The following is a 57,671-nucleotide window of genomic DNA, read 5'->3' as shown; positions in this document are numbered from 1 at the left end:
ATAATAATTATTTAGGACTTGTGTGGGAAGTTTTGAATCCTCTCATACAGATGAGTATTTATTGGTTTGTATTCGGCTTTGGGATTCGGGGTGGTCAAGGAGTAAATGGAGTACCATTTGTTTATTGGTTATCTGCAGGGCTTGTTGTATGGTTTTTTGTACAACCAGCAATGCTACAAGCATCTAAGTCTATTTATACAAGGTTAAATATGATTTCGAAGATGAGTTTTCCAATGAGTGTTATCCCAAGCTTTGTAATTATGTCTAATCTTTATCAGCATTTGATACTTATCGGTATTGTGACAATTTTATTTTTAGTAACGGGTCAAGGTATTTCTATTCATTATATTCAGCTTGTTTATTATATGTTTGCTACCCTTATGTTAATATTTTCACTCTCCTTAATTACGTCAACGTTAGCAACAATTGTGAGAGATGTTCAAATGATTGTTCAATCAATTATGCGAATGTTGCTATACTTAACGCCTATATTATGGACACCTGAAAAATTACCATCGTTTCTTCAAAAAATTATGCAGTTAAATCCATTTTGCTATATTGTAGATGGATATCGTGCTTCTTTACTAGGAACAAGCTGGTTTTATCAAAATCTAAATTATGCATTATATTTTTGGTCGTTTGTCCTTGTTACGTTGTTAATTGGTGCAACGCTACATGTGAAATTTAGAAAGCACTTTGCAGATTATCTATGATGAGGGTTGTAAAAAATGAATGAATCAGTGAGGTTTCATAATGTAACAAAAAAATATAAAATGCATAGCAAAAACTCTGAGAAATTAAAGGATATTCTGTATCCTGGAGGATTTGGTGAAGACTTTTATGCATTAAGAAACTTAGAATTTGAGGCTCAAAAAGGCGATGTTATTGGTATTGTTGGGGTAAATGGTTCTGGAAAATCTACAATGTCTAATTTGATTGCTGGAATTACACCGCCTACAACTGGAAGTATCGACATAAAAGGGAAAGTCGCACTTATTGCAATCGCAGCTGGTCTTAATAATCAATTGTCAGGTAGAGAAAACATTGAGCTTAAATGCTTAATGATGGGAATGAGTAAAGCACAAATTGAAAAGTTAACACCTGAAATTATTGATTTTGCTGATATAGGTAAGTTTATTGATATGCCAGTAAAAAAATATTCTAGCGGGATGAAATCGCGTTTAGGATTCGCGATTTCAGTTAGTATTAATCCAGATGTACTCGTAATTGATGAAGCTTTATCAGTAGGTGATCAAACATTTGCTGATAAATGCTTAAACCGTATGAATGAATTTAAAGAACAGGGCAAAACAATATTTTTTGTTAGCCATTCTTTAGGACAAGTGAAAAAATTCTGTACAAAGGCTCTATGGCTTGAATACGGTGAAATTAGAGACTATGGTCCTATTGAGGAAGTAATGCCGAAGTATGAAAGTTTCTTAAAAGAATATAAGGCAATGAGTAAAGAAGAGCAGCAAAACTTCAAAAAAGAAGCAATGGAGAAACAGGCAGGAAAAGGGTTGGCAGAGGTAAATATTGCTTCAAAAGAGGTTCCAAAAGAAGCTTCCAATTATGCACCTAGATTAAGTGGAGCGCATGTTCACAGTAAGAATAATCGAATCAAACGTAAGTATATTGCTGGCTTAATTGGTGTATTACTAATTACAACTATAAGTGGATTGACGTATTGGCAAAGGGATAATATCTTTTCTCCTTTACAGGCTAAAGGACAAAAGAAAGAACAATCTAGACAAGCAAAGGTTGTTAAACAAGAGAAGAATCCATTATCTGATTTAGATGTTCGGTATGTAAATTCTGCTAAAGCTCGTGTGAGAAGTGTGCCAGCGTTAGAGGGACAAGCGATTGCTACTATGGTATTTGGAACACCTTTTGTGGTAAAGGATCAGAAAAAAGATGAAAAATCTGGGGTCAATTGGTTGAAGGCTATTTATGATAATGGGGAAGAAGGATGGGTTAGTGAAGAGATAGTAAGCTCAATTCCATTTACTCATGCATTATCTTATGAGGATGTTGTAAATAAAATAAAAAAATTAGAAGGTACTTCTCAAAATCTGGAACAAGCCCTTACTTTTTTAGGTAAGCGTAAAGAGGATGTAACTAGTATAATAGGTATTCCTCAAAATGAAGAAAAAGTACCAGAAGGAGTACTAACAAAATATAAAGAAATTGATGTTTTATATAATAATCAATTGATTGTTAAACAGGTAAGTCTTAAGAACGTAAATATATTGAAGGCAACGTTGTTAGAACAATTGGGTGAAGCACAATTGAAAGACGAAGATAGTTCTTTATTAATTTATCGATCTGATAAGTTTGATTTTAAGTTTGCTTCTAATGGTTCAACAATTGAGCAAATATTCATCTCTGATATGTTAAAATAAGGAAAATTATTGATATAATAAGTGTGTTTGTTAATTGTTCAATCAAGTAAATATAAAAAATTATATATTACTAGGAGGAATATCATTGAAAAAAGTAAGAAAAGCTATTATTCCAGCTGCTGGATTAGGGACTCGCTTCCTACCAGCAACAAAAGCAATGCCAAAAGAAATGTTACCAATTGTTGATAAACCAACAATTCAATATATCGTGGAAGAGGCAATTGCGTCTGGAATTGAAGATATTATTATCGTAACAGGAAAAGGAAAACGTGCAATTGAAGATCATTTCGATCATTCCTTTGAATTAGAACAAAACTTACTATCAAAAGGAAAGTATGAAACTCTTGAAAAAGTACAAGAATCTTCAAAAATCAATATTCATTATATTCGCCAAAAAGAGCCTAAAGGTTTAGGACATGCTGTTTGGTGTGCTCGTAAATTTATTGGAAATGAGCCATTTGCGGTACTACTTGGTGATGATATTGTTCAAGCGGATACGCCGTGCTTACGCCAATTAATGAATCAATATGAGAATACACAATCATCAGTAATTGGTGTTCAAACTGTTCCAGAGAATGAAACGCATCGCTATGGTATTATTGATCCGTTAGAGCAAAAGGATCGCAGTTATCAAGTGAGTAAATTTGTTGAAAAGCCTGCTAAAGGAACAGCACCATCTAACTTAGCGATTATGGGACGTTACGTGTTAACGCCAGAAATCTTTATGTTCTTAGAAGATCAACAAACAGGGGCAGGCGGAGAAATTCAGTTAACAGATGCGATTCAGCGTTTAAATGAAATTCAACGTGTATTCGCATATGATTTCGAAGGAAAACGCTATGATGTCGGAGAAAAACTAGGGTTTATTCAAACAACAATTGAAATGGCACTGCAACATGAAGAGTTAAAAAAAGAGCTATTAGATTATATGAAAAAGTTAGTGGAAAGCGAAATGGTTTGTAACTAAGCTTTAACGATATAAAAAAGACTTCATTAGAAATGAAGTCTTTTTTGTAGAAAAGGAGGCTAAAATTTTTATGGATCAGAATCAATATGTTGGGTAAACAGTTAAGGTGAATCTGTTTTTGGAATTAGCTTTTTAATAATACTTCTTTTTTTCAGTCGTCAAACTTGTAGGATATTGTTTAATTCAGTTTTAAATAGTTACTTATAATATGTGAATATACGAAAAAAATAATCCCCTTGAAATAATTATTTATAAAGTTATTTTTGAATTTATATAAGGGTAATTGAATTAAATATACTAAGGTAATCATTGGATTTGACGTATAAATTTATATTGACGGGTTCATTGTCAAGAACTAAAATGAATATTAAATGAGTATATTAAGATTAATGAAAAAAGCTATATGTTTTCAGAATAAAATATATACTAAAAAAATTCATGTTGCTTATAATTTAGTAAATTATGTTAGATGTAATCAAAATTAACTTAAGTTATACGGTTTGATTTACCTGTGATTTGCTTTTTTATTAATTAAATAGACAGTAATGGAGGGGAAACATGGAAAAGGAAATAAACTTAAAAAACTTATTTAATGTTATAAAAAGAAAATTTTGGATTATTGCAGTAATTACGATATTCGCGGCATTTATTGGTGGGATATATAGCTTTTTCATGAAAACGCCTTTATACGCGTCTTCTGCAAGAATTCTTATTCCAGCCAATGCTGATGCTATAGCTACACTTAAAGTTATGATAAAGGAACCTATTGTTTTAGAGAAAGTGGCCCAGCAATTAAATTCGCCAAAATCAGCAGACGCATTAAACGGACAGGTTAGTGTTGGGAAGATTGAAGAGTCGCAGGTTTTTGTTATTACGGCTGTGGATACTAATCCAGCTCAGGCAGTCAAAATTGCTAATGCTACAGCAAATGTTTATAAAGAAGAAGCAAATGCTATCCTAAATTTTTCGAATGTCCGCATCTTAACAGAAGCAAAAGTACAAGAGCATCCTTCACCGATAAATTTGAATCATGCAAAAGCGATAGAAATGGCCTTGGCTGTCGGTCTTATATTGAGTATTGGAGTAGTCTTTATATTGGATTCTCTTGATGAAACAATTAAGTCGGAACGTAACATTGAAAAGCTATTACCAGTTCCCGTTTTAGGAAGTGTTTCTCAAATGAAGAAAAATAATATAGTAGATAAAACAAGTAAGAGAGAAAGTGTAATAGTGGAGGGGAAAACATTTGATTCATAATAAAAAACAAAGCCGTATCCTTGATAATAGTCATTTAATTGCTCATATCGCTCCGAAATCGAAGATGGCTGAGGAATATCGAACAATTCGTACTAACCTTCAATTTGCAATTGGCACGGACAAAACAAGAACTATAGTTATTACTTCTCCTGGATATGGAGAAGGTAAAACCACTACTGTCGCAAATTTGGCGGTTTCCATGGCTCAGCAAGATGAAAAAGTCTTAGTTGTTGATGCAGATTTGCGAAGCCCGGAACTACATGCGATTTTTGGAATAGAAAATAAATCTGGATTAACAAATATTCTCGAGGGAAAAGCAACGTTAGAAAAAGTGGTAATTCAGACCGAAATCAAAAATGTACATATATTAACAAGTGGTCCCGAAATTAATAATCCAGCTGAGATGCTTAGTTTACCATCTATGCAAAATTTAATTAGTAAAGCAATAGAGCAGTATGACATTATTTTATTTGATTCTCCGCCCCTTCTCGAGGTTATAGATACAAATATACTAGCTAGTCAATGTGATGGGGTATTGTTGGTGTTAAGTTGCTATCAAACTGCTAGTGAAGCGGCAGTTGAAGCGAATAGGGCGTTAGGTTTAACAAAAGGAAAGCTTGTAGGGGCTATTCTAAATAAAAAAGTATAAGAGATTTATTAGAATCAATTATACATAAAATGACAATACAGCGCTTTCTTAACATGTGACGTAAGGATGAGAAGCTTTTCATATATTTTATGGTAGAGAATGAAAGACCACCTATAAAAAATTATAGATACGGTGATGTCTCCTTACCGCTATCAATGGAGATACTCGGTCATACTGTGGGTTGAAGAACCTTAGACGTTAGTCGTCAAGGGTATGGTGTGAGGGAGGGTTGGATGCCCAAATTTATTTGAAGTTCTTGTCTAGAAAGTCTTTCTAAAGGATTTTGTAGATAGGAACTTTGTATTAGTTGGTTATTGATTATTTTCCTTGTCTATATGTTTAGCTAGACATATTCAATATATAAATCTGTTAATTCTAAGATAACAATTATGAGGATTTCCTTTTGTTATATATATAAAATTTAGAGAGAGGGGGCCTATTATGACGTATCGCCAGAGATTATTCTTATTAATTTTAATTGATTCCTTAATCGTATTAACTACGGTTTTCTTTAGTCGCTTCTTAGTAAGTGCTGATTTCAATGTCATAACATTTCCCATCGTAGTGAGTGCAATGACTCTGCTACTTAGCCATCATATTTTTTCTTTTATGTATAAGCTTTATAAAAAAGCATGGGAGTATGCAAGTGTAGGAGAATTGCTAATTATTTTAAAAGCAATCACACTTTCTGTTATCACAACAGCAGTAGTACAACAAATATTGGTTCAAGATATTTATTTCCGTCTCCTTGTTGTAACGTGGATGATTCATATTTTACTGATTGGAGGATCACGTTTTCTATGGCGGATGTTCAGAGATGCTTATATTCAAAAAGGGGACGATAAAAAAAGAACACTAATTATTGGTGCGGGTTCTGCAGGTACAATGGTTGTAAGGCAACTTTTGAATAGTAATGATACTGAATTACTGCCCGTGGCATTTATAGATGATAATACAAATAAACAAGGGCTGGATATTCTTGGAATACCGGTAATTGGAGGAATTGACCGTATTGAATTTGCTGTTCAGCAATTAGATATCGATAGCATCATAATAGCAATTCCTTCACTTAGCAAGAAAGCATTAAATATGATTTTTCAAGAATGTTCCAAGACAAAAATAAAAACGCAAATTCTTCCAATGTTAGAGGATTTAGTGACTGGAAAAGTTTCAGTGAATGAATTTCGTGATGTCCAAGTAGATGATTTATTAGGACGTGATCCTGTTGAATTGGATATTGAAAGTATTTCAGAATTTATTACTAATAAAATTATTTTAGTAACTGGTGCTGGTGGTTCAATTGGATCTGAAATTTGTCGTCAAATTGCAAAATTCAACCCAAAACAATTGATTTTATTAGGTCATGGTGAAAATAGTATTTATTCTATCGAAATGGAATTGAAAGAGCTATACGGTGACACAGGTATTGTCTTTACCACAGAAATTGCTGATGTACAGGATGACCTGAAAATGATGTCAGTAATGAGTCAATATCAGCCTCAAGTTGTTTATCATGCCGCTGCACATAAGCATGTACCATTGATGGAACGTAACCCCGAAGAAGCTATCAAAAACAATTTAATTGGGACAACAAACGTGGCAAAAGCGGCAAGCTGGAATGGGGTCGAGACGTTTGTAATGATTTCTACAGATAAAGCTGTGAATCCGACAAGTGTAATGGGAGCAACAAAAAGGCTTGCTGAAATGGTAATTCAAAACTTGGACAAAACGAGTAATACAAAGTTTGTGGCTGTAAGATTTGGTAATGTATTAGGAAGCCGCGGTAGTGTTATACCGTTGTTTAAAAAGCAAATTAAGCAAGGTGGTCCAGTTACGGTTACACATCCAGATATGATTCGTTACTTTATGACAATTCCAGAGGCGTCCAAGCTTGTAATACAGGCGGGTGCATTGGCTAAAGGTGGAGAAATATTTGTGTTAGATATGGGAGATCCTGTGAAAATAGTAGATCTCGCGAAAAATTTAATTACATTATCAGGGAACTCGCTAGAAGAAATACAAATAGAGTTCACTGGAATAAGACCTGGAGAGAAGCTCTTTGAAGAACTATTGAAAAAAGAAGAAATACATGAACAACAAATTCATCCTAAAATTTATATAGGTAAAACATCGAACCTTTGTATAAACGAAATTGAAGCAGTTCTCCAAACTTATAAGAATCTCGAGAAGACGGAATTAAGAAAACGTGTATTGACATTGGCAAATAGTCATATAACTCCACAAAATATGATGTAAATATGGATTTTGATCTGCATATATATGCTTAGACTTATGTTTTACTATGTAGAGAAATGAGAATGAAGTATGCACAGGTGGTTAGTTACAATATAACAATTGTAGGGTGATGTATATGGAAAATAAAGTATTATTTTGTGCGACGGTAGACTTTCATTTTAAAGCATTTCATTTGCCGTATATGAAATGGTTTAAAGAACAAGGCTGGGAAGTCCATGTTGCTGCTGCTGGCAACATAGAACTTCCATATGTGGATAAGAAGTATGACATTTCTATTCAAAGGTCACCTTTGCAATTTAAGAATATTAAGGCTTATAAAGAGATGAAAGATATTATTGATGAAAATCAATATAAAATTATTCATTGTCATACCCCGATGGGGGGAGCCGTTGCACGTTTGGCAGCAAGAAAATCTAGAAAGCATGGAACAAAAGTTTTATATACTGCGCACGGATTTCATTTTTGTAAAGGTGCCCCGCTTGCAAATTGGCTGTTATATTATCCAATTGAAAAAATGCTAGCAAATTATACAGATTGCCTCATTACAATTAACCAAGAAGATTATAACTTGGCTGTTCAGCGAAAGTTTAAAGTACCTAAAATTGAACAAATTCATGGAGTGGGAGTGGACACAGAATATTTTAAGCCAGTTAGTGAGGCTCAAAAGAATTGTCTAAGGATTGAGATGGGTTATAAACCGGATGATTTTTTGATGTTTTATGCGGCTGAGTTTAATAAAAATAAAAATCAGCAGTTTTTGATTCGTTCATTGGCTTTAATAAAAGATCATGTTCCCAATGCGAGGCTTCTATTGGCTGGGAATGGTCCTTTGATAAATGATTGCAAAAATTTAGCTAAACAAATGGGTGTATTTGAAATGATAGATTTCCTTGGTTATAGGAATGATATTGCAAAAATTTTACCTATTTGTGATATTTCTGTTGCATCCAGTCTACGTGAGGGGTTGCCAGTTAATATTATGGAAGCGATGGCTTGCGGATTGCCTGTTATAGCCAGTGAGAACAGGGGCCATAAAGAGTTAATTCAAAATGGTGTAAACGGTTGGACAGTAGGTCGTGAAGACATACAGACAATGGCAGAAAAGATAAAATATCTTGCTGAAAATAGTAGCTTACAAGGCATATTCGGAGAGTCTGGTCGTGAGATTATTAAAAATAATTATGCCGTCAATAAAGTATTAGAAGAAAAAAGCTATATTTACACCATGTTTATGAGTGGAACGGAGGCGTCAGATTGGGTTGTCCATTAAGAATCTTACATGTTGTAGTCAATATGAACCGCGGTGGTGCAGAAACCCTTATTATGAACTTGTACCGGAATATAGATCGAAATAAAGTGCAGTTTGATTTTCTTACTTGTAAGGAAGGTGTTTTCGATACAGAAATATCAGAATTAGGTGGGAAAGTGCACAGGATTCCATATATTACTGATGGTGGTCATAATGAATACATAAAGTCTTTAGATAATTTTTTTGAATCTCATCAAGAATATAAGATTGTCCACTCACACATGGATAAGATGAGTGGATTTGTGTTACGTTCAGCTAAGAAAGCCGGTATACCAGTTCGTATCGCACATAGTCACAATACTAGCAGTGAAGGTGGAGTTGCTGCGAAAGTATATAAGTGGTATGCGGGGAAGTATATATTACGAAGTGCGACACATCTTCTAGCATGCTCGGGTGCAGCATCTCGCTGGTTATTTGCAGGTAAAGCAGATACTGCCATGATTTTAAAAAATGGAATTGAGCCTGAAAAATTTTTATTTTCCCCCGAAATTAGAAAACAGATAAGGGAGGAACTAAATCTTACAGTTGATAACTTTGTAGTAGGGCATGTAGGAAGGTTTGCGCATCAAAAAAATCATGGATTCCTTATAGAAGTGTTTGCTCAGTTAGTTAAACTTAGAAGAGATTCCATTCTTGTTTTGGTGGGGGATGGTCCGTTACGGGTAAAGACTGAACAAAAAGTGGAAGAATTAAATTTAGGGGCTAATGTAAAGTTTCTTGGCATAAGGAGCGATATCGATCATTTACTTCAAGCTTTTGATGTATTTGCATTCCCATCCATTCATGAAGGATTGCCTGTTACTCTTATAGAAGCGCAAGGAGCTGGGTTATCTTGTGTAATCTCGGATGTGATAACTAAAGAAGTAGACATGGGAGCAGGTCTAGTGAGTTTTGAAAGCATAAATACCTCCCCCGAAATATGGGCGCAGGATATATTGGATGTTAATAAACGTATGCAAGATGTAGAAGGGTATATCAAGAAAGAAGGATATGATATAAGTGAATCGGCTACTTGGCTTGAGAATTTTTATCTTCAAGCGCTTTAATTAATAGTAACTTCTATATTTTAAATAATGTCTAAAGGATTAAAAAGGAGCACAATGATGTCAAGAGTTTCATGTTGTCTTAGGCTAGGAGAAGTTCCGCTGCATCTTTATAATATAACTGCAGGTTTTGTTCTACTTGCTCGACAAGGAGTAATAGACTTGAGGATAGAGAAACTTAGTAAGAATCATCAAGATCAATTACCTTATAATATGATGGAAGTTATAATCAACGGGAAAACTCGAGTGTTATATGATGTTAATGATGGTTATGATAATTTGCTTAAGCAAAATCAGGATTATGTTGAGTTTATGAATGTGTTGTTAGAAAAATACGACTTTTACTTTAAGCGAAGTTTTAATAGTTTTTATAATTCAAAGTTAAGGCATAAGGAAAAGATTTATCCTCTTGGATTAAATTATATGGTTACAATACCTGGAAATATTGCGCATTCACCGATGCCTCAAGATCCACTTAGGGAGAAAATTAAGAAAATAATACGGAAGGTTCCGTTGTCTCAATATTACAATGGTTTATATCGTATTAATTCTTTTGAAGATATACCTCATAAGGAAATAGATTCAAAAATTCTTTTTATGGCTAGGCTATGGGATGTAAATGGAGATTATGAAGGGCAAATTTCTTCGGATAAAAAGGAAGAACGTGCATATATTAATGATTTTCGAGCAACATGCATTAGACTTTGTCGAAAAGAGTTTGGAGATAAATTTTATGGAGGAGTAGCACCATCAGAATTTGCATATAAAAATTATGCAGATATTGTTATAGAAGACGGAAAAGCTACTGAACGGAATAATTACCTAAGAAAGGTAAAAGAATCTGCAATTTGTATTGCAACTATGGGATTACATCAATCTATTGGTTGGAAATTTGCGGAGTATGTTGCAGCAAGCAAGGCTATAGTAACGGAAGAATTACATTATGAAGTCCCAGGTGATTTTCGTGATGGTCAAAATTATCTTGTTTTTAAAACACCAGAAGAATGTATAAATCAAATATATACTTTATCAAATGATGAAAATTTTAGATATCAAATGATGATTAACAATTATAGATATTACCATGAATATGTAAGACCTGATAGATTAGTATTAAATAGTATATTAACAATATTAGGGGATGAATTTTAATAGATTAGATGATTGATGGAGAGATGTAAATTGAAACCTACTCTTACAATTTTTACACCTACATTTAACCGTGCTTACACGCTGCATTTATGTTATGAAAGTTTAAAGCGACAGACAAGTAAGGATTTTGTTTGGTTAATTATTGATGATGGATCTACAGATGATACAAGAGAGTTAATAGAAAATTGGATTTCCCAAGGCAGCATTTCAATTCAGTATCATTATCAAGAGAATCAGGGAATGCACGGGGCACATAATACTGCTTACGAATTAATTGATACGGAACTTAATGTTTGTATTGATTCTGATGATTATATGGCGGATGATGCCGTTGAAAATATCACTCGTTTTTGGAAGGAGTATGGAAGTAATGATTACGCTGGCATAATAGGATTAGACGCTAATCCTAATGGAAAAGTTATTGGAACGATAATGCCGGAACATGTGAAGGAATCTAAACTGACAGATTTGCATGCGAAATATAAGGTTACAGGTGATAAAAAGTTAGTTTATCGATCAGAGTTAACACGAAAAACCCCGCCATATCCAATATTTCCGGGCGAAAAGTACTGTCCTCTAAGTTATAAATATATTCTTATTGATCAAGAGCATCCGTTACTCATCATGAATAAAGTTCTTTGTCATGTTGAGTATTTAGCAGATGGATCTAGCATGAACATTATTAAGCAATATAGAAAAAATCCTCAAGGATTCTCATTCTTTAGAAAAGTTGCTATGAAATATGCTCCTACATTAAAAGAAAAATTTCGAGAATCTATACATTATGTATCTAGCAACTTGATGATCAAAAACTATAAATTTCTCATTGAGTCCCCATGTAAATTTATTACTTTGGTGGCCACACCTTTTGGGATTATGCTTCATTTTTATATTCAAAAGACAAGTAAAGCTACTGTTTTGAAAAATAAATAGTAGGTCTTTAATTAACTATGTATTTTATTGTCACATGTATTTAGATTGTAAGAGAAATATAGGACTGATAGGCTATATTATTGAATTATTTGGTCAAAGAATAGCAAAGAGTTTTATATTTACAATCTGTAATATGAAAGGAATTTAAAAATGTTTATATTTTGGGTTACGCTGGCTTTAGTTTATATTCTTTCTTTTTTAGCAAGATATTTTTCTACTCCTGTAATAATGGGACCACACATTGTTCAATCAAAGCCAAATAAGCTGTTAGTATTTTTGACAATAGTTGTTCTTGTAATGGTGTCTGGTCTCCGTAATAATATCGGAGATACTTTTTTTTATATGTATTCTTATAAAAAAGATACGTTTGATTGGGAACATATAAAAGAAGGAAAAGATATGGGTTTTAATGTGCTTCAGATGATTTTAAAACAGTTCTCTAATGATCCTCAAATATTGATTTTTGTAACGGCACTAATAACAAATGTGCTTATTGTATTGGTTTTATATAAATATACAAGAATGTTTGAATTAAGTTTATATGTATATATAACAGGTGGAATGTATTTAATATCAATGAATGGGATAAGGCAATTTCTTGCAGCAGCAATTATTTTTGCTGCAACAAAATATATATTTGAAGGTAACTGGAAAAAGTATATTTTAATTATTCTATTTGCATCAACAATACATCAAACTGCACTTATCCTTATTCCAATATATTTTATGATTAGGAGAAAAGCATGGTCATGGGAAACGTATGTAACCCTTTTTTGTTCTGTACTCATAGTTATAGGGTTTAATCTATTTTTAGATACGTTATTCTCAGTCATAGGAGATAGTCAGTATGGAGATTACAAGAACTTTTCTGAGGGTGGCGCAAATATACTTAGAGTTGGAGTTAATATTCCTCCAATTATTATTGCTTACATTGGAAGAGAGAAACTCAGGGAAATATTTCCTAAAAGTGACTATGTAGTAAATATGTCTATATTAGGACTTGTATTCATGGTAATTTCAACACAAAATTGGATTTTTGCAAGATTTTCTATATATTTTGGATTATACCAATTAATTTTAATTTCATGGATTATAAAATTATTTACTGATAAAGACCAAAAACTAGTTTATTATGCAATATTAGTATTTTATTTTATTTTCTATACATACGAGAATGTAATAACATTAAACATTGTTTATAAAAGTAACTTTTTAAATTTCTAAGTTTTTTAAGGTGAAATATGTTAATGACTAGTTGATCAATGAAATATGGAAATTTAGGTGTATAGGTATATTATTCTATATAGTTTAGAAAGGAGATACTGAGTTGGCATTTACAGAAAAGATTCCACGCACCATTCACTATTGTTGGTTTGGTAAAGGAGAAAAACCAACAATAGTAAAAAAATGTATAGATAGCTGGAAAGAGAATTTATCTGGTTATGAAATAATTGAGTGGAATGAAGATAATTTTGATACAAATTGTAATTTATATGTCAAGGAAGCCTATGAATACAAAAAATTTGCATTTGTAAGTGATTATGTAAGAGTATACGCTCTTTATAAATTTGGAGGAATTTACTTAGATACGGATGTGGAGGTATTCAAATCTTTTGATGATATGCTACATCATGATTCATTTTGGGGATTTGAACAAGAGAACTATATAGCTACAAGTACAATAGGAGCCACTAAAGGAAATGTGTTAATAAAAATATTTCTAGATTCATACGAAGAAAAAAGTTTTATTAAAGAGGATGGAAAGTATGACAGTTTAACCAATGTGGCCATTATAAGCGAAATACTAAAAAATAAAGGATTACAGTTGAATGGAAAATATCAAGAAATAAGTGGGGTAGGAGCATTCTATCCTCAAACATATTTCTCTCCATATGATTATATTAACTGTAGAAAATTTATTACTCCAAATACATATGCAATGCATCATTTTTATAAAAGTTGGTTACCACCTAAAGCGAGATTGAAGAGTAGTTTAAAACTGTTAGCGTCTAAGGTTATAGGTGGAGAAAATATAGCGCGGATAAGAAAATTTGTTACAAAAAATTAGGAGGCATATATGAAGGATATACTGGTAGCCTCATTTGATATGGAAGTTGGAGGAGTAGAAAGAAGCCTTATAAGTATGCTTGAGGGTTTTGATTACAAAAAATACGCTGTTGATTTAATGCTGTATAGACATCAAGGGGATTTTATGGAATTAGTTTGTGACAAGGTAAATTTATTAGAAGAAGTTCCACAATACACCACCTTTAGGAAGTCAATCGGAGAAACTTTAAAGGCTAAGGAGTATGGCATTGGATTTTCTAGAATTTTATCTAAGATAAATACTCGTTTTGCAGGAAAAGCTAAAGGAATAGTAGAGACAGGATATTATCAAATGCAATTAATGTGGAAATATGCTATTCCATTTTTACCTAAACTAGATAAAGAGTATGATGTTGCAATTAGTTATTTGTGGCCGCATTATTTTGTAGCAGATAAGGTCAAGGCTAAGAAAAAAATAGCATGGATTCATACAGATTATTCTACAATTGAGACAGATATAGAGATGGATTTAAAAGTTTGGAATAAATTTGATTATATTGTAGCTGTATCAGAAGCATGCAAAGATTCATTTTTAAAAAAATATAGTGCATTAAAAAATAAGGTTATAGTAATGGAAAATATAACCTCCCCGCAGTTTATTAGAGATATGGCGAATGAAGAAATAGATACCCCTATGCTTCTTGATAACCGTTTTAAAGTTATAACTGTAGCTAGACTATCTCATGCAAAAGGAATCGATAATGCTGTTAGGGCTTTAAGGATATTGAAAGATAAAGGCTATGAGAATATAGCCTGGTATGTAGTTGGATATGGTGGAGACGAAACAATGATTAAAAATCTAATAAGAGATTTGAAATTAGAAAATAGCTTTGTGTTGCTAGGAAAGCAAACTAATCCATATCCATATATAAAAGAAGCTGATTTATATGTCCAACCATCTAGATATGAGGGAAAAGCTGTTACAGTAGGAGAGGCTCAGATACTTGCAAAACCAGTCCTAATTACAAATTATACAACCGCAAACAGTCAAGTGAAAAATGGGGTTGACGGATATATTACAGAATTATCCGTTGAAGGAATAGCAGATGGAATAGAAAAATTGTATAGGGATGCTACCGTAAGAAAGCAGTTAGCTAACAATTGTAGTAATACTGATTATAGTAATAAGTATGAATTAAATAAGTTGTATGAAATTATAGAGGCTTAAAAGTTTATTAAGTGTATTGGTACAACTACAAAAATTTTTAAAAATGAAAGTATAAGGGATTCAAAGCAAAGGGGTGATTTGCCCATGAATAGAAATGTCAGTGTAATTATACCGGTTTATAATGCTGGTAAATATATTACTCGGTGTATAGAATCGCTGTTAAATCAGGTGCTTCATAACTGCGAATTTATCTTTATTAATGATGGTTCAACGGACAATAGTGTAGAGATTATTGAAAAGTATAGGGCACTAGATGACAGGATTATACTTATAAATCAAAAAAATCAAGGTGTGAGTATTGCAAGGAATCAAGGACTTCTTATAGCTAATGGTGAATATATTGGATTTGTTGATGCTGATGATTATGTAGAAGCGGATATGTATGAAACTCTGTATAATTCAGCAAAACAAAGCAATTGTGATGTAATTATATCAAATTTAAGAAGTGAGATTGAAGGGCATAAGGTAACAATTGAATATCCATTTCCAACTAATATCGTTCTGGAAAAAGAATATATAAATAAAGAGATATTGCCCTATTTTCTTAAAAGCGATAATTTAAATACTGCTGTAAACAAAATTTATAAAAATAGCATAATAACGAAAAATAATGTGAAGTTTCCAGAGAAGGTTGCATTAGGAGAAGATGGAATGTTTAATATTCAATTTTTTAGTAATGCAACTAATATGAAATATATAGATTATACGGGATATTATTATAGGGATGTAGCGGGTAGCGCAACTCGGGATATCTCAAAAAAAGATTATTTCAAGCGAGCTGTAGAAGTATATAATATGGAATTACCGGAAATTTACATCGGAAAGGTCGATAAGGCAAAGATACGTGAATTGAAATCAAAAAAGTTTATAAATAGTGTAATTTCCTACGTATATATTTATTTTGAACCGTCTAAGGAAATACGGTTTAGTAAGAGATGTGAATACATAAAAAATATGATATGTAATAAATATGTTAGAGAGGCATTGCCATTATATTGTGAAGTAACTTATAGCAGGCTTGGTAGATATGAGAAATTTTTAATAAATATGATTAAAAGAAAATCTACTGTGGGATTATACTGTGCAGTCTCTTACAGCAGGCTTAGAAATAAATAAAATTGGAGGAATTTAGTGTGAAGTTTATGATGTTTGCCCATGGAGGCAGTTTGAATAGAGGGTGCGAAGCGATAGTTCGAGCTTCTACAAATATTATAAAAGAAAAAATAGATGGAGCAAAAGTATGTTTGGCATCAGATAGACCTGAAACAGATAAGGTAATCAATAAGTTAGATTGTATATATGATGGCTCTAGCCGCAGTCTGAAAAAATATTCATATGATTGGTTATTGTCTTCAGTTAAAGTAAAACTCTTTAACGATGAGTCTTATGCATTAGGGAAAATTCATCATAACATAATAAAGCATATAAAAAGTTCCGATGTATGTTTATCTATCGGAGGGGATAATTATTGCTATGGAGAGCAACCTGGGTGGTATGAGATTGATAGAAGAGTAAAAATGCAGGGGAAAAAGCTAGTACTATGGGGATGTTCTATAGGAGAAGAGGATATGTCTGAAAGAAAGTTGGAAGATCTAAAGCTCTTTGATTTAATATTAGCACGCGAAAGTCTTACCTATAATATGTTAAAAAAACAAGGATTAAATAATGTTCAATTGTGTGCCGATGCTGCGTTTACAATGGAAAAAGAAGAATTGGAGTTGCCTAATGGATGGCAAGAAGGAAATACAATGGGTCTTAATTTTAGCCCGCTTGTATGGAATAGAAATGAGAATTCTCAAGTTGCGGTAAGAGAGTTGATTAATCATATATTAAATACTACAGATATGACGATTGCTCTTACACCTCACGTTATTGAAGATGGGAACAATGATTACGAAGTTCTCTACAAATATTACAAAGAATTTAAGGACACAGGCAGAGTGATTCTGTTACCAGATAACTTAAATGCAATACAGTATAAGGGGTATATAGCTAGAATGCGTTTCTTTATAGGAGCTCGAACGCATGCAACTATAGCTGCTTACTCTAGTTTTATTCCGACTATGGTATTGGGATATAGTGTAAAGTCCAAAGGAATATCTAAAGATATATTTGGGGAAGAAAAATTAGTTTTAGATATAGAGGAGATATCTGATAGTAATAAATTAAAAGCAAGATTTGATGAGATGGTACGAGAGGAAGAGGAGATAAGGCAAAAGCTACGACAATCTATACCTAATGTAAAGAAAATGTCCTACAAAGCAGTAGAGTATTTGAAAGAATTGTCTAATTAATTCGGGGTATATTATGAAAAAAAAACTACTATTTGTTATGCCTAGTTTATCTACTGGTGGTGGAGAGAAAAGCTTGATAAATCTACTATCACAAATAGATTACAGTTTATATGATGTAGATTTATTTTTGTTTAGTAAAACAGGAACATTCATGAATTCGATACCAAGAGAGGTAAATATATTAGATTTGCCAAGTGATTATAAAATATTTGCATTGAGCCTTAAAAATTCAATAATGGGCTTTTTAAAGAATGGGCAAATTAAATTGGCATATTCAAGATTGATGTTCACCATTAAGAATAGATTGATAAAGAATGCTGCTATTTCAGAACAGTATACATGGGAATATCAAAGTAAGTCATTTGAAGTTTTAAGGAAAGAGTACGATGTAGCGATTGGTTATCTTGAGAAGTCTTCAATATATTTTGTAGTTGATAAAGTGAATGCGAAAAAAAAGGCCGGATGGATACATACAAACTACTCGAATTCAGGTATGGATCGTCAGTTTGATAATCCATATTTTGAACAACTAGATAATCTAATAACAGTTTCAGAAGAGTGTGCAAAATCGTTACAGGAAAACTTTCCACATTTAAAAAATAAAGTTACGGTTATATATAATATAGTAGCTCCTAGGATTATATATGATTTATCTAAAGAAGATATAAAAGATGATAGTTTGTTTGATGGAAATTATACTAATATTATTACTGTCGCTAGATTAAGTCATGAAAAGGGTTTAGATTTAGCGGTGAAATCTTGTAAGTTAATTCTAGAAAAAGGATACAAGATAAAGTGGTATGTACTAGGGGATGGGGATGAAAGAGATAAATTAGAAAGTTTAATAGAAGATAATCATCTATCCCAACATTTTAAAATCTTAGGTGTTCGAGAAAATCCATATCCTTATATACGAAAAGCAGATGTATATGTACAGCCATCTAGGTATGAGGGGAAGTCTATAGCAATTGATGAGGCAAAGATACTGTGTAAACCGATAGTAGTGACCAACTTTGAAACTGCAAAAGATCAAATAAATCATAGAATAAACGGAATTATTACCGAGATGTCTGAAGAAGGAATTGCAACTGAAATTGAAAGGCTTATCACAGATATAGAATTGAGGGAAAGAATCGTAAATAATTTATCTACAGAAACGTTAGGAACCGAAAAAGAAATAAATAAGCTCTACGGAATTCTTTAAAAGGTGATTATTATGAAAAAAGACGTATTATTTGTTATCAATAATTTGAACTGTGGTGGGGCTGAGAAATCATTAATTTCTCTGTTACATACGATGGATTACTCTCGCTATAATGTGGATTTATTTTTATTTAAGCACGAAGGTTTATTTTTTAATAAAATCCCTAAGCACGTGAATATATTGGACGAACCTTCTGAGTATCAATATTTTGATATGCCAATAAAAGCAGCTACCATTAAATGTTTGCGACAAGGAAGATTAGATATAGCCTTCGCAAGGATTTGTGCAGGTTACATATTTAAAAGTGAGAAAAACAAAGCTCGTTGTGAACAGAGAGTATGGCGATATCTATCAAAATCTCTCCAGACTATAAATAAAAAATATGATGTGGCGATTGGGTACTTAGAGAAGAATCCGGTTTATTTTTGTATAGAAAAGGTTAAAGCGGATAAGAAAATCGGTTTCATACATACTGATTATGATAAGTTAGGAATGGATTCTAAAATTGATATGGGTTATTTTCATTCATTGAATCATATAGTAACGGTTTCTGAGGAATGTGCCAATGTTTTAAGACAAAGATTTCCTATATATAATGACAAGATAGATGTTATTCATAACGTAGTCTCTCCAAGTACAATAAATAAAATGTCACAGGAAAAGGTAGATATAGAACATAAAGGGATAAAGCTTGTTTCTGTAGGAAGATTAAGTAGTGAAAAGGGATTTGATTTGGCCATAGAAGCATGTAAGGATCTGGTTGGGAATGGATATGACATAAAGTGGTATATTATCGGAGAAGGCAAAGATCGAGATAAATTAGAAAAAATGATAGAAGAAAACGAACTTCAAGACCATTTTTTACTGTTAGGACTGAAAGAAAATCCGTATCCGTACATAAGAGTAGCAGATATATACGTACAACCATCCAGGTTTGAAGGGAAATCTATAGCAATAGACGAGGCAAAAATACTGCATAAACCAATAGTGGTAACAAACTTTAGTACGGCTAAAGACCAAATCGACAATGAAGAAAATGGGATTATTGTAGACATGGATGCTCACTCACTTTCAGAGGGAATTAAAAAATTAATACATCATGAAGAATTAAGAAATAAGTTAATAAATAACTTATCAGATGAAAAGTTAGGAACCGAGTCGGAAATAACAAAATTATATACATTATTTAAGTAGTATAGAAAGGACATAATTATATGATTATACAGGCAGCGTGCTTTGTGTTACTTGCCGTAATCGCAATTATTATAATGATTGATTTCGTCCCTATATGCAAGAATTGGTTGGGGAGAATAAAAATAGGAAGATATACCGATAAAAGTTTATGGAATCAGTCAATTATTAATATAGGTATTAAATGGCTAAATAACACGCCAAAGATTAAGGTAACTGATAATACAAGATTAATAATAATTGATATGCTGAAAGGAAATTATACGAAAAGTGCTATACAGCATTGGCAAGAAGCATCTTTAATATTAGGGTTTTCTGAATACCTGAAATATAACGATGACAGAGCAGTAAAACATGAAATCACAAAGTTTTTGAACTCCAAATTTGATTCTAACGGTCAGTGGGTACACAAACCTCAGTATGTAGATGGAGCAATACTTGCTTATGCTATTATGAAGCTGGATTTTGAGGAGATAGATAAATATAAAAAAGCTTTGGATACTACTTGGGAAATGATACAAGAGCATATAGGTGAGGATGGTACGATAGAATATAGAAAGTTTATGAAGGGATATCGATACGTAGATACCATTGGTTTCATATGTCCATTCTTAGTGACTTACGGCATTAGGTATAACAAAAGTGAGTGTATAGATTTGGCTGTAAAGCAGATTAAAGAATATGAAACATATGGAATGTTAAACTTAAGTCATATACCATGTCATGCTTATAGATTAGAAGATAAAGTTCCTCTAGGTTTATATGGCTGGGGAAGAGGTCTTGGATGGTTTGCTATAGGCCTTATAGATACGTGGAATGAATTACCGGAAAACAACAGCTATAAACCTGTATTAGAAGAAAGTGTACGTAAATTTGCAAAAGCTACGATGAAATTTCAACAACAAGGCAATTGGAATTGGACTGTAACCAGGAACGAATGCGGACCAGATTCCTCCGCTACATCCACACTGGGGTGGTTTATGTTGAATGCAGCAAAGATAGAAGATATTTCAAAGGAATGTTTGGAAAGTGCAGATAAAGCTATCGGTTATTTGATGGGAGTGACAAGAAGAAACGGAGCGGTCGACTTCTCTCAAGGTGATACGAAGGATATAGGTGTATATTCTACGTTATTCGATATATTGCCATTCACACAAGGGTTTTGTATTAGATTAATTAATTTACGTAATAATTATAAAATTTAGTCATTCTTATAAGGGGAATGACTAAATTTTAATAGTTAGATTAATAAATTTTATTTTAGAACAGAGGGAAGAATTATGACGAGACGTTATAAAGAATTGGATTCCCTTCGGGGTATTGCTGCAATCATTGTTCTATTAGGACACTTCTTAGCATTATTTCCGATATTAGGTAAAAAGGTAATGTATTCAACATTTGGGGTCTATTTTTCTATATTATGGCAAGGTCATTCAGCCGTTATTATATTTTTTGTGTTAAGTGGATTTGTTCTATCCTTGCCTTTTTATAAAGGGACGGAATTTAATTATTTAAAGTATCTTATTAAAAGAGTTTGTAGGATTTATATTCCTTATATTGTGATTCTTTTTATTGCAATAGGAATTAAATTGGGGATTCATTCTAAAATTGGTACCATTCCCGGTTTGGTACAATGGGGTTCATGGAACATAGAAGTTTCTTTTAATAGAGTAATGGAACATATTTTATTCTTGAGAGAATTTAATTCTGATGCGTTTATTATGGTGATTTGGTCATTAGTTCATGAGATGCGAATTTCCATAGTGTTTCCTTTAATTATTTTTCTTTTACTTAGAGTAAACTGGAAAGTAAGTATTGGGATAGCGATGTTTTTATCAGTTATTGGTTATTTATTAATGAAGAACATTCCAAGCGAATTTAATATGCCAGTATCCACCAATTACTTTATCACATTACATTATAGCTCAATGTTTATTATTGGTGCACTACTAGCTAAAAACAGAGAATATTTAGTGAGTAAAATTATTAATTTAAAAGTAAAATATCTAGTATTGCCTTTAGGTCTTTTATTTTTTAACTATCCACGTATCCCATTTATGTTACTTTCCAAACTAATTGGTGAAATTGATTATGAGTTGTATCTTATTATCATCGATTGGTATATATGTTTTGGTGCAGTTTTAATTATTCTATCCGCTCTAAGTTCAAAACTATTTTCTAAATTATTACTGATTAAACCAGTACAATTTATAGGGGAAATATCATACAGTCTTTATTTAGTACATCCAATTGTTCTATTAACAACAGTTCATATTTTCTATGGAAAGATATCAGTGCCTTTAATTTTATTAATTTCTTTCTTATTTACTATGGTTGTGTCGGTCTTATGTTATAAATTTATTGAAATTCCATCAATAAAAATAGGCCGGAAACTTGCCACTGAAAATTCTAGAGGCGATATTTCATTGAGAAAAAAGGCTAGTTGAAAAATTGGGAAATAATAAGAATAAATATTATGTAAGATGTGAATAGAGGGATAAGAGTAATTTTCTTAAGAAAAAGAGGAAAGATAATCTAATGCTCTATCGAGAAAAGTATTAGAAAGGAGCTTGGTATGGTACAAATAAAAATAAAAAGTATGTTAGTTTTTATTTGGAATAAATTGGTTGATGTGAAAATTCAGAGTTTGAATCGATTAACTATCATAAAAGATCGATTCACGAAGTGCTTTTTCAAGCCCCCTAGAATTCAATCTATAGATGAAACTTTAAAAAAAATTATTCATGATAAAGCTTCCGTAGCCAGGTATGGTGATGGTGAATTTAAATTAATTCATAATCTAGATATAACATTTCAACGGGCTGATCATTTGTTATCAAAAAGATTAAAAGAAATATTGCTAAGTGAAGATGAGAAGTTCTTAGTTTGTTTACCGGATGTTTTTCAAGATTTATCAAAATATGCAGATGAACCAAAGGATTATTGGAGTCTTCATACTGCAAAATATAGATTAAAGTGGTATAAAGATTTGAAGAAGGGAAAAACATATTATAATTCCTTTATATCGAGATTCTATTATCCCTTTCGGGATAAGTCAAAATGTAAAGAATGGTTTATATTATTAAAATTAATATGGAAAGATAGGGATATAGTTTTAATAGAAGGCAGTAAGAGTAGATTAGGTATTGGAAATGATCTGTTTGACAATGCTAAATCAATTGAAAGGATTTTAGTACCAGAGGAGCACGCATTCTTACATTACAATAAAATCTTAACAGCAGCAAAAAAAAATAATAAATCTAAATTGATTCTATTAGCAATAGGGCCTACTGCTACTATATTAGCATATGATTTGTATAAAGAGGGATATCAAGCAATTGATATAGGGCATGTGGATATTGAATACGAATGGTTTTTAAGACAAGCAAAAACTAAAATCAAAATTGAAAATAAGTACGTATGTGAAGCAGGTGCTGGACAAAATGTGGGCGATATTCAAGATGAGAAATATTTAAGCGAAATTAAAGCTGTAATAAGATAGGCGTGAGGGTTTAACTTATGTAAGTAATGTAGAGGTGAAAGGATTGCATGAATTAATAAGTGTTATTGTTCCCATATATAATGTGGAAAAATGGTTAGCTAGATGTATTGAAAGTGTTTTAAACCAGCCTTTCGTCAATATTGAATTAGTTCTAGTCAATGACGGTTCGACAGATAAATGTGGTGAAATATGTGAAGAATATTTAGAAAAGGATAATAGAATTAAAGTAATCTATAAAGAAAATGGAGGAGTGAGTAGCGCAAGAAATGTAGGGATCGAGGCTGCTACAGGGAAGTATATAGTGTTTATAGATCCCGATGATGAGGTAAGCGAAAACTATTTTACTAGGTTATATGGTATTGCGGAAGATAAAAAGTGTGATGCTGTAATATGTGGATACAAAACTGTTCCAAATAATAATAGTATTATTCCTAACTTCAAATTAGATACTGTTATGAACGGGAGAGATTTTGTACTGAGCTCTCCAAATGTTCATTCCAAGAATGATCTATGCTTTGCATGGAGGTATATATACAATTTAAGCATTATAAAAGAAAAAAACATCAGATTTAATGAACAAGTGTTTATTGGAGAAGATGTTATTTTTAATTTAGAGTTTTTATTGCACTCACAAAGGGTATGTGCAATCTCAGAAGATCTTTATTTTTATACTATTAATAATCCAAATAGCTTAATGAGGGTTCCGTATAAACCAAATTTAGAGAACAGTTTAGTTTTACAATATCAAATGAGAAGACAACTTTCACAAGAATTTGGTTTACTACACGATAAGCAATTTAAAAAAGATATGGCTAATTATTATATAAATCACATATATAGACTGTTGGTTAATAATTTAAAAAGCGATCCTAATGTGGATGTTAATAATGCTTTTCGTAGAATAGTGAATTATGAAATGTTCTCAGATAGTGTAAAAGGAATTGGTTTTTTATATCGATGCAATAACTTTAAGGAGTATATATATTATTTAGCAATAAAGTTTAAAGTGTACCCTTTAATAGTTGCAGCATATAAAAGAGAAATCAGGTAATACTCTTGGGTTGAAAGTGTTTTCATACTTTCTGAAGTGGGAGGAAAAATGAGAGTTAAAAATTCAATAATTAATATATCAGCCGGTATAGGTAGTCAAGTTATTATTACGTTACTAAGTTTTGTTTCCAGAACCATATTTATTACTTATTTAGGTGTTGAGTACCTGGGGGTAAATGGATTATTTACTAATATATTAGGAATGTTATCTTTAGCTGAAGCAGGAATAGGATCTGCTATCATATATAATCTATATAAACCAGTGGCAGAAAATAATCAGGATAGAATCAATATGCTTATGAATTTTTATAGAAAGGCATATATGGCAATAGCTTTAATAGTATTGTTACTAGGATTACTTTTATTACCTTTTCTTGGATATATCGCTAAAGATGCAAAGGTAGACAATATTCATTTTATTTATATTATATTTTTAATTAATACAGCTTCATCTTATCTATTTTCTTATAAAACCTCATTTTTAAATGTTTGTCAAAAGGGATATATTGTTACAGGGATTTATTCTATCTCATCCATTATATCTACTTGCGTTAAAATAGGAATTTTATACTTTACGCATAGTTATATTTTATATCTAATAATCGATATTATTATAACAATTAGTACCTCTGCGTTCTTGGCCATATTGGTAGATAAGATGTACCCATTTTTAAAAAATAAAGCAGCAAGCAAATTAGATAGTGAAACCAAAAGTAATATTGTTAAAAATGTAAAGGCTTTAGTGCTACATAATATAGGTGGATATATTGTCTTTGGTACTGATAACATGTTAATTGCGTCTTTTGTCAGTGTTACAGCTGTTGGATTGTATTCAAATTATTATATGTTAATTAACATTTGTAGAACCTTTATAAATCAAATCTTTGATAATATTAATCATAGTGTAGGGAATTTGGTTGCAAAAGAAAGCGATGAAAAAATTTATAGCATATTTAAGGTTACTATGCTTTGTAATTTTTGGATATACTCATTTTTTTCCATATTTTTATATATTATAATGCAACCCTTTATTACTTTATGGATTGGCTCGAAATTTATTATGGATATAAGTGTATTAATTATATTAATGATGAATTTTTATGTATCAGGAATGAGACGTTCTATATCTATGGTCAAAACAACATCAGGGATTTTTCATGAAGATAGGTATGCTCCCTTTTTAGAGGCTGCCGTGAATCTGGTGGCTTCTATTGTCTTGGTGCAATATATGGGCATAACAGGTGTTTTTATTGGAACACTTATAAGTACACTAGTGGTTCCATTTTGGATTGCTCCTTATTTAGTATATAAGAAAGTATTTCGTAAACCGGTTAGGGATTATTTTTTAAAATATACTTACTATGTGATGATAGGGCTAGGAGCTTGTGTTATCACAAGTTTAATATGTGGTCTTATTCCGTATAATGGATTACTAGAATTAATATTAAGAGGGATGATTTGTTTAATAATTCCAAATGCTATTTATGTATTTGTTTTTTATAAGACAGATGAATTTAAGTATTTATTTGGAATTGTTAAAAGTATAATGGGAAACCTGAGGGTGAAAATTCAGTCAAACAAAAAGGGCACTTTTTAATTTGAAATGTACATTTCTATAATCTCGTTACTAACCCAATCTATCGGGCGCGATAAAGCTATTAACGAATCAACTTTACCAATTCATTAGGCACAAGTAAGCGCGGAAAAATAGTATTTAAGAATCTTGCTTATTATAATCGAGCGCCAGCGCCTAATGAATTGACGCAAAATTATAATGCTTTAAAGTAAGAGCAAGTAAATAGAAGGAAAGTATTAAGAATCTTTTAGAAATGAAACACCACTATGTTCTGTTGAATATGGTGGTGTTCTTATTACTGAGTATTTTAATTAGATATTTTACATGACATGTCCTTAAATAAAAAAGTAAATCAATTCGTTATTTTTCAACTATGAATGGGGCTGCTTTTTATGAAGATAGAAGTTGTAGGCAGTTATGGAGTAGAGGTTAATATATAAACCGAATTAGGAGTATGATTATATATGAAAAGACTTTTTGATTTGTTCGTTTCTTTGTCATTATTGGTGTTTCTTTTACCTTTTATTATAATAGTGGCTGTTTTAGTTAGAATTAAATTGGGTTCCCCCATCATATTTAAGCAGCAACGCCCGGGATTACATGGTGCGTCTTTTTCTCTTTATAAGTTTAGATCTATGACTGATGAGAAAGATAGCAACGGCAACCTGTTGCCTGATGATGTAAGGTTTACTAAGTTTGGGGGATTTCTTAGAAAGTGTAGTTTGGATGAGTTGCCACAGTTATTCAATGTTATAAAAGGCGATTTAAGTTTAGTGGGTCCCAGACCACTATTAATGGAATATTTGGAGTTATATACAGAAGAACAATCTAGGCGGCATATGGTAAGACCAGGAATTACAGGATGGGCTCAAGTGAATGGAAGAAATGCAATTTCATGGGAAGAGAAATTTGATTTTGATGTGTGGTATGTCGATAATAGGACTTTTTGGCTTGATATGAAAATTTTGTTGTTAACGGCAAAGAAAGTATTTAAGTCAGAAGGAATCAATCAGGTTGGGCATGTAACTGTGGAAAAATTTAATGGTACAAAGAATTGTTGAGGAGGTGAGATGGATGCGAATAATTATGATTGGGGCAGGTGGTCATAGTAAAGTAATCCGAGATATTATCCTATCGTATGGAAATTATGAAATCATTGCGCAATTAGATGATGTGTATAAAGAGTTAAAAGTTGAGGATGGCGTTTATTTTGGACCTATTTCTGCAGCTGTAAAGTTAATGGATGAGCATGTAGATACAAAGTTCGTGATAGCTATAGGAAATAACAGAACAAGAAAGATAATTATGGAGCAGTTAGAGATTCCCAGTCATCGCTATGCGACGCTTATACATAAACAATCTATTGTTAGTTTAAGTGCAAAGATTGGAGCTGGTACGGTTGTGATGCCTGGTGCAATTATTAATGCAGATGTTGAAATTGGGAATCACGTTATTGTCAATTCAGGCGCTATTATTGAACATGATAATAAGGTAAAAGATTTTGCACATATTTCCCCAAATGCAGTGCTTACAGGATCCGTTACTGTAGGAACAGGAGTACATATAGGAGCAGGAGTTAATGTAATTCCAAATATTACAATTGGCGATTGGTCCGTTATCGGTGCCGGAGCAACAGTGATCTGTGACATTGTAGCGAATTGTAAAGCAGTTGGCATTCCAGCTAGAGTAATAAAAAAAGAATTATAGGAGAGTGTTTAAAGTGGTATATTCACAGGAAAAAACAAGAATCTATCTCTCCGCTCCACATATGAGCGGTAATGAACAAAAATATATAGGGGAAGCATTTGATATGAATTGGATTGCTCCACTTGGTCCAAATGTAGATGCGTTTGAAAGTGAACTTTCATCCCATGTTGGAGTTCTTGATGCGGCTGCAGTTAGTTCAGGAACCTCTGCTATCCATTTGGCACTTCGCTTACTGGATGTAAGAGATGGAGATACGGTATTTTGTTCGAGTCTTACTTTTATAGCGAGCGCAAATCCAATTTTATATTTAGGGGCTAAACCAGTATTTATTGATTCTGAGCTTGAAACATGGAATATGTCGCCACAAGCTTTAGAACGTGCATTACGTGATGCAAATGAGAAAGGAATACTTCCGAAAGCAGTCATTGTTGTAAATTTATATGGACAAAGCGCTAAAATGGATGAAATTCTTTCGTTATGTAATGAATATGATATCCCAGTGATAGAAGATGCAGCAGAATCGCTCGGTTCTTCCTATAAAGGTAAAGCAAGCGGGACATTCGGAAAATTTGGTATTTATTCGTTCAACGGCAATAAAATCATTACAACTTCAGGTGGAGGTATGCTTGTTTCGAATGATGTCGAGGCATTGAGAAAAGCAAGATTTTTAGCTACTCAAGCAAGAGATCCGGCTCCACACTACCAACATAGTGAGGTTGGATATAATTATCGTATGAGTAATATTTTAGCGGGTGTAGGTAGAGCGCAGCTGCAAGTCTTACGGGATAGAGTACAGGCAAGGAGAAAAATATTTGATAGATACTATCAAGAATTATCTCATATTCCAGGGGTACAGTTTATGCCTGAGTTAGAGGATACTTATTCAAACCGATGGCTTACAGTTCTTACTGTAGATGAAGAAAAAATAGGAGTATCGATTCAGACATTACTGAAACAACTGGAAAATGAAAACATTGAGGCGCGTCCTGTTTGGAAACCTCTTCATATGCAACCGCTATTTGAGGGAATAACTTATTATTCTCATAGTGAACGTGAAGATATTGCTAGAAAACTATTTGAAACCGGTCTATGTCTTCCATCTGGATCAGGTATGACAGAGCAAGATCAGACAAGAGTTATTACATGTATTAAGAATATATTGACGGTAAGTGCTGGCATGTAAAGATAAAAAATAGAAAGAGCTTCAATTAAGAAAGGCGTTAATGAACTAGGAGGATTTAATATCTTATTCAGTGCCGTTTTTGTGAAATTTCATTTTACGGAAAAAAAATTTTTTTGAATGAAAGTCACGGCAATCCCTATAAAGAGTGAAATAGTAAGCGTACATAATCTTGTGGTAAATGCGAATTATATTCTTTGCTAGCATTATTAGTGGTGAACGCATATTATATCATCCCCTTTGTGAAAATGGTATAAATATAAAAATTCGATTAAAGAAGCAGAAGAATAAAGTAATAGAGAACATAAAATATAAAAATCAGCTTTAATTAATAGGTTAATAATAAATTATATAAAATATCATAGCACAGAAATTTTTAAAATATAAAAAGATGAAAATTTTACTGTGTATTTGTAAGATATAACGTTTATCCTGCTATTTGTGAACATTAAGAGCACTACCTTAAGATTTTAAGGGAACTAAGAAGATAGATGGAATGTTCGTAAAAGTTCGATTGGTGAGGTTAATAGTCGGTAGGGATGTAAAGTCTCCTACCGATTAAAGTTTTACTGTATTATTTGTTCTGACAGTTACTAAAAAAGATACATAAATATTCATTTTTTTGAGTATATAGATGCTTGACAATACAATAGTGAAATGGTAATCTGATTTTATATTCTTTATAAAGAATATAAACGTTTTATTGATATATTAAATTCAAGGATTTTTATTCATATAAAATTCAGATGGTAATATTTTGATTCGGATTAAGAAGATCATACCTTTGTTCTTTTTTTGAGAAAATTAAAATGCAAGGGTTTACATTAGGATAGGTAGCCTGAAAGTTTGAATACTTCAACTGAAAAAAGATTTAAGGCTATAAAATTGGGTTTTAAAATCTGTTATGCGTAAACGAGGTAGTTTGAGGAAAGGGTTTTCTGGTATATTAATAACATTTTTTTGATATATCTGGTAATTTGCTTATCCATCGGGTTTTCCCTTAATTGTCTCGTAGTGGGAGGAAAAAAATGAGTGCAATAACCGGAATTTATCATTTAAATGGAGAACCGATACCGCCTGAACATAGGATTGGAATCATGAAGGATTTATCTCGTTATCCAGGTGACAATACCGATATATGGCACAAGGAAAATATTTTTTTGGGCTCCCATGCAAAATGGATAACATCTGAATCTATTAATGAACAATTACCTTACTATGATTATGAAACACAGTTGGTTATAACTGCTGATGCTATTATTGATAATCGCAATGAATTATTCGATAGATTGCAAGTAGAAAAGGTACATAGAAGAGAGATGCCTGATAGTAAGTTAATTTTACTCGCTTATCAAAAGTGGGGAGAGCATGTACCAAAGTATCTAATTGGTGATTTTGCTTTTATGATTTGGGATGAGAGAAAGCAATTACTTTTTGGTGCACGTGATTTTTCAGGAAGTCGGACTTTTTACTTTTACCGCAATCAAAATCAATTTGCTTTTTGTACTAGCATACAACCGCTGTTTTCTTTACCGTACGTCGGGAAGGAATTGAATGAGCAATGGTTAGCTGAATATTTAGCAATACCTAATATGCTTGATACAATAGATGCATTTTCAACAGTGCATAAAAATATAGAGCAAGTCCCCCCTTCTCATACTATCTCCGTAGTTAAGGGAAGAGTTAGTATTGCGAAATACGACACGTTATTTGTAGAGGAGCAGTTGCAACTCAAATCAAATGAAGATTATGAAGAGGCGTTCAGGGACGTATTTGAAAGCGCAGTAACATCAAGGTTACGTACTCATCGTAATGTTGGTTCTCATTTAAGTGGGGGATTAGATTCAGGTGCTGTTGCTAGCTTTGCTGCGAGAGCTCTGCAAAAAGAGAACAAAAAATTATATACATTCAGCTCAGTACCTGCAGAAGGATTTACTGATTGGACTCGTGGCCATACGATTGCTGATGAAAAGCCATTTATCCAAACTACAGTACAACATGTAGGAAATATTAAAGGGAATTATTTGAATTTCCCGGGAGAAAATTCTTTCTCAGAAATTGATGATTGGCTTGAGATTATGGAGATGCCATATAAATTTTTCGAAAATTCCGTCTGGGTGAAAGGGATTTATGAAAAAGCCCAACAACAAGGGATTGGGGTGCTCTTAAATGGAGCGAGAGGAAATTTCACAATCTCTTGGGGGCCAGCTTTAGATTATTATGCGACTTTACTTAAAAAATTCAGCTGGTTGCAGCTTTATCGTGAAATTGATTTGTATGGTAAGAACGTTGGGGTCAAAAAATCGAGAATACTGAAAGTTGTAGGGGAGAAAGCATTTCCATCGATAAAAAACATGTTTTCCTCGGAACAGCAATACGAACTGCCAACGTTAGTTAGTCCAGAACTTGCAAAACGTACTGATGTATTCAGAAAGCTTGAAGAACATGGTGTGAAAGTAACAGGGGCTTCTATCCCAAATATATATGAAATAAGGCAGAAACATTTTGAACAGCTAAACTTGTGGAATACAACGGGTACAAGTGGAACAAAGCTCTCCTTGCGCTATGGTTTACAAGGGCATGATCCAACGAATGACTTACGGGTAATTCGATTCTGTTTATCGTTACCACTCGAACAATTTGTTCAAAATGGCTTAAATCGTGCACTTGTCCGGAGGTCCACAAAAGGATTTCTTCCTGACAAAGTAAGATTAAATCAACGTGTGCGGGGAATACAGGCAGCTGATGTGGTTCATCGCATGATTCCTTCATGGAAAATGTTTATCGAGGAACTTCAGCAGCTTAGTAAAGACCCAGTGGCCTCTAACTTTTTTAATATAGAGATTATTAAGAGTGCGATTTTGAAAATTCAAGGAGAACCACGAGTAGAATACGTGTTTGATCCGGATTTTAGAATTTTAATGCGTAGTCTTATTGTCTATCGATTTATCAAAAAATATATTTGAAAGGGGGTGAAATTATGAAACAAGAATGGCAATCACCAGTATTAGAAGTGCTTGATATCAACATGACAATGGCTGGACCTGGAAAGAGACTTGTTGACCAAGTTTTTGAAGATGAGGATGAGCAAGGCGCACTTCACCACAGCTAATGCACTAATATTTAAATGAGATTTATATGCTTTACAGCCCTTATATAGTTTAATTACGGTATAAGGGTTTTTTTTAATCAATTTTTCAACTATTTGGAGTGAGAAAGATGATACATACTGTAAAGAAAGAGATTTACAAAGCCTTCGGATTAGCCCTATTAAGTGAGATTCCCCTGCCGGAATTGCCTCAAGTAAGTAATTACGAAAATGAAGTAGACGTAAAAATAGAAACTGCAGATTTATCCCAATTATGGGGAGAGTTATCTTCTCCGAAGTCAGTATTTGTAGTTGAAGAAGAATTAATTATGTTTCAAATCCCCGAAACTGCTACGTTTTGTATTCAAAATGGAGAAAAAATTATTGTTTCACCTATGAAAGGGTCTGATCAAGATAAGATTCGGCTTTATATTCTTGGGACTTGTATGGGGGCATTGTTGATGCAGAGAAAAATACTCCCTCTGCATGGAAGTGCAATAGCCATCAATGGAAAGGCGTATGCTTTTGTAGGAAGATCGGGAGCTGGAAAATCAACTCTTGCATCAGCTCTTTTAAGCAAAGGCTATCAGCTTTTAAGCGATGATGTAATTGCTGTGTCTCTTTCTGAGGATAATACTCCTTTTGTTACACCATCTTACCCGCAACAAAAGTTATGGAAAGAGAGTCTTGATCAGTTTGGAATGGAGACAGCGCATTATCAGCCATTATTTGAAAGGGAAACTAAATATGCTGTCCCCGTTACAGCTAACTTTTTCGAGGAGCCATTACCATTGGCAGGTGTATTCGAATTAGTGAAAGTAGAAAATGGGGATGTTGAACTTCAGCAGATTGAAGGACTGGAGAGACTACGCACATTGCTGCGTCATACATATAGGAATTCATTAATCCCACGATTGGGGATGATGGAATGGCATTTTATGCATTCTACAAATATCGTAAACAAAATAGATATGTTTCAATTGAGACGTCCTATTTCAAAGTTTACGGCACATGATTTAGTATCCAAAATTCTAGAGTCTTTAAAAGAGGAGGAAAAATAATGAGTAGTAAACAAACAATTTCATTACACAGTTTTGTTGTACAAGGTCAGGAAAATGTAGTGAGCGATATGGATGGGGAGAAAGTGATGATGAGCATCCATAATGGGAAATACTATAACTTGGGAGGTATAGGTGGTGAAATTTGGAGTTTAATTAATGAATTAATATCTGTCAATCAAGTGATTGATATATTATTGTCTCGATATATGATTGAAGAGGCAGAATGTAAGGAACAAGTACTCTCTTTCTTAAATCATTTGTATGCAGAAGGGTTAATCTCGGTTGATGAAAAACTTTGATTTTTAATTGAACGTTCCAGATTTAATAGATTAGGAGTAGGATCGATGAATATCATAAATAAAGCCAAAGCTTTCTTGTCGTTCGATATGGGAACAAAATTATTACTTATAGAAGCTTTCTTTTATTTAGGCTGGGCTCGTATTCTTAAAAGTATACCATTTTCTAAAGCTGCTCCAATATTAGGAATTCATATGGCAGAAACGTCTTTAAGCTATGATGAATCGGAAAAGATTACGTTAAGGAAAATTTCTCAAGCAGTGCATATGATGAGCCGTTATACATTTTGGGAAAGCCAGTGTCTCGTTAAAGCTATCGCTGCAATGAAAATGTTGGAGAAGCGTCAAATTGAAAGTACCCTTTACTTAGGGACCGCGAAAGATGAGACAGGAAATATGATTGCCCATGCGTGGTTACGTAGCGGGCCCTTTTATATTACTGGCGTAGAAGAAATGAAGAGATTTACTGTTGTTGGTAAATTTGCAAAAAGGATAGGGTAAAAAAATCTTGAAGGAGAATGAGATGTATACCGGTTGTAATCTTGATTTGAGTCATTTACCTAAAGAACTAAAATTGTTACTTGAAATTATAAAGAAGGAAGATAAAGAGATACAAGAAATTCCGGGAGACTGGTTCATAAATATTGATTGGAACAAATTTTTGAAACTGGCGCTGCATCATCGTATGTACGCGTTCATTTATCCAAAAATGAAATCTATTGATAAACAGTTAGTTCCATCAAATGTTGTGCAAGTATTAAGTACATATTTTAAAAGGAATACATTCCATATGCTTCATTTAAGTGGAGAAATGGGAAAGGTAAGTAAATTATTTGCTGAAAACCAACTTCGACTTCTATTTTTGAAGGGCCCTATTCTTGGTGCAAATCTATATGGAGATGTTTCCCTTCGAACATCAGGGGATCTGGATGCTCTTGTTCCTATAGATGATCTTGGAAAAGTGAACGAATTACTTGTAAAGAATGGTTATGTCAAAGAGGATGATTTTCCGACGGTTATGAATGAATGGAAGTGGAGACGCCACCATACAACTTACATGCATCCGATAAGTAAGGTGAAATTGGAGATTCATTGGCGACTACACCCAGGACCGGGAAAGGAACCACGCTTCGATGAGTTATGGGGGCGAAAGAGGACGAGTCCTGTCACAAATTATCCTGTCTATTTTTTAGGTAGAGAGGATTTGTTTATGTTTCTTGTGACTCATGGGACTAGGCATGGTTGGTCCAGGCTTCGATGGTTAACAGACATTGACCGTATGGTAAGGCAAGAAATAGATTGGAAAGAACTCACTGTTATGTTAGAAAGATATGGATGTAAGCAACTGGTAGGCCAGGCGCTTATTTTATCTTCTGAGCTTTTAGATACTCTTATAATAGAAGAAGAGGCAAAAGTATTAATGTCAGGGAGAAGGGTAACGCAATTAGCGCAGCTTGCTATATATTACTTGGAAAATATGATTAACTTGCATACAGATCCCGTCCCAGAAGAAGTTTCAAAATATCATGAGCGATATTTATATTTGTTAAAGACAAGCTCTCAGAAGCTACTGTTTCATCTTAGTTGGTTGTATCCTTATCCTCAGGATGTGGAAACTTTACCACTGCCAAAACAACTGCATGTTTTATATTTCCCTTTGCGGCCGGTTTTATGGATTTGGAGGGAAATGAGGTACCGTAAGGAGAAGTGAAAATGAGAAATATTTTATATTTTACAAAGCGGTTATACTCTTTTACTGGAAACATTCTCATTGTTAATCTCATGGGAATGGTATTGGTCAGTCTTGTAGAAGGAATCGGCATTTTATTATTAATTCCTATGATAAGTATTAGCGGTATTGCGAAGATGAATGAACAGGCAAGCCCTCTTTCAGGGGTTCTTGGATTCCTAGGTGAGTTTCCAACTACTTTAGGATTACCACTTGTATTAGGAATATATATTATATTGGTCGTGGGACAAGCGCTTTTGCAAAGGAATATAACAGTTCGTAATGCGAAAATCCAGATACGTTTTATTAATCATTTGAGATTGGAAACTTATCGTGGATTGTTGCAGGCCAACTGGAGTTTTTTTGTGAAAAAGAGAAAATCAGATCTTATCAATTCTTTGACAACGGAATTAGGGCGTGTTAGCGCAGGCACTAATTTATTTTTACAGTTGCTCACTTCTTTAATGTTTACATTTATACAGATTGGTTTCGCTTTTTGGTTAGCGGCAGATATAACAATTTTTGTACTATGTTGCGCTGTGGTACTTGCCTTTCTTTCACGAAGATTTATTAAAAAGTCAAAAAGATTAGGTGGTCGAACCTCAGAGAATTCAAAAGCGTATCTTGCAGGTATAACTGATCATTTTAATGGAATTAAGGATATTAAGAGCAATACACTAGAACGATCTCGTTATATGTGGTTACGTAATTGGGTGGAAGATGTGGAACGTGAACAGTTTGCATATATTAAGGTGAGAAATAATTCTCAACTCTTTTATAAAATTGCATCAGCTGTTTTCATTGCTATTCTTATCTTTCTATCTGTTAAGTTGTTTCAGACGAAAACGGAGCAATTATTATTAATTATTCTTATATTTTCTCGTTTGTGGCCACGATTTGCAGGTATACAATCAAACATGGAACAAATTGCAGCGAATCTTCCCGCTTTTAAAGATTTGCTGCAATTACAGGAAGAGTGTAAGAAAAGTATAGAATTGCAAGATATAGAGCAGGATTATGATTGTATAAATCCTATGCAGATAGAACAATCTATTGAGTGTCAGAATATCTCTTTCCGCTACAATAAAGAAAATGCTGTGTACTCACTTAAAGATATTAATTTGCGTATTCCTGCAAATTGTATGACAGCTATCTCAGGGCGTTCTGGTGCTGGAAAGAGTACATTAATTGATATCATAATGGGACTTATGCAGCCAGAGAGCGGTCAGCTATTAATAGATAACAAACCGTTGATAAGTAAGGACCTATTATCATTGAGAAAATCTATTAGCTATGTTCCTCAAGATCCATTTCTATTCAATGCCAGTATAAGAGACAATTTGAGAATGGTTGAACCAAATGCAAGTGAGGAACAGCTTTGGGAAGCTTTGGAATTTTCTGCTTCCGCTGAGTTTGTTAGTAGGCTCTCACAAGGATTGGATACAATGATTGGCGACAGGGGAGTCAAACTTTCAGGGGGAGAACGACAACGTCTTGTTCTGGCTAGAGCGATACTTCGAAAGCCTTCTATTTTAGTATTAGATGAGGCAACAAGTGCGTTGGATGCTGAAAATGAAGCGAAAATACAAGAAGCATTGGAAAGATTGAAAGGAAGCATGACAATTATTGTCATTGCACATAGATTATCTACTATACGTAAAGCTGACCAAGTAATTGTAATGGATCAAGGACAAATTATTCAACATGGTAGTTTCACACAACTGGCGAAAGATGAAAGTGGTTTGTTTAGTAGCCTACTTGGACAACAGGCCAAAGTAAACATTTAAATATGACTTGTTATAATTGTTTTTTATAAATTCACGGAATACACTGCCTTTATTTCTTTCGGGTCGGTAACACAATTTGATTATTTATGGTTTGGGGTATAATTGGTATTTGTGTACTGGTCTTTTTATGGAAATATGAGCTTAATTTAATTGTGTGACCAGTAAAAAAATGAGAAATACTTTTTGTGACTTATTAATATACCATCTATATACATGTATAAATATCCGTGTTATAATTTAACATGGAACCTGATTTTATTTATACCATATAACAAAAGCAGCGAGACCCCTCGTCTTTAGGACTAGGGGTCTTTTCTATTTTTGTATATAAAGGTTTATTAGTGTAGTTGTGATAATATATTTTGAAGCACCTTGTAGACATTTTTATGGTCAGTGATTAATGAGAGGTAGTGCCTACTGAATTGTTGGTATTTTGAATTGCTACTAATTTTATATAAGTAATTAAGAAGGGAAACGATTTGAGGAGATGAAAGAGAGATAGTGAAGAATATTATATAAGTATTTCTTTTTATTTCATTTGAGTTTTTCTCTCAAATCCTTCAGGATGCCTTAGTTAACAGATAAACAAGGAAAAGTAACAATTTCTTAATTAGTTATATATTATTTCATGTATTGTTAAATAGACTTAAAAGAATTTATATGTTGTATTGGATATTTATGTAAAATTTAAAAATATCTTTTGTGATGATATTTTATAGGATTTTTATTAAAGGCTAATTCACGAAGATTTATTTTTTTATAAAGCATAGTGTTCTGGATTGCGAATCTTAATTTCTAGATATGCTATTTAAGATAATATAAGAAAAATGAAGAAATTTGTAGAAATTTGTAGAAAATTAAGGCTATAATGGTAAAAAGCAGTAAATATTAAATTTTTCTTTCTTATTTTTGTCCTTTATAATGAGCTATGAATACGACACATGAGGCAAATAATGTATATTGCCTCTCCCTAACTTTGATATACACCTTTTTCCAACCTCCGTGTTAATTGCTATTATTTTGTTATACCGATTAGCGAAGGGAAAAGGGTGTATCTTTTTTGTATGAATACTCCTAATAGATATTTTGGGTAGAAAGCATTTCTTGTTTTTCGTGACAAAAACAATAGAGAATGGGATAATAAGGACAGTGTGTTGGTGGTATGACCAATTTGGTATATAAGGAGAGAATGATATGCTAGATATTCAACAGATTAAAGAAATTATTCCACATCGTTATCCATTTCTACTAGTCGATCAAATTCTAGAAGTAGAAGAAGGAAAGCGTGCGGTTGGGATTAAAAATGTAACGGCAAATGAGGAATACTTTAATGGACACTTTCCAGATTATCCTGTGATGCCAGGTGTTCTAATTGTAGAAGCATTAGCGCAGGTGGGTGCTGTTGCGGTATTAAAAAAAGAGGAGAATCGTGGACGCCTCGCATTCTTCGCTGGTATTGATAACTGCCGCTTCAAGCGTCAAGTACGTCCAGGTGACCAACTTCGTTTAGAAGTGGAAATGACACGTGTACGTGGACCAATTGGTAAAGGAAAAGCAGTCGCAACTGTAAACGGTGAAATTGCTTGTGAAGCTGAGGTTACATTCGCGCTTGGTGATAAGAAAGAATAAAGATATGATAAGTTGGGAGGTGAATGAAAATAAACTTTTCATTCACCTCCTTTTTAATAAAAGAAAAGTAAGAGAATTTGTTGATAGGTAGGTTCTCTTTATTTAAACAAACGTTTGATTAAATAACATAAGGGATTTTCGGGAAAACTTTCTCAACTTAGCGTCTAGAAACGCTGTTGAAAAATAGAATGAAAATTTATAATGGAAAGTGTTTTTTAAACGAGTTATTATAAATATACAGGTGAATTTATAATATATTCACTAATAATACTAACTATATTCACATATTATCAATATATGGTAAATGTAAACCCATACCCGACAAAGGATATCTAAATTTGTCGAATTTGTCATTATAATATTTGTCAATTTATTAAATGAATTTCTCAACCATTATTGTTATACTAATGTAAGTTATGTAATATGTTAAATAGTTGTCTAGGACTAAACATGATTAGGACTAGATACTAGATTCTTATTGTCAGCCGCAAATCTGACATTTTATTTATTTATAAAGGAATTTATGACAAATTATTGGAAGCTGGAGGAAGGCATGGAAGAAACAATAAGTTTGAAAGAACTATTTACTATTTTAAGAAAACGTTTAGTTATGATCATCGCAATTACGATTGGGGCAGCTCTTGTAAGCGCAATTGTAAGTTTCTACTTTATAACGCCGATTTACCAAACTTCAACGCAAATTCTTGTTAACCAAAAGAAACAAGAGGGTGTTTTCCAACCTGGGGAAGTACAAACAAGTCTTCAATTAACAAATACATATAAAGTTATTGTGAAAAGCCCAGTTATTTTAGATCAAGTGAAAGAAAAGTTGAAACTGAATATGTCAACTGGAGCATTAAATAACAAAATTAACGTAGCTAATGAGAAAGATTCGCAAGTTATTACGGTTACAGTACAAGACAAAGATGCAAAATTAGCTCGTGATATCGCAAATACAACAGCGGAAGTATTCAAAAGTAAAATTGCAAAAATTATGAGTGTGGATAATGTAACAATCCTATCAAAAGCAGAAGTAGCGGAAGGGCAATCTCCAATTAAGCCTAATAAGATGTTAAATGTAGCTATTGCATTTGTCATTGGCTTAATGGCTTCTGTCGGACTTGCATTCTTACTAGAATATTTAGATAACACATTCAAAAAAGAAGAAGATATCGAAAAATTTCTAGGTCTACCAGTTCTTGGAGTGATTTCTCATATAGAAGAAGATAAGGTGAAAAGCAGAAGTCCGTCAAGGGCAAAGAGAGTAGGAGGGCATACAATTGGTTCTTAAGAAAAAAGCATCACGCGCACGTCGTCGGCTTATTGCATATGAACAACCGAAATCATTTGTTTCGGAACAATATCGAAATGTACGAACAAATATTGAATTTGCATCCGTTGATAAAAAAATTCGTTCTCTTATAGTTACATCCGCTAATTCAAGTGAAGGAAAGACAACAACAGCTGCTAACATTGCAATAGTCTTTGCACAGCAAGGTAAAAAAGTATTACTCATTGATGCGGATTTACGTAAGCCTGCACTACATCACATGTTACAAGTTGAGAATGTTTTTGGCTTAACAAGTGTATTAACACGTAGTAAAAAACTTGAGACATGTGTAGAAAATACAAAAATTAGAAATTTAAACTTCCTGCCATGTGGGCCAATCCCACCAAACCCAGCGGAATTATTAGGGTCAAACTCGATGAAAGATCTACTTTCAGAAGCATATGGCATGTATGATCTCGTTATCTTTGACACATCTCCGATTTTACCAGTTACTGATGCGCAAGTCATGGCAAATCAATGTGATGCTTCTGTACTAGTTGTCCGAAGTGGCGTAACAGAAAAGGATACGGCGATTAGAGCAAAACAAGCACTTGATGGCGCAAAGGGTACATTACTTGGCGTTATTCTAAATGATAAAGAACAAACAGGATCTGAGTATTATTATTACAGTTCTAACTAAATAGATGAGAGGAAAGAGGAGACATCTTCTTTTCCTCTTATATTCACAATGTGAAGAGTAAATGAAGAATAGATAGAGAAGAGGTGTAAGGGAATGATTGATTTACATTGTCACATTTTGCCGAGTATCGATGATGGGGCACAATCAATCGAAGATAGTATCGCGATGGCAAAGGCAGCATGTAAAGAAGGTATTCATACAATCGTTGCCACTCCGCATCATCAAAATGGTGTTTATATTAATCCAGCAGAAGGCATTCTTCATCAGGTAAAGCAGTTAAATGATAGATTGAAAGAAGAAGACATTAATTTAACCATTTTACCTGGTCAAGAAATCAGGTTATATGGAGAATTGTTAGAAGACTACGAATTGGGTAAAATTGTTACATTGAATCGTACGGATAAATACATATTAATTGAATTCCCAGCAAATCATGTCCCGCGCTATGCAGAAAAAATGTTATATGAACTGCGTATAAAAGGAATCACGCCGATCATTGTGCATCCAGAGCGAAATACGGAAATCATCGAACGCCCTCAAGTATTGTATAAGTTCGTAACTCAAGGCGCACTCACGCAAATTACTGCGGGGAGTGTAACAGGAAAGTTCGGAAAGAAAATCAAGAAATTTTCGTTACAACTCATTGAACACCATTTAGCACATGTCATATCATCAGATGCCCATAACACAACAACGCGCTCATTTCACTTACAAGCAGCATATGAGGTAATAGAGAAGTCATTTGGGAGCTCTACACTTTATTATTTCAAAGAAAATACATATTCACTAATAAGTGGGAAGATAATTTACCGAGAAGAACCAGAACAGGTGCGACGTAAGAAAATACTGGGTCTCTTTTAAGTATAAACATTTGGTGATGCCTCCTAACCAATATCAATGGAGACACTCGACTATGCTGTGGGTAGAGTAAGCTTTACCTTAGACACGCTTGTTGTCAAAAGCATGGTGTGAGGTCGGGTTAGATGCCTGCTATGATTATAAAATTGTTGGAACCTTTATTATATCTATATATAAATATAATAAAGGATAAAGGGCAATACAAGTTGAAACAAGTAAAAAAAGCCATCATTCCAGCAGCTGGGCTGGGGACAAGATTTTTACCAGCGACAAAAGCAATGCCGAAAGAAATGTTGCCAATCGTTGATAAACCGACGATTCAGTACATTGTGGAAGAAGCAATTGCATCTGGAATTGAAGACATCATCATCGTAACGGGTAAAGGAAAGCGTGCAATTGAAGATCACTTTGATCACTCCTTTGAACTAGAACAAAATCTACTAGAAAAAGGGAAGTACGAAATGCTTGAAAAAGTACAAGCGTCTTCCCAAATTAACATTCACTACATAAGACAAAAAGAACCAAAAGGACTCGGGCATGCTGTATGGTGCGCATGTAAATTCATTGGCAACGAACCGTTTGCTGTATTACTTGGTGATGACATTGTTCAAGCGGAAACACCATGCTTACGTCAATTAATGAATTGATATGAAGCAACGAGATCATCAGTAATCGGTGTACAAACAGTGCCGGAAAATGAAACACATCGCTACGGTATTATCGATCCATTAGAACAAAAGGGACGCAGTTATCAGGTGAGCAGATTTGTGGAAAAACCAGCGCAAGGAACAGCACCATCGAACTTAGCGATTATGGGGCGTTACGTATTAACACCAGAAATTTTTATGTTCCTAGAAGACCAACAAACAGGTACGGGTGGAGAAATTCAGCTAACGGATGCGATTCAGCGATTAAATGAAATTCAACGTGTATTTGCATATGACTTTGAAGGTAAGCGTTATGACGTTGGGGAGAAATTAGGTTTTATTCAGACAACGATTGAAATGATGCTTCAGCATGATGAATTAAAAGATGAACTTGTGAAGTATATGAATGAACTTGTACAGAAAGAACTTTTAAACGTATAGATTGTATATAACTGAAAAATAGGCTGTTTTTAAATATAGGGCATGGTTTATAAAATGTTAGGTGTGGGAAGGACTCTTATTTTAAAGTTATATAAAAGAAAGGAACGTGTGTCTTGAGTTATCAAAATAGGCTCTCATTATTAGTATTATTAGATTCATTCATTGTTTTAACATCGGTATACTTGAGTTACTGGTTTATTCATCCTAATGCATTAGACAATATTCCAACTACACTTATTATTAGTTCAATTACGTTACTTTGTAGTCATCATGTGTTTGCTGCAATTTACAAGTTGTACAAAAAAGCTTGGGAGTATGCAAGTATAGGAGAGTTAGAAAATATTTTCAAAGCCATTACATTCTCTATTATCGTGACTGCAATCGTTCAGCAAGTTATTAATCACGATATTTATTTCCGCATCTTAGCAATCGCATGGATGTTCCATATGCTACTTATTGGTGGTTCACGATTTATATGGCGTATTTTCCGTGATACATACATTTCAAAGAAAACAGATAAAGCTCGTACATTAATTGTAGGAGCGGGTTCAGCAGGAGCGATGATTGTACGTCAGCTTCAAAAAAGTTATGAGGCACATTTAGAAACGGTAGCATTTGTTGATGATGATCTAAGGAAACAAAGGTTAGAAATATACAATATCCCTGTTGTAGGAACAAGAGAAGACATTCAACGGGTCGTTGATCGTTATCAAATTGAACATATTATTATTGCTATTCCTTCCCTTAGTCGTAAAGAAGTGAATGGAATTTTTGAAGCATGTACAAAAACGAAGGCAAAAACACAAATTGTGCCAATGCTAGAAGATATTCTGGATGGGAAAGTTTCTGTTAATGAGTTTCGTGATGTACAAGTAGAAGATTTATTAGGACGTGAGCCTGTGAAATTAGATGATGCAGGTATTGGCGAAAAGATTACAGGAAAAACAATCTTAGTAACTGGCGCTGGAGGATCAATTGGTTCCGAGCTGTGTCGCCAAGTCATGAAATTTAAACCAGGTAAAATTGTATTACTTGGTCACGGTGAGAACAGCATTTATACAATTGAAATGGAATTGCGTTCACTATATAAAGATTCCATCGAAATTACAACAGAAATTGCAGATGTGCAAGACCGTAATAAAATGTTTGAAGTGATGAAGAAGCATAACCCATACATTGTGTATCATGCAGCGGCACATAAACATGTTCCACTTATGGAAAGGAACCCAGAGGAAGCTGTAAAAAATAATATTATTGGTACGAAAAATATTGCGGAAGCATCGGCTACTTTTGGTATAAACACATTTGTTATGGTCTCTACAGATAAAGCTGTTAACCCAACAAGTGTAATGGGGGCAACGAAGCGTATTGCAGAAATGATTGTGCAACATATGGACACAGTCAGTAATACTCGTTTTGTAGCTGTTCGTTTTGGCAATGTACTGGGAAGTCGTGGTAGTGTTATTCCTTTATTTAAGAAACAAATTCAAAAGGGTGGACCGGTTACTGTTACACATCCTGATATGATTCGTTATTTTATGACAATTCCAGAGGCTTCACGTTTGGTTATTCAAGCTGGATCTTTAGCTAAAGGTGGGGAGATTTTCGTTCTTGATATGGGGGAACCTGTTAAAATTGTTGATTTAGCTAAAAATCTTATTAAACTATCTGGTTATCAGGTCGAGGATATTGGAATTAAGTTTTCTGGGATACGCCCTGGGGAAAAACTTTTTGAAGAATTATTAAAGGATGATGAAGTGCATAAAGAGCAAATTTATCCCAAGATATACATTGGTAAATCTAATCATGAATTAAGTGCCAAATTACCGTATTTAGTACAATATATTTCTAATTTAGAAGGTAATCATTTAAGAGATTTCTTATTAGATTTAACTAATAATCGTCAAAAAGTAATAGATAAAATGAATATTTAACAGCACTTGGTGGAAAAAAATATGATATTTATTAAAAAATTATTACCTTTGTGTTTAAGTTAGGTGAGAGGATACCTTGTATGATTACAAATTTAAAGCAAAAAGCATTTAGTGGAGCTAAATGGACTACAACATCAGCACTAATTGTTTCTAGTTTACAAATAATTCAATTGGTTATAGTATCTAGAATACTTCCGCCTGAATCATTAGGATTAATGACTACTATTATGGTAGTTGTAGGGTTTGCTCAATTATATTCGGATATGGGAATTACTAACGCTATAATTTATAAAGAGAATTTAACTAAAAAACAATTATCGAGTCTTTATTGGTTTAATATAATGTTAGGGTTATTATTAACTTTAGTTATTATTGGATTTACTCCAGTTATAGCATATTTTTATCATGAACCAAGATTAAGCATTTTATTATGCTTAATAGCAGTAATATTTTTGATTAATCCAATAGGCCAACAATCTATGGTTTTACATCAAAAAGAGCTTAAATTTGATATTCTAGCAAAGATAGAAATAATAGCGGCTATATCAGGTTTTTTATTAACCATAACTCTTGCTTATATAGGCTATGATGTCTACTCATTAGTTATTGGTCAAATATTTATTAACTTTATGAAAATGTGTGGATATGTTTTTATTAGTAAAAATGTATCGAAGCCTATGATGTACTTTAGATTTAGTGAAGTGAAATCTTTCGTAAGTTTTGGTTTATATCAATTAGGTGAAAGAACAATTCATTACATCAATTCTAATCTAGATTATATAATTATTGGAAGTCTACTTGGTTCAAAAGCTCTAGGTTATTATACTATTGCTTTCAATCTTATAATATTACCTATTTCAAAGATTAATCCCATAGTGACAAGAGTGGCATTTCCTATATTTTCTAAGATGCAAAATGATATATCTTTGCTAAAAAAATCATACTTTAAAATCATTCAGATTTTGAGTTGTATAAATTTCCCTTATTTTTTTGGTTTATTTATATCTGCTCCAATTTTAGTTCCTGTTATTTTTGGAGAGAAATGGATGCCTAGTGTATTACTTATTCAAATACTCTCTTTTGTTGGAATAACAAGAGCTATTGTCAATCCAATTGGGGCATTAGTAATGGCCAGGGGAAGAGTAGATTTAGGATTTAAGTGGCACTTTTTTATGCTGTTTTCTCAAGTGCCCTTAATTATCACCGGAGCATATTTTGGTGGAATAACGGGAGTAGCTATGGGATATTGTTGCCATCAAGTGGTATACATAATTACAAATTACACATTTGTGATTCGAACATTAGTGGGTTCTTGTTTGAAAGAGTTTTTAGAAAGTTTTATGAGTTCTATAAAAGCTTCATTAGTTATGATGGGAACTGTATTGGTGATACTGAATTTTATAAAGCAGTTAGATATGACAATTCAGCTAGTTTTAGTGGTTTCGTTGGGAGCCGTGTTTTACATAACGGCTTCTTTGGTATTTCAACGGCAACTAATTATAGAATTAAAAGAATTATTTTTAAGGAAACGGATAAAAAACGTTAGTTAAGAGGTAAATTATACATGCTTACAACATTAGTTTTTTTAGTATTTTTTTATCTTATAGGCACAATCTTAACCTTAAGATTAGGACGTAAAGAGGTTAAGTTATTTCATATTATCTTTATTTTTAATGTCTTAATAAGTATTTTAATGTACTACATATATATAGATAGATATGGAGTACCTTATTATATTGGTGGAAGTGATGATTTAGTTTACGAACAACAAGCAGCATATGCGTATGAAAGTTTAGGTATTTTTGATTATTCTAGTCTTAAAGAAATTTTTTGGATGTCTAACTCGTTAGGATACACATACTTGGTAAGTATATTCTTTCGAATTGCATCTTTTTTTGATGGATACCATACACTAGTTCCTCGTTTTTTTAATGGTTTATTGCTGGCTTTTATTTCTGTATTTGTATATAAAATAAGTATGAATTATATGGGGTTGAAACAAAGGTTTGCTTTTCTAGCAGCAGTAATAGTAGGGTGCTCACCCATAATGAGTTTTAATGCTGCGCATGTTTTTAGAGATATTGTAGTTACTTTCATAATGGTACTTGTAATATACCTTGCATTAGGTTTTTATAAATTTAATTTATGGGAAAAATCTATGGCTATTTGTGGAATGTTTATATTATTTGTAATACTTTATGAAATTCGTTATATGTCGGCTTACTTTTTAGTGATTCAGATAATATTTACAATGTGGGCAGCATACCGTAATTCGAAAAATAAACCATTAAAACTAAAAAATATAATGAGTATTTCTATAATTGTTTTGTTATTTATACTCATTTTTAATACTTCTTTAGTTAATACAATATTTAATTACTATGAAATTTATGCTGATTATAGAACGGAGAGAACTGATGGTTTAGCTCAATACGTTTTTAATGCCCCTTTATATGTGGGTTTTTTTCTAAGAGTTGTATATTTATCTATTACTCCTTTTCCTATTCTTTCATCTGAATTGGAGCGGGATTTTTTAAGTATAGGTACTATTGTGCAATTATTTTTGATGCCTTATGTATTAATTGGAATTAGGAAGTCTTTTTCAAATAGTAATGTAGCAACAATTATGTTTAGCTTTATTGTAGTTTATATTTCTGTAAGCATGTTATCTTTTACAATTAGACATATATGTTTATTCTATCCATTTATGATTTTGTTAGCTTTTTATGGGTATCAGAATGCAAATTTATATTTTAAACATAAGAAAATGCCATTGGTGATAGTTTATTTTATGATTTTAATTGGTATAACAATGTACAGTATTTTGAAATTTTATTGATATTTAAGGGGCTAAAGGGACATGAAGATTTTATTTATAGCAAATCACTTTCCGCCTATAAACAATTCTGCGAGTATTAGAATATTAAATTATGTTAATCATTTGCAGGTGATGGGGAATGAAGTGATGGTACTCACACCAGATTATCCTAAAGATTTTATAAATTATGATGAAGAGCTTTTATATAAAATAAATACAAACATTAAAGTAATTAGAGTAGATATGGGATCAATATATAAAAGAATTTATCCTAAGAAGAGTAGGCAGATTGGTAATGATTCTCCTGCGAAGGCTAGCAAAAAAAATATTTTAAAATCATCTATAAAAAGGAATTTAGCTATTCCAGATTCTTATATTGAATGGAAAAACAATGCCGCCAAGATAGGAGATAAACTAATAAAAAAAAATAAAGTAGATATCATTATTTCAACGCATGAAACCCCTTCTTGTCATTTAGCTGGCTTGAAATTAAAAAAAAATAACCCAGAGGTGAAATGGATAACATATTGGAGTGATCCTTGGACATTTGAATATTATAGATCCAGAGAAAGTTTATTAAAACGTAATGTTGAAAAGTGGTTGGAACGTAATGTTGTTAAAAAGAGTGATAAATTTCTATTTACTACTGAGGAAACAAGGGATTTATATATAAGTAGCTATAGTATACCTAAAAGTAGAACTGCCATTGTTTATAGGGGATTTGAAGAATATTCACGAGAAAACTCAAAGAAATTCATAGGTTTATTAAAAAAGGATAAAATTAATTTAGTGCATACTGGTGAAATATATACTGAGTTGAGAGATACTAGGCCTTTAATTGAAGCATTGAAAGCCTTAGAAGAGGAAGAGAAGGATATTTTTGATCAAATTAATATAGTTTTGGTAGGAGGAGTTGATAATTTAAAGATTAAAAAAGAATTAAAAGATATAAAATGTGTATCTCTTCTATCACGGGTTCCTTATGAAGAGGCGCAAGATTATATGCATAATAGTGATGGATTATTATTGTGGGGCAATAAATATGGTTGTCAGATCCCTGGAAAAGTCTACGAGTATTTCGGAGTTAAATCACCTATTTTAACCATATTGGCTAATAATCAAGATCCAGTTGGTAAATTAATGAAGGACGTCGATAAGGGACCCATTATTTATAATAATGCGCAAGAAATTAAAGAAATGATAAAAGAGTTCGTTAAAAATAAAGATAAAAAAGAATATTGGTATGAAATCATTCCTAAGTATAAGTGGGAAAATGTAGCTAAAGATTTGTTTTCTAAGATTTCAGATTAAATAATGGAGGAGAATGCATATGAATCAAGCTAAGAAGGTATGTATAGTTTCTCCTATACACGATTATAAGGATATAAGGGTATACCAAAAACAAGCAAAAACTATAGAAAATAGTGGTTATGAGGTTAGTTTGCTTGCTAGAAAAGATTATGATGAGAAAATAGGTAATATACAAATCTTCGCAATTCCAAAATCAAAAAACTTTTTAAGTAGAATTATCTTGCAACCTAAATTACTTTGTAAAATACTTAAGACAAGGTCTAAAATAGTTCATTTGCATAATCCTGACACGATATTATTAGGATTTTTGTTGAAAATGTTTAATAAAAAAGTTATTTATGATACTCACGAAGATTTTTCAAAAAGAATATTAATTCGGGAATGGATTCCCTATTCTTATAGGAAACTTATTGCTAAAGTAGTTACAAGTTTAGAGTTAATGGCATCAAGGTGTTTTGATGGATTTATTGTTACACAAGAAGGTTTACTTGCCAAATATAAAAATGCATTGTTAATTGAGAATGCGCCAATTCATCAGGGTGAACTAATAAAGAGGGCTTATGAATTAAGTAAGCTAATCTCAAAGAGTAGCTATATAAGGGTGGTTTACGTTGGTGGAATCAGTGAGCAACGGGGTTTGAGACAGATAGTACAAGCTTTAGAAGAAATAAATAAGACCTATAGTTGCAGATTATGGCTAATTGGTCCAGATTCAAAAGAAATAAATGAGCTTCAGAAATTGAATGGTTGGAAATATGTAGACTATTTAGGAAAGCTTCCTCAAGAGAAAGCTTTTTCATATGTAATAAAATCAGATATAGGTTTATGTACAATATTAGATGTTGTTGATCATGCTGAGACAAGCCCCAATAAGATTTTCGAGTATATGACTTTAGGTATCCCATTTATTGCAAGTGACTTCCCGAAATGGGAAAAGAAAATAGGGTGTAGTAATGCGGGATATTTTGTAGATCCACAAAATATAAACAAGATTGCAGATCTGATATTGAAGATTGGTTCGGATGAAAATTTGAAAAGTTATTTATCTAATAATGGAAAGAAATATATTTATGAAAAATTTAATTGGGAAAGAGAATCGGAAAAACTTATAGAGTATTATAAAAAAATAAATCAGTAGGAGCATAAAAATTATGAGGGTTTTATTACTTCATCAGTATTTTTTAGGAAAAGATGACCCAGGTGGTTCTAGATTTAATCAATTTGTTAAGTATTGGGAAGAGCAAGGACATGAGATTACAGTTGTGGCTGGGACTGTACATTACACTACGGGTAAAAAAGAAGAGAAGTATAAAGGAAAATGGATTGTAGCAGAGGAGTATTCCCCGAATGTAAAAGTACTAAGAACATATGTATCTGAAGCTTATAATAAGTCATTTTTTGGAAGGCTATGGGGGTACTTTTCGTTTACAGTTTCTTCATTAACAGCTATTCTTTTCAGGGTGAAAAGTCATGATATTGTAATTGTAACTTCTCCGCCGTTATTTGTTGGGGTTACTGGTATTTTTACAAAATGGTTTAAAAGAATACCGATGATATTTGAAGTTCGAGATTTATGGCCAGAATCGGCTATTGATACTGGGGTTTTAAAGAGTAAGCCATTAATACAAATGGCTTTTTTTGTTGAAAAAATGTCTTATAAGTTTGCGAATAAAATCAATGTTTTAACTCCTGCGTTTCGTAATGTATTAATTGAGAAGAAACATATTTCTCCAAATAAAATAACTTTTATCCCAAATGGGGCAGATTTAGATATTTTCGAACCAGGTGAAAAAGATAACTGGGTTCGTGAAAAATACAGTTTGCAAAATAAGTTTGTCGTTACTTATATGGGGGCACATGGGCTAGCGAATAATTTAGATAGTCTTTTAAATCTTGCGAAGGCATGCGAAGAATATGAAGATATAGCTTTTCTATTAGTTGGAGATGGGATGGAAAAAGCACGACTGAAAAAAAGAGTTAAGAGTGAAAGGCTACAAAATGTTATATTTATTGACTCGCAACCAAAGGCAGTTATTCCTGATTTTTGTAATGCTTCAGATATTTGTACTGCAGTTTTAAAAAAGGTAGATACATTTAAAACAGTATATCCTAATAAAGTGTTTGATTATATGTCATGTGCAAAACCGATTTTACTTGGAATTGATGGAGCTGCTAGAGAATTAGTAGAGGAAAGTGGATGTGGAGTTTATGTTGATCCTGAAGATATTATCCAGTTTAAAGAGAAAATATTAGAATTCTATCATAATCGAGAACGATTAGATGAAATGGGTCTTAAAGGTTATAAATACGTGCAAAGGAAATTTAGTCGAAAAGCTTTAGCACATAAATACATTCAAGAAATTGAAAGTATAATCAAATAGGAGGAAATAGCAATGAGTAAAAATTTATGCGTAGTAGGACTAGGCTATATTGGATTACCCACATCAGCAATGTTTGCAAAAGCTGGTTATACTGTAACAGGTGTAGATGTAAATCCAATTGCGATAGAAATGATTAATCAAGGGGAAATCCACATTGAGGAAGTTGGTTTGGGAGAATTAGTTAAAGAAATGGTTGGGAAGGGAAGATTAAAAGCTAGTCTTCAACCAACTCATGCAGATGCATATATCATTGCGGTACCAACACCGCATAATGCAGATCATACTGCAAACTTAGATTATGTAATTGGGGCGACAAAATCTATTGTACCCTTTGTAAAACCAGGAAATGTAGTTATTGTTGAATCTACAATTCCTCCGAGAACAATTGATGATGTAGTGGCGCCAATTTTCAAAGAACATGGATGGATTGTAGGAGAAGATATTTATCTAGCCCATTGTCCAGAACGAGTGTTACCAGGACGTATATTAATTGAGTTAGTTGAAAATACACGAATTGTTGGGGGAATCAATGATATTTCTACTAGCAAGGCTGCAGAGCTATATCGTGGCTTCGTTACAGGACAGATATTAGAGACTACTGCTGTTACAGCTGAAATGTCTAAGTTAATGGAGAATACGTATCGTGATGTTAATATTGCACTTGCAAATGAATTGGTCAAAATTTCTCAAGAGTTAAATGTTGATGCATTAGATGTAATTCGTTTAGCTAATCATCATCCGCGTGTGAATCTACACCTACCAGGACCAGGTGTTGGAGGCCATTGTTTAGCAGTCGATCCTTATTTCATCATCGAAAAGGCACCAGAACAATCCGTACTAATCTCAAATTCTAGAGAAATAAACAATTCTATGCCGATATTTATTACAGATCAAATAGAAAAAATAGTTCCAAGTAATGGGAAGGTTGCTGTTCTAGGCATTACTTATAAAGGAAATATTGATGATGTTCGAGAAAGTCCTGCGATGACAATTGTAGATTTATTAACAGCTAAAGGATATGAAGTAGCGGTACATGATCCACATGTCCATCAACAACAAGTAGTATTTAATCTATATGACTTTGAAGAAGCGATTATAGATGCAGATTGTGTACTTGTTTTAACAGATCATAATGAATTTAAGAATCTAAATGAGACCAGTATTTTAGAACATGCAAAAAAAACTGTTATCCTGGATACACGTAATTGTGTGAAATGTAAAAACCCAGAAATAATGTATATTAATTTTAATAATTTATATGAAATTAAAGGTTTAGAAAGTGTCAAGAAGCAATTAGTAAATAATTAAAGGCGTGTGATGGATATTATGAAAAGGGCTTTTGATGCTCTTACAGCAGTTTTAATTCTGATGTTGTTGTCTTTTATAATTTTAATTGTCGCTCTTCTTGTAAGGTTCAAACTAGGTAGTCCTATTATTTTCAAACAACAAAGTCCAGGCTTACATGGAAACCCCTTCTATGTATACAAGTTTCGTACAATGACAGATGCAAAAGATGAAGAGGGTAATTTCTTACCAGATAATGTTCGTTTAACATCATTTGGTAAATTACTTAGAAAGTTAAGTCTAGATGAATTACTAAAACTTATTAATGTAATAAAAGGATATATTAGTTTAGTAGGACCTCGTCCATTATTAATGGAATATCTCCCACTGTATACCTCCCAACAAGCTAGACGTCATGAAGTGCACCCTGGTATTACTGGATGGGCGCAAGTAAATGGACGAAATGCAATTTCTTGGGAAGATAAATTTAAATTAGATGTTTGGTATGTGGATAATCAGTCCCTTTGGTTAGATATAAAGATTTTATTTTTAACAGTTGCAAAGGTTTTTAAATCAGAAGGGATTGGTCAACAAGGTCATGTGACGATGCAGAAATTTACAGGATTAAACTCAAATAAAGAAGTGGTGAAATGAAAAAGATAGCTTTAATTGGTCAAGGTGGGTATGCGAAAGTTATTATAGATATGATTTATGCAAATACAGGTTATGAGATTGTTGCTATATTTGATGATAAATATGAATGTTTAAGTGAGGACCAGGGCATATGTTATGGACCAATCTCGTCTATTAAAGAAATAATAGAAGAGATTTGATTTAAAATTGTGCTTGCGATTGGACATAATGCTGTACGAAAAAAGATAGTTGAGCAGTTAGAATTGAAGGATGGAAGTTATGAGACAATTATTCATCCAACTGCTGTAGTGAGTGAGTCTGCTTCCATTGGATTTGGAACTGTTATTATGCCTAAAGCAGTTATTAATGCGGATACTATAATTGGAAGGCATGTTATTGTTAATACTGCAGCAGTGATAGAACATGATAATCAGATTGGTGATTTTGCACATATTTCTCCAAATGCGACGTTAACGGGAACAGTCTTTGTTAATGAAGGTACACAAATAGGTGCAGGGGCAATTGTTATCCCGAATCGAAAAATTGGCCAATGGAGTATAATTGGTGCAGGAGCAACAGTCATTCATGATATACCATCTTCTTGTACAGCAGTAGGTTCACCCGCAAGAGTTATAAAATAAGTTACGTTACCATAAGGAGTGTAATGGAAGCATGGAAAACAAAAGAATCTTTTTATCACCACCACACATGAGCGGAAATGAACAAAAATATGTAAATCAAGCATTCGAGCAAAACTGGATTGCGCCACTAGGACCTAACGTAGATGCATTTGAACATCAAATTGCAGAGTATATTGGAGTGAAAAGTGCCGCTGCTGTTAGCGCAGGTACTGCAGCAATCCATTTAGCACTTCAACTGTTAGGTGTTAATAGAGATGATACTGTATTTTGTTCTTCATTAACGTTTGCAGCAAGTGCAAATCCAATTGCGTATCAAGGGGCCGAACCAATTTTCATAGATTCAGAGCCTGATACATGGAACATGTCTCCAGTTGCACTTGAGAAAGCTTTTGAAGATGCAAAAGCTTCAGGAAAATTTCCGAAAGCAGTAATTGTTGTTCATTTATTTGGACAAAGTGCAAAGATGGATGAAATTATGGATGTTTGTGATAAGTATGGTGTACTAGTTGTGGAAGACTCTGCGGAATCACTTGGAACAACTTATAAAGGGAAGCAAACTGGTTCATTTGGTAAGTTTGGTATTTTCTCTTTCAATGGTAACAAGATTATCACGACTTCTGGTGGTGGCATGCTTGTTTCTAATGATGAAGTGGCGATTCAAAAAGCACGCTTCCTTTCGACACAAGCACGTGATCCAGCAGTTCATTATGAACATAGTCATATTGGTTATAATTATCGTATGAGTAATATTGTGGCTGGTGTAGGACGAGCGCAGTTGGAAGTATTAAATAATCGTGTGCAAGCACGTCGTGATATTTTTACTCGCTATAAAACAGCTTTAGGTGAATTACCTGGAATTACATTTATGCCAGAATTCGAAGATGCAGTTCCAAATCGTTGGTTATCTACATTATTAATTGATGAAAAGGTAACAGGTGTTACGTATTTAGATGTGATTGAAGCTTTAGCGGCACAAAATATTGAAGCGCGTCCAGTTTGGAAGCCGCTTCATAGACAGCCTGTCTTCGCAGGTTCTAAATATTATACTCATGGTGATACAGATAGTATTTCTGATAAGCTGTTTAGTCAAGGTTTATGTTTACCTTCTGGTTCAAGTATGACAGTGGAAGATCAAGAAAGAGTTATCGCTACTGTTAAAGAGGTATTAGCAAAGCAAGTTGTAACGAAATAAATTATAAAAAGTGCATTCTTTTTTTGAATGCACTTTTTTATTTTAAGTAGGTAAGTGATACTGGTAATCGGCGGTGCGAGTTATATCGGGAGTCATGTTGTGAAAGAACTGCTATCACAAAAACATCGAGTTGTTATAAGGGATTTTACCACCATTACTAACAATGATCACGTATCAAATTAAACATTTTGTTTTTTCATCATCTATATCAGAAAATGTTTAGTCTTTAGACCTTGTGTAAGAGGTTCATCTTGAGAAATTGTAATTAGGTTGTCCTACATAGGATTGCTTATGATATATTTAAATTAATAAATTGTTATAAAAAGGAGAAATAGCCATGAATTTCAAAGGTGTCATGAAAACAGGCTCATTAGTCGCTGCACTTGCTCTCGGTTGAACAGCATTCGCTACACCGGCTGCACATGCAGCAAGGGTTAATGAGCTTAAAAACTGAGCAAAAAGTAGAAATGCTTCGCTTATTCTTGGATAGTGCGAAACTTGCACATCTACAAGTAGCACTTGTAGATGAAAAAGGAAATTCGTTGGATCTTTTAAACTATACAATTAGTAAGGGTAATAACTTATTAATTCAATTAAAAGATTTAGATGGAAAGTTACTTGCGACAATTGACCCAACGAGAGGAATGGTACAAGCAGCTAACTTTAAAAGCTTGGTAAATTCATTGAAAGTTGCGATGGAAGCAAAGCGTGAGCTAAATGCAACTGGTCATTTTGTTCCAATGCCAAATACAGCATCTAATGAACAAACTTACATGCTAATGGGGGGATTAATTGTACTTCTAGGTGCAGCTGCATTAGTTCCAGCAGTACGATTAGCTCGTAAAGTAGAACAAGCGTAATACGCCCTATGGAAAAAAGAAAGAAAGTACATAAGCGTAAGTCAAAATGGAGATGGGTAATCATCGGGATTCCTGTTTCCGTTATTTTGTTAGGTCTTGGGATTATTGCTTTTTTCGGCTGGGAGCTTACAAAGCAAACAACATTGTTAGCTCATATAGTTGTTACACCGTATAAGCCTGCAGAGGCTGAAAAAGAGTTTAAACAAATTTGGTCTAAAATTCCTGATCCAGGAGAGAAGCTTGGTGAATTGAAGTTTCCTTCTCTTTCTTATGAGGTTCCTGTTGTAGAAGGGACGCACCCGAGAGAGCTGAAATCAGGAGTCGGACATTTTGCTGGGAGTACGTTGCCAGGACAAGGCGGGAATGTTGTGTTAAGCGGACACCGGAATACGAGTTTTCGTAAGCTGGAAGATGTGAAGAAAGGTGATCAAATCAAATTTGAAACGCCGTATGGTGAGTGTGTTTATGAAATAACAGATTTCAAAATTACGGGAGCGAATGATGAGACGATTATCGTTCCAACTGATTATGAGACATTAACGTTAACGACATGTTATCCGTTTGAGTATATTGGTGATGCTCCGGATCGCTTTATTGTGTATACGAAGCTTGTGTCTAAGCCGGATTTAGAGAAATAGTCATGCCCAATTCCCTTTTATGCAATTGGGCTTTCTTGATGCAAAATGAAAAATAGGAAGTACATAGATATAATGTGTTGGAACTCATTCTGTTTGGAATTCACAAAGAGAAGTAATGAAAAGCTAATAAATAAGAAATAAATAACCCTGGGAGGTCTTCATTATGGCGATACTTGTAACAGGTGGAGCAGGATATATCGGCAGTCATACATGCGTGGAATTATTAAATAATGGTTATGATATTATAGTAGTTGATAACCTTTCTAATAGCTCAGTAGAATCGTTGAATCGAGTGAAAGAAATAACAGGAAAACAGTTTAAATTTTATGAAGAAAATCTTCTAAATCGTGATGCAATCGATGTGATTTTTAAAGAAAATATAATTGAGGCAGTCATTCATTTTGCTGGCTTAAAAGCAGTTGGAGAATCAGTAGCAATTCCGCTTACTTATTATCATAACAATATTACAAGTACATTAATATTATGCGATGTTATGCAGAAGCATAATGTAAAGAAAATGATTTTTAGTTCATCAGCAACGGTATATGGTCTTCCTGAAACATCACCAATTACAGAAGAATTTCCTTTAAATGCAACAAACCCATACGGTCAAACAAAGTTGATGATTGAACAAATGATGCGTGATGTAGTTGTAGCTGATTCTGAGTGGAGTGTTGTATTACTTCGTTATTTCAATCCATTTGGTGCACATGAAAGTGGGCGTATGGGGGAAGATCCAAATGGAATTCCGAACAACTTAATGCCATATGTAACGCAAGTAGCAGTTGGTAAGTTAAAAGAACTAAGTGTATTTGGAAACGATTATCCGACAAAAGATGGTACAGGTGTCCGTGATTATATTCACGTTGTTGATCTTGCGAATGGACATGTGAAGGCTCTTGAAAAAGTATTACATACAACAGGTGTAGATACATATAACCTTGGTACAGGTACTGGATATAGCGTGCTAGAGATGGTACAAGCATTCGAGAAAGTTTCAGGAAAGTCCGTTCCATATAAAATTACAGAGCGTCGTCCTGGAGATGTTGCTGTATGTTTTGCAGATGCATCTAAAGCGAAACGTGAATTAGGATGGGAAGCAAAGCGCGGGCTTGAAGAAATGTGCGCGGACTCATGGAAATGGCAGTCGAATAATAAGGATGGCTACCAAGAAGCAGAATGTATGAAGTGAATAGGATCTTGTAAATGCTTTCTTTATGATTTGCTAGACATATCATCAATTTTTTTGAAGAAATAATGTAAACGTGAAAAGGCCTCGTCTTATCCTATGCTAGATAAGACGAGGCTTTTTGTGTATGGTAAGGTATCTAATGAGAAAACATATATGTATGAAATTATAGAATAATTTGGATATAGAAACTAATCCCATGTATAATGGGTGTGGTACTTTATTCCTTAAAAACCTATAAAGCTGATTCAAGAAAGAAGGTTATATAATGAAAAAAATTCTATTTTGGATACTGGGTATTATCGGCGTTCTTGTCATTGCAGGAGGCGGTTATGCGT

50 protein-coding genes and 2 pseudogenes (2 of these 52 running past the window's edge) are annotated in these 57,671 nt (G+C 33.1%); all 52 read left to right on the top strand.

Annotation, left to right across the window (positions count from 1 at the left end):
- Positions 1 to 713 carry the 3' portion of an ABC transporter permease gene (locus ORL93_RS17980; protein WP_265959338.1) on the top strand. It extends 91 nt beyond the left edge of the window, so the window shows 713 of its 804 coding nt (coding positions 92–804); its start codon lies off the left edge, out of view; it ends in the stop codon at positions 711 to 713.
- A gap of 15 nt (positions 714 to 728) precedes the next feature.
- Positions 729 to 2,402 (top strand): teichoic acids export ABC transporter ATP-binding subunit TagH, encoded by a 1,674-nt coding sequence (tagH, locus tag ORL93_RS17975; RefSeq protein ID WP_097795150.1) that lies wholly within the window; start codon positions 729 to 731, stop codon positions 2,400 to 2,402.
- An 85-nt stretch (positions 2,403 to 2,487) separates the two neighbouring features.
- Positions 2,488 to 3,369, top strand: a complete 882-nt coding sequence (gene galU / locus ORL93_RS17970) for a UTP--glucose-1-phosphate uridylyltransferase GalU (RefSeq protein ID WP_041488624.1) — start codon at positions 2,488 to 2,490, stop codon at positions 3,367 to 3,369.
- 558 nt (positions 3,370 to 3,927) lie between these two features.
- Positions 3,928 to 4,626, top strand: coding sequence for a YveK family protein (locus ORL93_RS17965; RefSeq protein ID WP_097795151.1), 699 nt, complete (start codon positions 3,928 to 3,930; stop codon positions 4,624 to 4,626).
- Entirely contained in the window at positions 4,616 to 5,275 is a 660-nt protein-coding gene (locus ORL93_RS17960) for a CpsD/CapB family tyrosine-protein kinase (RefSeq protein ID WP_097795152.1), read from the top strand. Before ORL93_RS17965 ends, ORL93_RS17960 begins: the two co-directional genes overlap by 11 nt.
- 441 nt (positions 5,276 to 5,716) lie before the next feature.
- Positions 5,717 to 7,531 (top strand): polysaccharide biosynthesis protein, encoded by a 1,815-nt coding sequence (locus ORL93_RS17955; RefSeq protein ID WP_097795153.1) that lies wholly within the window; start codon positions 5,717 to 5,719, stop codon positions 7,529 to 7,531.
- 115 nt (positions 7,532 to 7,646) lie between these two features.
- A complete protein-coding gene (locus tag ORL93_RS17950; protein ID WP_097795154.1) occupies positions 7,647 to 8,801 on the top strand; it encodes a glycosyltransferase family 4 protein in 1,155 nt (384 codons plus the stop codon).
- Positions 8,786 to 9,886 carry a glycosyltransferase family 1 protein gene (locus ORL93_RS17945; protein WP_265959337.1) on the top strand — a complete coding sequence of 367 codons (1,101 nt, stop codon included), beginning with the start codon at positions 8,786 to 8,788 and terminating at the stop codon, positions 9,884 to 9,886. Before ORL93_RS17950 ends, ORL93_RS17945 begins: the two co-directional genes overlap by 16 nt.
- A 57-nt stretch (positions 9,887 to 9,943) precedes the next feature.
- Complete coding sequence (locus tag ORL93_RS17940) at positions 9,944 to 11,035, top strand: hypothetical protein (protein ID WP_097795156.1); 1,092 nt, start codon at positions 9,944 to 9,946, stop codon at positions 11,033 to 11,035.
- A 30-nt stretch (positions 11,036 to 11,065) separates the two neighbouring features.
- Positions 11,066 to 11,968 (top strand): glycosyltransferase family A protein, encoded by a 903-nt coding sequence (locus ORL93_RS17935; RefSeq protein WP_097795157.1) that lies wholly within the window; start codon positions 11,066 to 11,068, stop codon positions 11,966 to 11,968.
- A gap of 150 nt (positions 11,969 to 12,118) precedes the next feature.
- Positions 12,119 to 13,192: an EpsG family protein gene (locus tag ORL93_RS17930; protein WP_097795158.1), complete on the top strand. Its 1,074-nt coding sequence runs from the start codon at positions 12,119 to 12,121 to the stop codon at positions 13,190 to 13,192.
- A 103-nt stretch (positions 13,193 to 13,295) separates the two neighbouring features.
- Positions 13,296 to 14,036 carry a glycosyltransferase family 32 protein gene (locus tag ORL93_RS17925; RefSeq protein ID WP_097795159.1) on the top strand — a complete coding sequence of 247 codons (741 nt, stop codon included), beginning with the start codon at positions 13,296 to 13,298 and terminating at the stop codon, positions 14,034 to 14,036.
- 9 nt (positions 14,037 to 14,045) lie between these two features.
- A complete protein-coding gene (locus tag ORL93_RS17920; protein ID WP_097795160.1) occupies positions 14,046 to 15,242 on the top strand; it encodes a glycosyltransferase in 1,197 nt (398 codons plus the stop codon).
- Positions 15,243 to 15,326: 84 nt separating this feature from the next.
- Complete coding sequence (locus ORL93_RS17915) at positions 15,327 to 16,358, top strand: glycosyltransferase (protein WP_098017574.1); 1,032 nt, start codon at positions 15,327 to 15,329, stop codon at positions 16,356 to 16,358.
- A 17-nt stretch (positions 16,359 to 16,375) separates the two neighbouring features.
- Positions 16,376 to 17,536, top strand: coding sequence for a polysaccharide pyruvyl transferase family protein (locus ORL93_RS17910; protein ID WP_097795162.1), 1,161 nt, complete (start codon positions 16,376 to 16,378; stop codon positions 17,534 to 17,536).
- Positions 17,537 to 17,549: 13 nt separating this feature from the next.
- Entirely contained in the window at positions 17,550 to 18,740 is a 1,191-nt protein-coding gene (locus tag ORL93_RS17905; RefSeq protein ID WP_098017572.1) for a glycosyltransferase, read from the top strand.
- Between the two features lie 12 nt (positions 18,741 to 18,752).
- Complete coding sequence (locus tag ORL93_RS17900; RefSeq protein WP_097795164.1) at positions 18,753 to 19,934, top strand: glycosyltransferase; 1,182 nt, start codon at positions 18,753 to 18,755, stop codon at positions 19,932 to 19,934.
- A gap of 20 nt (positions 19,935 to 19,954) precedes the next feature.
- Entirely contained in the window at positions 19,955 to 21,136 is a 1,182-nt protein-coding gene (locus ORL93_RS17895) for a glycoside hydrolase family 88 protein (RefSeq protein ID WP_097795165.1), read from the top strand.
- 75 nt (positions 21,137 to 21,211) lie between these two features.
- Entirely contained in the window at positions 21,212 to 22,378 is a 1,167-nt protein-coding gene (locus tag ORL93_RS17890; protein WP_097795166.1) for an acyltransferase family protein, read from the top strand.
- A 128-nt stretch (positions 22,379 to 22,506) separates the two neighbouring features.
- Positions 22,507 to 23,433: an SP_1767 family glycosyltransferase gene (locus ORL93_RS17885; protein ID WP_097795167.1), complete on the top strand. Its 927-nt coding sequence runs from the start codon at positions 22,507 to 22,509 to the stop codon at positions 23,431 to 23,433.
- 43 nt (positions 23,434 to 23,476) lie between these two features.
- Positions 23,477 to 24,484 (top strand): glycosyltransferase, encoded by a 1,008-nt coding sequence (locus ORL93_RS17880; protein ID WP_098017570.1) that lies wholly within the window; start codon positions 23,477 to 23,479, stop codon positions 24,482 to 24,484.
- Positions 24,485 to 24,532: 48 nt separating this feature from the next.
- The gene (locus ORL93_RS17875; RefSeq protein WP_097795169.1) at positions 24,533 to 26,080 is read left to right on the top strand and encodes a lipopolysaccharide biosynthesis protein; all 1,548 of its coding nucleotides are present in this window, start codon (positions 24,533 to 24,535) and stop codon (positions 26,078 to 26,080) included.
- A 443-nt stretch (positions 26,081 to 26,523) separates the two neighbouring features.
- Positions 26,524 to 27,120: a sugar transferase gene (locus tag ORL93_RS17870; RefSeq protein WP_097795170.1), complete on the top strand. Its 597-nt coding sequence runs from the start codon at positions 26,524 to 26,526 to the stop codon at positions 27,118 to 27,120.
- Between the two features lie 13 nt (positions 27,121 to 27,133).
- On the top strand, positions 27,134 to 27,766 hold the full coding sequence (locus ORL93_RS17865; protein WP_018781215.1) for an acetyltransferase: 633 nt from the start codon (positions 27,134 to 27,136) through the stop codon (positions 27,764 to 27,766).
- A gap of 13 nt (positions 27,767 to 27,779) precedes the next feature.
- Positions 27,780 to 28,949, top strand: a complete 1,170-nt coding sequence (locus tag ORL93_RS17860) for a DegT/DnrJ/EryC1/StrS family aminotransferase (RefSeq protein WP_018781216.1) — start codon at positions 27,780 to 27,782, stop codon at positions 28,947 to 28,949.
- 1,025 nt (positions 28,950 to 29,974) lie between these two features.
- The gene (locus tag ORL93_RS17855) at positions 29,975 to 31,912 is read left to right on the top strand and encodes a lasso peptide isopeptide bond-forming cyclase (protein WP_003202168.1); all 1,938 of its coding nucleotides are present in this window, start codon (positions 29,975 to 29,977) and stop codon (positions 31,910 to 31,912) included.
- Positions 31,913 to 31,926: 14 nt separating this feature from the next.
- A complete protein-coding gene (locus tag ORL93_RS17850; protein WP_000808480.1) occupies positions 31,927 to 32,058 on the top strand; it encodes a paeninodin family lasso peptide in 132 nt (43 codons plus the stop codon).
- A gap of 107 nt (positions 32,059 to 32,165) precedes the next feature.
- The gene (locus tag ORL93_RS17845) at positions 32,166 to 33,095 is read left to right on the top strand and encodes a hypothetical protein (RefSeq protein WP_003202169.1); all 930 of its coding nucleotides are present in this window, start codon (positions 32,166 to 32,168) and stop codon (positions 33,093 to 33,095) included.
- Positions 33,095 to 33,394 carry a lasso peptide biosynthesis PqqD family chaperone gene (locus tag ORL93_RS17840; protein ID WP_000095761.1) on the top strand — a complete coding sequence of 100 codons (300 nt, stop codon included), beginning with the start codon at positions 33,095 to 33,097 and terminating at the stop codon, positions 33,392 to 33,394. The genes ORL93_RS17845 and ORL93_RS17840 overlap by 1 nt, the downstream gene beginning before the upstream one ends.
- A gap of 45 nt (positions 33,395 to 33,439) precedes the next feature.
- The gene (locus ORL93_RS17835) at positions 33,440 to 33,892 is read left to right on the top strand and encodes a lasso peptide biosynthesis B2 protein (protein ID WP_001021513.1); all 453 of its coding nucleotides are present in this window, start codon (positions 33,440 to 33,442) and stop codon (positions 33,890 to 33,892) included.
- Between the two features lie 22 nt (positions 33,893 to 33,914).
- Entirely contained in the window at positions 33,915 to 35,102 is a 1,188-nt protein-coding gene (locus ORL93_RS17830) for a nucleotidyltransferase domain-containing protein (RefSeq protein WP_265959336.1), read from the top strand.
- Positions 35,103 to 35,104: 2 nt separating this feature from the next.
- Positions 35,105 to 36,907, top strand: a complete 1,803-nt coding sequence (locus tag ORL93_RS17825) for an ABC transporter ATP-binding protein (RefSeq protein WP_097795173.1) — start codon at positions 35,105 to 35,107, stop codon at positions 36,905 to 36,907.
- A gap of 1,194 nt (positions 36,908 to 38,101) precedes the next feature.
- A complete protein-coding gene (gene fabZ / locus ORL93_RS17820) occupies positions 38,102 to 38,536 on the top strand; it encodes a 3-hydroxyacyl-ACP dehydratase FabZ (protein ID WP_003202177.1) in 435 nt (144 codons plus the stop codon).
- A 553-nt stretch (positions 38,537 to 39,089) separates the two neighbouring features.
- Positions 39,090 to 39,827 carry a YveK family protein gene (locus tag ORL93_RS17815; protein ID WP_265959335.1) on the top strand — a complete coding sequence of 246 codons (738 nt, stop codon included), beginning with the start codon at positions 39,090 to 39,092 and terminating at the stop codon, positions 39,825 to 39,827.
- Positions 39,817 to 40,506 carry a CpsD/CapB family tyrosine-protein kinase gene (locus ORL93_RS17810; RefSeq protein ID WP_097795175.1) on the top strand — a complete coding sequence of 230 codons (690 nt, stop codon included), beginning with the start codon at positions 39,817 to 39,819 and terminating at the stop codon, positions 40,504 to 40,506. The genes ORL93_RS17815 and ORL93_RS17810 overlap by 11 nt, the downstream gene beginning before the upstream one ends.
- 93 nt (positions 40,507 to 40,599) lie before the next feature.
- Positions 40,600 to 41,367: a tyrosine-protein phosphatase gene (locus ORL93_RS17805; RefSeq protein ID WP_097795176.1), complete on the top strand. Its 768-nt coding sequence runs from the start codon at positions 40,600 to 40,602 to the stop codon at positions 41,365 to 41,367.
- 203 nt (positions 41,368 to 41,570) lie between these two features.
- Positions 41,571 to 42,452, top strand: a pseudogene (galU, locus tag ORL93_RS17800) (UTP--glucose-1-phosphate uridylyltransferase GalU).
- Positions 42,453 to 42,565: 113 nt separating this feature from the next.
- Positions 42,566 to 44,386: a polysaccharide biosynthesis protein gene (locus ORL93_RS17795; protein ID WP_265959334.1), complete on the top strand. Its 1,821-nt coding sequence runs from the start codon at positions 42,566 to 42,568 to the stop codon at positions 44,384 to 44,386.
- Between the two features lie 80 nt (positions 44,387 to 44,466).
- Complete coding sequence (locus ORL93_RS17790; protein WP_033796574.1) at positions 44,467 to 45,936, top strand: MOP flippase family protein; 1,470 nt, start codon at positions 44,467 to 44,469, stop codon at positions 45,934 to 45,936.
- Positions 45,937 to 45,950: 14 nt separating this feature from the next.
- Entirely contained in the window at positions 45,951 to 47,225 is a 1,275-nt protein-coding gene (locus ORL93_RS17785; RefSeq protein ID WP_098017563.1) for a hypothetical protein, read from the top strand.
- Between the two features lie 21 nt (positions 47,226 to 47,246).
- A complete protein-coding gene (locus ORL93_RS17780) occupies positions 47,247 to 48,515 on the top strand; it encodes a glycosyltransferase (protein WP_098017562.1) in 1,269 nt (422 codons plus the stop codon).
- 19 nt (positions 48,516 to 48,534) lie between these two features.
- A complete protein-coding gene (locus ORL93_RS17775) occupies positions 48,535 to 49,653 on the top strand; it encodes a glycosyltransferase (RefSeq protein ID WP_265959333.1) in 1,119 nt (372 codons plus the stop codon).
- Positions 49,654 to 49,666: 13 nt separating this feature from the next.
- Complete coding sequence (locus ORL93_RS17770) at positions 49,667 to 50,896, top strand: glycosyltransferase family 4 protein (protein WP_098017559.1); 1,230 nt, start codon at positions 49,667 to 49,669, stop codon at positions 50,894 to 50,896.
- Positions 50,897 to 50,908: 12 nt separating this feature from the next.
- Positions 50,909 to 52,204: a nucleotide sugar dehydrogenase gene (locus tag ORL93_RS17765; RefSeq protein WP_265959332.1), complete on the top strand. Its 1,296-nt coding sequence runs from the start codon at positions 50,909 to 50,911 to the stop codon at positions 52,202 to 52,204.
- A gap of 18 nt (positions 52,205 to 52,222) precedes the next feature.
- Positions 52,223 to 52,834, top strand: a complete 612-nt coding sequence (locus ORL93_RS17760) for a sugar transferase (RefSeq protein WP_309534122.1) — start codon at positions 52,223 to 52,225, stop codon at positions 52,832 to 52,834.
- Positions 52,831 to 53,454, top strand: a pseudogene (locus ORL93_RS17755) (acetyltransferase). Before ORL93_RS17760 ends, ORL93_RS17755 begins: the two are co-directional and overlap by 4 nt.
- Positions 53,455 to 53,485: 31 nt before the next feature.
- On the top strand, positions 53,486 to 54,646 hold the full coding sequence (locus ORL93_RS17750; protein WP_097795182.1) for an aminotransferase class I/II-fold pyridoxal phosphate-dependent enzyme: 1,161 nt from the start codon (positions 53,486 to 53,488) through the stop codon (positions 54,644 to 54,646).
- 54 nt (positions 54,647 to 54,700) lie between these two features.
- Positions 54,701 to 54,829: an NAD-dependent epimerase/dehydratase family protein gene (locus ORL93_RS17745; protein WP_141556348.1), complete on the top strand. Its 129-nt coding sequence runs from the start codon at positions 54,701 to 54,703 to the stop codon at positions 54,827 to 54,829.
- Positions 54,830 to 55,068: 239 nt separating this feature from the next.
- Positions 55,069 to 55,506, top strand: a complete 438-nt coding sequence (locus ORL93_RS17740; RefSeq protein WP_255299146.1) for a hypothetical protein — start codon at positions 55,069 to 55,071, stop codon at positions 55,504 to 55,506.
- A gap of 8 nt (positions 55,507 to 55,514) precedes the next feature.
- Complete coding sequence (locus tag ORL93_RS17735) at positions 55,515 to 56,144, top strand: class D sortase (protein WP_097795183.1); 630 nt, start codon at positions 55,515 to 55,517, stop codon at positions 56,142 to 56,144.
- A 163-nt stretch (positions 56,145 to 56,307) separates the two neighbouring features.
- Complete coding sequence (gene galE / locus ORL93_RS17730) at positions 56,308 to 57,336, top strand: UDP-glucose 4-epimerase GalE (RefSeq protein WP_006096592.1); 1,029 nt, start codon at positions 56,308 to 56,310, stop codon at positions 57,334 to 57,336.
- A 265-nt stretch (positions 57,337 to 57,601) separates the two neighbouring features.
- On the top strand, positions 57,602 to 57,671 hold the 5' end (the start) of the coding sequence (gene tagU / locus ORL93_RS17725; RefSeq protein WP_098909811.1) for a polyisoprenyl-teichoic acid--peptidoglycan teichoic acid transferase TagU. It continues 839 nt past the right edge of the window; 70 of the gene's 909 nt are visible here — the first part of the coding sequence; the start codon lies at positions 57,602 to 57,604; its stop codon lies beyond the right edge, outside the window.

The sequence above is a fragment of the Bacillus sp. DHT2 genome (genome assembly GCF_026241455.1).
GTDB classification, from domain to species: Bacteria; Bacillota; Bacilli; order Bacillales; family Bacillaceae_G; genus Bacillus_A; species Bacillus_A pseudomycoides.
Note: the sequence above shows the minus strand (reverse complement) of the source record. Positions and strands in the feature narration are given on the sequence as shown.

What these genes read in the sequence shown, in the direction of transcription:
- tagH (WP_097795150.1), top strand. Translation starts at nt 729, where the DNA reads ATGAATGAATCAGTGAGGTTTCATAATGTAACAAAAAAATATAAAATG.
- ORL93_RS17965 (WP_097795151.1), top strand. Translation starts at nt 3,928, where the DNA reads ATGGAAAAGGAAATAAACTTAAAAAACTTATTTAATGTTATAAAAAGA.
- ORL93_RS17955 (WP_097795153.1), top strand. Translation starts at nt 5,717, where the DNA reads ATGACGTATCGCCAGAGATTATTCTTATTAATTTTAATTGATTCCTTA.
- ORL93_RS17950 (WP_097795154.1), top strand. Translation starts at nt 7,647, where the DNA reads ATGGAAAATAAAGTATTATTTTGTGCGACGGTAGACTTTCATTTTAAA.
- ORL93_RS17940 (WP_097795156.1), top strand. Translation starts at nt 9,944, where the DNA reads ATGTCAAGAGTTTCATGTTGTCTTAGGCTAGGAGAAGTTCCGCTGCAT.
- ORL93_RS17930 (WP_097795158.1), top strand. Translation starts at nt 12,119, where the DNA reads ATGTTTATATTTTGGGTTACGCTGGCTTTAGTTTATATTCTTTCTTTT.
- ORL93_RS17920 (WP_097795160.1), top strand. Translation starts at nt 14,046, where the DNA reads ATGAAGGATATACTGGTAGCCTCATTTGATATGGAAGTTGGAGGAGTA.
- ORL93_RS17915 (WP_098017574.1), top strand. Translation starts at nt 15,327, where the DNA reads ATGAATAGAAATGTCAGTGTAATTATACCGGTTTATAATGCTGGTAAA.
- ORL93_RS17905 (WP_098017572.1), top strand. Translation starts at nt 17,550, where the DNA reads ATGAAAAAAAAACTACTATTTGTTATGCCTAGTTTATCTACTGGTGGT.
- ORL93_RS17900 (WP_097795164.1), top strand. Translation starts at nt 18,753, where the DNA reads ATGAAAAAAGACGTATTATTTGTTATCAATAATTTGAACTGTGGTGGG.
- ORL93_RS17895 (WP_097795165.1), top strand. Translation starts at nt 19,955, where the DNA reads ATGATTATACAGGCAGCGTGCTTTGTGTTACTTGCCGTAATCGCAATT.
- ORL93_RS17890 (WP_097795166.1), top strand. Translation starts at nt 21,212, where the DNA reads ATGACGAGACGTTATAAAGAATTGGATTCCCTTCGGGGTATTGCTGCA.
- ORL93_RS17885 (WP_097795167.1), top strand. Translation starts at nt 22,507, where the DNA reads ATGGTACAAATAAAAATAAAAAGTATGTTAGTTTTTATTTGGAATAAA.
- ORL93_RS17875 (WP_097795169.1), top strand. Translation starts at nt 24,533, where the DNA reads ATGAGAGTTAAAAATTCAATAATTAATATATCAGCCGGTATAGGTAGT.
- ORL93_RS17870 (WP_097795170.1), top strand. Translation starts at nt 26,524, where the DNA reads ATGAAAAGACTTTTTGATTTGTTCGTTTCTTTGTCATTATTGGTGTTT.
- ORL93_RS17865 (WP_018781215.1), top strand. Translation starts at nt 27,134, where the DNA reads ATGCGAATAATTATGATTGGGGCAGGTGGTCATAGTAAAGTAATCCGA.
- ORL93_RS17855 (WP_003202168.1), top strand. Translation starts at nt 29,975, where the DNA reads ATGAGTGCAATAACCGGAATTTATCATTTAAATGGAGAACCGATACCG.
- ORL93_RS17850 (WP_000808480.1), top strand. Translation starts at nt 31,927, where the DNA reads ATGAAACAAGAATGGCAATCACCAGTATTAGAAGTGCTTGATATCAAC.
- ORL93_RS17845 (WP_003202169.1), top strand. Translation starts at nt 32,166, where the DNA reads ATGATACATACTGTAAAGAAAGAGATTTACAAAGCCTTCGGATTAGCC.
- ORL93_RS17840 (WP_000095761.1), top strand. Translation starts at nt 33,095, where the DNA reads ATGAGTAGTAAACAAACAATTTCATTACACAGTTTTGTTGTACAAGGT.
- ORL93_RS17835 (WP_001021513.1), top strand. Translation starts at nt 33,440, where the DNA reads ATGAATATCATAAATAAAGCCAAAGCTTTCTTGTCGTTCGATATGGGA.
- ORL93_RS17830 (WP_265959336.1), top strand. Translation starts at nt 33,915, where the DNA reads ATGTATACCGGTTGTAATCTTGATTTGAGTCATTTACCTAAAGAACTA.
- ORL93_RS17825 (WP_097795173.1), top strand. Translation starts at nt 35,105, where the DNA reads ATGAGAAATATTTTATATTTTACAAAGCGGTTATACTCTTTTACTGGA.
- fabZ (WP_003202177.1), top strand. Translation starts at nt 38,102, where the DNA reads ATGCTAGATATTCAACAGATTAAAGAAATTATTCCACATCGTTATCCA.
- ORL93_RS17815 (WP_265959335.1), top strand. Translation starts at nt 39,090, where the DNA reads ATGGAAGAAACAATAAGTTTGAAAGAACTATTTACTATTTTAAGAAAA.
- ORL93_RS17805 (WP_097795176.1), top strand. Translation starts at nt 40,600, where the DNA reads ATGATTGATTTACATTGTCACATTTTGCCGAGTATCGATGATGGGGCA.
- ORL93_RS17790 (WP_033796574.1), top strand. Translation starts at nt 44,467, where the DNA reads ATGATTACAAATTTAAAGCAAAAAGCATTTAGTGGAGCTAAATGGACT.
- ORL93_RS17785 (WP_098017563.1), top strand. Translation starts at nt 45,951, where the DNA reads ATGCTTACAACATTAGTTTTTTTAGTATTTTTTTATCTTATAGGCACA.
- ORL93_RS17780 (WP_098017562.1), top strand. Translation starts at nt 47,247, where the DNA reads ATGAAGATTTTATTTATAGCAAATCACTTTCCGCCTATAAACAATTCT.
- ORL93_RS17775 (WP_265959333.1), top strand. Translation starts at nt 48,535, where the DNA reads ATGAATCAAGCTAAGAAGGTATGTATAGTTTCTCCTATACACGATTAT.
- ORL93_RS17770 (WP_098017559.1), top strand. Translation starts at nt 49,667, where the DNA reads ATGAGGGTTTTATTACTTCATCAGTATTTTTTAGGAAAAGATGACCCA.
- ORL93_RS17765 (WP_265959332.1), top strand. Translation starts at nt 50,909, where the DNA reads ATGAGTAAAAATTTATGCGTAGTAGGACTAGGCTATATTGGATTACCC.
- ORL93_RS17760 (WP_309534122.1), top strand. Translation starts at nt 52,223, where the DNA reads ATGAAAAGGGCTTTTGATGCTCTTACAGCAGTTTTAATTCTGATGTTG.
- ORL93_RS17750 (WP_097795182.1), top strand. Translation starts at nt 53,486, where the DNA reads ATGGAAAACAAAAGAATCTTTTTATCACCACCACACATGAGCGGAAAT.
- ORL93_RS17740 (WP_255299146.1), top strand. Translation starts at nt 55,069, where the DNA reads ATGCAGCAAGGGTTAATGAGCTTAAAAACTGAGCAAAAAGTAGAAATG.
- ORL93_RS17735 (WP_097795183.1), top strand. Translation starts at nt 55,515, where the DNA reads ATGGAAAAAAGAAAGAAAGTACATAAGCGTAAGTCAAAATGGAGATGG.
- galE (WP_006096592.1), top strand. Translation starts at nt 56,308, where the DNA reads ATGGCGATACTTGTAACAGGTGGAGCAGGATATATCGGCAGTCATACA.